At 70.6% G+C, this 55,160-nt stretch carries 51 protein-coding genes (1 of these 51 cut by a window edge); 26 read left to right on the plus strand and 25 right to left on the minus strand.

Going from position 1 to position 55,160, the window contains the following annotated elements:
- Positions 1–63 precede the first annotated feature (63 nt).
- Complete coding sequence (locus tag AC07AG_RS12455; RefSeq protein WP_478754452.1) at positions 64–1,122, plus strand: NAD(P)-dependent alcohol dehydrogenase; 1,059 nt, start codon at positions 64–66, stop codon at positions 1,120–1,122.
- A 3-nt stretch (positions 1,123–1,125) separates the two neighbouring features.
- On the opposite strand, the gene AC07AG_RS12460 is transcribed toward AC07AG_RS12455, so the two are convergent.
- On the minus strand, positions 1,126–1,959 hold the full coding sequence (locus tag AC07AG_RS12460; protein WP_478754453.1) for a helix-turn-helix transcriptional regulator: 834 nt from the start codon (positions 1,957–1,959) through the stop codon (positions 1,126–1,128).
- 92 nt (positions 1,960–2,051) lie between these two features.
- Here AC07AG_RS12460 and AC07AG_RS12465 point away from each other — a divergent pair, with 92 nt between their 5' ends.
- Both AC07AG_RS12465 and AC07AG_RS12470 read left to right on the plus strand, forming a co-directional pair.
- Complete coding sequence (locus AC07AG_RS12465; RefSeq protein ID WP_478754454.1) at positions 2,052–2,573, plus strand: VOC family protein; 522 nt, start codon at positions 2,052–2,054, stop codon at positions 2,571–2,573.
- Between the two features lie 211 nt (positions 2,574–2,784).
- Positions 2,785–3,171 (plus strand): VOC family protein, encoded by a 387-nt coding sequence (locus tag AC07AG_RS12470; RefSeq protein ID WP_478754456.1) that lies wholly within the window; start codon positions 2,785–2,787, stop codon positions 3,169–3,171.
- 39 nt (positions 3,172–3,210) lie between these two features.
- Here AC07AG_RS12470 and AC07AG_RS12475 read toward each other — a convergent pair whose 3' ends face one another.
- Complete coding sequence (locus AC07AG_RS12475; RefSeq protein WP_478754458.1) at positions 3,211–4,008, minus strand: alpha/beta fold hydrolase; 798 nt, start codon at positions 4,006–4,008, stop codon at positions 3,211–3,213.
- Between the two features lie 43 nt (positions 4,009–4,051).
- Here AC07AG_RS12475 and AC07AG_RS12480 point away from each other — a divergent pair, with 43 nt between their 5' ends.
- Positions 4,052–4,987 (plus strand): aminoglycoside phosphotransferase family protein, encoded by a 936-nt coding sequence (locus tag AC07AG_RS12480; RefSeq protein ID WP_478754460.1) that lies wholly within the window; start codon positions 4,052–4,054, stop codon positions 4,985–4,987.
- Positions 4,988–5,052: 65 nt separating this feature from the next.
- Positions 5,053–5,493 carry a helix-turn-helix domain-containing protein gene (locus AC07AG_RS12485; protein ID WP_478754462.1) on the plus strand — a complete coding sequence of 147 codons (441 nt, stop codon included), beginning with the start codon at positions 5,053–5,055 and terminating at the stop codon, positions 5,491–5,493.
- Positions 5,494–5,516: 23 nt separating this feature from the next.
- Here AC07AG_RS12485 and AC07AG_RS12490 read toward each other — a convergent pair whose 3' ends face one another.
- The 3 genes from AC07AG_RS12490 to AC07AG_RS12500 all read right to left on the minus strand — a co-directional run bounded on the left by AC07AG_RS12490 (position 5,517) and on the right by AC07AG_RS12500 (position 7,593).
- Positions 5,517–6,128: a ClpP family protease gene (locus AC07AG_RS12490; protein ID WP_361055301.1), complete on the minus strand. Its 612-nt coding sequence runs from the start codon at positions 6,126–6,128 to the stop codon at positions 5,517–5,519.
- A 4-nt stretch (positions 6,129–6,132) separates the two neighbouring features.
- On the minus strand, positions 6,133–6,792 hold the full coding sequence (locus AC07AG_RS12495) for an ATP-dependent Clp protease proteolytic subunit (protein ID WP_249588107.1): 660 nt from the start codon (positions 6,790–6,792) through the stop codon (positions 6,133–6,135).
- Positions 6,793–6,951: 159 nt separating this feature from the next.
- Positions 6,952–7,593 carry an AAA family ATPase gene (locus AC07AG_RS12500; protein WP_478754463.1) on the minus strand — a complete coding sequence of 214 codons (642 nt, stop codon included), beginning with the start codon at positions 7,591–7,593 and terminating at the stop codon, positions 6,952–6,954.
- A 130-nt stretch (positions 7,594–7,723) separates the two neighbouring features.
- Between AC07AG_RS12500 and AC07AG_RS12505 the strand changes: the two genes are divergently transcribed.
- The gene (locus AC07AG_RS12505) at positions 7,724–8,134 is read left to right on the plus strand and encodes a hypothetical protein (protein ID WP_478754464.1); all 411 of its coding nucleotides are present in this window, start codon (positions 7,724–7,726) and stop codon (positions 8,132–8,134) included.
- Between the two features lie 13 nt (positions 8,135–8,147).
- Here AC07AG_RS12505 and msrA read toward each other — a convergent pair whose 3' ends face one another.
- The gene (msrA, locus tag AC07AG_RS12510) at positions 8,148–8,852 is read right to left on the minus strand and encodes a peptide-methionine (S)-S-oxide reductase MsrA (RefSeq protein ID WP_478754466.1); all 705 of its coding nucleotides are present in this window, start codon (positions 8,850–8,852) and stop codon (positions 8,148–8,150) included.
- Between the two features lie 152 nt (positions 8,853–9,004).
- Positions 9,005–10,123 carry a hypothetical protein gene (locus AC07AG_RS12515; RefSeq protein ID WP_478754468.1) on the minus strand — a complete coding sequence of 373 codons (1,119 nt, stop codon included), beginning with the start codon at positions 10,121–10,123 and terminating at the stop codon, positions 9,005–9,007.
- A gap of 89 nt (positions 10,124–10,212) precedes the next feature.
- On the opposite strand from AC07AG_RS12515, the gene AC07AG_RS12520 reads away from it, so the two are divergent.
- Positions 10,213–11,367, plus strand: a complete 1,155-nt coding sequence (locus tag AC07AG_RS12520; protein WP_478754469.1) for a cystathionine gamma-synthase — start codon at positions 10,213–10,215, stop codon at positions 11,365–11,367.
- A gap of 22 nt (positions 11,368–11,389) precedes the next feature.
- On the opposite strand, the gene AC07AG_RS12525 is transcribed toward AC07AG_RS12520, so the two are convergent.
- The 3 genes from AC07AG_RS12525 to AC07AG_RS12535 form a co-directional block, all read right to left on the minus strand.
- The gene (locus tag AC07AG_RS12525) at positions 11,390–11,644 is read right to left on the minus strand and encodes a hypothetical protein (RefSeq protein ID WP_478754471.1); all 255 of its coding nucleotides are present in this window, start codon (positions 11,642–11,644) and stop codon (positions 11,390–11,392) included.
- Complete coding sequence (locus tag AC07AG_RS12530; RefSeq protein WP_478754473.1) at positions 11,641–12,123, minus strand: sigma factor-like helix-turn-helix DNA-binding protein; 483 nt, start codon at positions 12,121–12,123, stop codon at positions 11,641–11,643. Before AC07AG_RS12530 ends, AC07AG_RS12525 begins: the two co-directional genes overlap by 4 nt.
- Before the next feature lie 104 nt (positions 12,124–12,227).
- Positions 12,228–12,731, minus strand: coding sequence for a MarR family winged helix-turn-helix transcriptional regulator (locus AC07AG_RS12535; RefSeq protein ID WP_249588096.1), 504 nt, complete (start codon positions 12,729–12,731; stop codon positions 12,228–12,230).
- 145 nt (positions 12,732–12,876) lie between these two features.
- On the opposite strand from AC07AG_RS12535, the gene ilvA reads away from it, so the two are divergent.
- From ilvA to AC07AG_RS12550, 3 genes are all read left to right on the plus strand, one after another.
- On the plus strand, positions 12,877–14,106 hold the full coding sequence (gene ilvA, locus AC07AG_RS12540) for a threonine ammonia-lyase (RefSeq protein WP_478754475.1): 1,230 nt from the start codon (positions 12,877–12,879) through the stop codon (positions 14,104–14,106).
- Positions 14,107–14,420: 314 nt separating this feature from the next.
- Positions 14,421–15,428 (plus strand): ATP-binding cassette domain-containing protein, encoded by a 1,008-nt coding sequence (locus AC07AG_RS12545; protein ID WP_478754477.1) that lies wholly within the window; start codon positions 14,421–14,423, stop codon positions 15,426–15,428.
- Positions 15,425–16,291, plus strand: a complete 867-nt coding sequence (locus AC07AG_RS12550) for an ABC transporter permease (RefSeq protein WP_478754478.1) — start codon at positions 15,425–15,427, stop codon at positions 16,289–16,291. The genes AC07AG_RS12545 and AC07AG_RS12550 overlap by 4 nt, the downstream gene beginning before the upstream one ends.
- A 70-nt stretch (positions 16,292–16,361) precedes the next feature.
- Here AC07AG_RS12550 and greA read toward each other — a convergent pair whose 3' ends face one another.
- Positions 16,362–16,859 carry a transcription elongation factor GreA gene (gene greA / locus AC07AG_RS12555; RefSeq protein WP_249588092.1) on the minus strand — a complete coding sequence of 166 codons (498 nt, stop codon included), beginning with the start codon at positions 16,857–16,859 and terminating at the stop codon, positions 16,362–16,364.
- A gap of 211 nt (positions 16,860–17,070) precedes the next feature.
- The gene (locus tag AC07AG_RS12560; protein WP_478754480.1) at positions 17,071–17,478 is read right to left on the minus strand and encodes a DUF4307 domain-containing protein; all 408 of its coding nucleotides are present in this window, start codon (positions 17,476–17,478) and stop codon (positions 17,071–17,073) included.
- 113 nt (positions 17,479–17,591) lie between these two features.
- Between AC07AG_RS12560 and mca the strand changes: the two genes are divergently transcribed.
- Positions 17,592–18,473: a mycothiol conjugate amidase Mca gene (mca, locus tag AC07AG_RS12565; RefSeq protein ID WP_478754482.1), complete on the plus strand. Its 882-nt coding sequence runs from the start codon at positions 17,592–17,594 to the stop codon at positions 18,471–18,473.
- Positions 18,466–18,741 carry a hypothetical protein gene (locus AC07AG_RS12570; RefSeq protein ID WP_478754484.1) on the plus strand — a complete coding sequence of 92 codons (276 nt, stop codon included), beginning with the start codon at positions 18,466–18,468 and terminating at the stop codon, positions 18,739–18,741. Before mca ends, AC07AG_RS12570 begins: the two co-directional genes overlap by 8 nt.
- Here the strand turns inward: AC07AG_RS12570 and AC07AG_RS12575 are convergent.
- Positions 18,738–21,941: a tetratricopeptide repeat protein gene (locus AC07AG_RS12575; protein WP_478754486.1), complete on the minus strand. Its 3,204-nt coding sequence runs from the start codon at positions 21,939–21,941 to the stop codon at positions 18,738–18,740. The two genes, AC07AG_RS12570 and AC07AG_RS12575, sit on opposite strands and share 4 nt — an antisense overlap.
- Positions 21,942–22,109: 168 nt before the next feature.
- On the opposite strand from AC07AG_RS12575, the gene AC07AG_RS12580 reads away from it, so the two are divergent.
- Positions 22,110–24,134, plus strand: coding sequence for a thioredoxin domain-containing protein (locus AC07AG_RS12580; protein ID WP_478754487.1), 2,025 nt, complete (start codon positions 22,110–22,112; stop codon positions 24,132–24,134).
- An 81-nt stretch (positions 24,135–24,215) separates the two neighbouring features.
- Here AC07AG_RS12580 and AC07AG_RS12585 read toward each other — a convergent pair whose 3' ends face one another.
- The 4 genes from AC07AG_RS12585 to trhA all read right to left on the minus strand — a co-directional run bounded on the left by AC07AG_RS12585 (position 24,216) and on the right by trhA (position 28,156).
- Positions 24,216–25,028, minus strand: a complete 813-nt coding sequence (locus tag AC07AG_RS12585) for a Mut7-C RNAse domain-containing protein (protein ID WP_478754489.1) — start codon at positions 25,026–25,028, stop codon at positions 24,216–24,218.
- Between the two features lie 41 nt (positions 25,029–25,069).
- Entirely contained in the window at positions 25,070–25,714 is a 645-nt protein-coding gene (locus AC07AG_RS12590; RefSeq protein WP_478754491.1) for a TetR/AcrR family transcriptional regulator, read from the minus strand.
- A gap of 5 nt (positions 25,715–25,719) precedes the next feature.
- Entirely contained in the window at positions 25,720–27,279 is a 1,560-nt protein-coding gene (locus AC07AG_RS12595) for an MFS transporter (RefSeq protein WP_478754492.1), read from the minus strand.
- Between the two features lie 148 nt (positions 27,280–27,427).
- Complete coding sequence (trhA, locus tag AC07AG_RS12600) at positions 27,428–28,156, minus strand: PAQR family membrane homeostasis protein TrhA (protein ID WP_478754494.1); 729 nt, start codon at positions 28,154–28,156, stop codon at positions 27,428–27,430.
- A 310-nt stretch (positions 28,157–28,466) separates the two neighbouring features.
- Between trhA and AC07AG_RS12605 the strand changes: the two genes are divergently transcribed.
- Positions 28,467–30,311 (plus strand): phosphoenolpyruvate carboxykinase (GTP), encoded by a 1,845-nt coding sequence (locus AC07AG_RS12605; RefSeq protein ID WP_478754496.1) that lies wholly within the window; start codon positions 28,467–28,469, stop codon positions 30,309–30,311.
- Between the two features lie 237 nt (positions 30,312–30,548).
- Positions 30,549–32,285 carry an Ig-like domain repeat protein gene (locus tag AC07AG_RS12610; protein WP_478754497.1) on the plus strand — a complete coding sequence of 579 codons (1,737 nt, stop codon included), beginning with the start codon at positions 30,549–30,551 and terminating at the stop codon, positions 32,283–32,285.
- 74 nt (positions 32,286–32,359) lie between these two features.
- Here the strand turns inward: AC07AG_RS12610 and AC07AG_RS12615 are convergent, their stop codons facing one another.
- Both AC07AG_RS12615 and AC07AG_RS12620 read right to left on the minus strand, forming a co-directional pair.
- Positions 32,360–32,770, minus strand: a complete 411-nt coding sequence (locus tag AC07AG_RS12615; protein ID WP_478754499.1) for an SCO4983 family protein — start codon at positions 32,768–32,770, stop codon at positions 32,360–32,362.
- Between the two features lie 81 nt (positions 32,771–32,851).
- Positions 32,852–34,063, minus strand: coding sequence for a pyridoxal phosphate-dependent aminotransferase (locus AC07AG_RS12620; protein ID WP_478754501.1), 1,212 nt, complete (start codon positions 34,061–34,063; stop codon positions 32,852–32,854).
- Positions 34,064–34,274: 211 nt separating this feature from the next.
- Here AC07AG_RS12620 and AC07AG_RS12625 point away from each other — a divergent pair, with 211 nt between their 5' ends.
- Together AC07AG_RS12625 and AC07AG_RS12630 are read left to right on the plus strand one after the other, a co-directional pair.
- Entirely contained in the window at positions 34,275–35,108 is an 834-nt protein-coding gene (locus tag AC07AG_RS12625; RefSeq protein ID WP_478754502.1) for a S1 family peptidase, read from the plus strand.
- Positions 35,109–35,270: 162 nt separating this feature from the next.
- The gene (locus tag AC07AG_RS12630; RefSeq protein WP_478754504.1) at positions 35,271–36,140 is read left to right on the plus strand and encodes a trypsin-like peptidase domain-containing protein; all 870 of its coding nucleotides are present in this window, start codon (positions 35,271–35,273) and stop codon (positions 36,138–36,140) included.
- Positions 36,141–36,205: 65 nt separating this feature from the next.
- Here the strand turns inward: AC07AG_RS12630 and AC07AG_RS12635 are convergent, their stop codons facing one another.
- A complete protein-coding gene (locus AC07AG_RS12635) occupies positions 36,206–37,633 on the minus strand; it encodes an FG-GAP-like repeat-containing protein (protein ID WP_478754506.1) in 1,428 nt (475 codons plus the stop codon).
- Positions 37,634–37,875: 242 nt separating this feature from the next.
- Between AC07AG_RS12635 and AC07AG_RS12640 the strand changes: the two genes are divergently transcribed.
- Positions 37,876–38,487, plus strand: a complete 612-nt coding sequence (locus tag AC07AG_RS12640) for a hypothetical protein (protein WP_478754508.1) — start codon at positions 37,876–37,878, stop codon at positions 38,485–38,487.
- Positions 38,488–39,415: 928 nt separating this feature from the next.
- Here AC07AG_RS12640 and AC07AG_RS12645 read toward each other — a convergent pair.
- Complete coding sequence (locus tag AC07AG_RS12645) at positions 39,416–41,026, minus strand: N-acyl-D-amino-acid deacylase family protein (RefSeq protein WP_478754510.1); 1,611 nt, start codon at positions 41,024–41,026, stop codon at positions 39,416–39,418.
- Between the two features lie 187 nt (positions 41,027–41,213).
- Positions 41,214–42,521, minus strand: coding sequence for an amino acid deaminase (locus tag AC07AG_RS12650; protein WP_478754511.1), 1,308 nt, complete (start codon positions 42,519–42,521; stop codon positions 41,214–41,216).
- Positions 42,522–42,740: 219 nt separating this feature from the next.
- Here AC07AG_RS12650 and AC07AG_RS12655 point away from each other — a divergent pair, with 219 nt between their 5' ends.
- The 4 genes from AC07AG_RS12655 to AC07AG_RS12670 all read left to right on the plus strand — a co-directional run bounded on the left by AC07AG_RS12655 (position 42,741) and on the right by AC07AG_RS12670 (position 46,532).
- Positions 42,741–43,739: a sugar kinase gene (locus AC07AG_RS12655; protein WP_478755522.1), complete on the plus strand. Its 999-nt coding sequence runs from the start codon at positions 42,741–42,743 to the stop codon at positions 43,737–43,739.
- Complete coding sequence (locus tag AC07AG_RS12660) at positions 43,736–44,494, plus strand: IclR family transcriptional regulator (protein WP_478754512.1); 759 nt, start codon at positions 43,736–43,738, stop codon at positions 44,492–44,494. Before AC07AG_RS12655 ends, AC07AG_RS12660 begins: the two co-directional genes overlap by 4 nt.
- A 7-nt stretch (positions 44,495–44,501) precedes the next feature.
- Complete coding sequence (locus tag AC07AG_RS12665; protein WP_365819936.1) at positions 44,502–44,912, plus strand: RidA family protein; 411 nt, start codon at positions 44,502–44,504, stop codon at positions 44,910–44,912.
- Between the two features lie 129 nt (positions 44,913–45,041).
- Positions 45,042–46,532, plus strand: coding sequence for a GntP family permease (locus AC07AG_RS12670; protein ID WP_478754514.1), 1,491 nt, complete (start codon positions 45,042–45,044; stop codon positions 46,530–46,532).
- Positions 46,533–46,610: 78 nt separating this feature from the next.
- Here the strand turns inward: AC07AG_RS12670 and AC07AG_RS12675 are convergent, their stop codons facing one another.
- Complete coding sequence (locus AC07AG_RS12675) at positions 46,611–47,429, minus strand: MBL fold metallo-hydrolase (RefSeq protein ID WP_478754516.1); 819 nt, start codon at positions 47,427–47,429, stop codon at positions 46,611–46,613.
- A 159-nt stretch (positions 47,430–47,588) separates the two neighbouring features.
- Entirely contained in the window at positions 47,589–48,929 is a 1,341-nt protein-coding gene (locus tag AC07AG_RS12680; protein ID WP_478754518.1) for a M14 family metallopeptidase, read from the minus strand.
- A 148-nt stretch (positions 48,930–49,077) separates the two neighbouring features.
- Here AC07AG_RS12680 and AC07AG_RS12685 point away from each other — a divergent pair, with 148 nt between their 5' ends.
- Positions 49,078–50,457 carry an Nramp family divalent metal transporter gene (locus tag AC07AG_RS12685; protein WP_478754520.1) on the plus strand — a complete coding sequence of 460 codons (1,380 nt, stop codon included), beginning with the start codon at positions 49,078–49,080 and terminating at the stop codon, positions 50,455–50,457.
- Between the two features lie 58 nt (positions 50,458–50,515).
- Here AC07AG_RS12685 and AC07AG_RS12690 read toward each other — a convergent pair whose 3' ends face one another.
- Entirely contained in the window at positions 50,516–51,529 is a 1,014-nt protein-coding gene (locus AC07AG_RS12690) for a chitinase (protein ID WP_478754521.1), read from the minus strand.
- Positions 51,530–51,745: 216 nt separating this feature from the next.
- Between AC07AG_RS12690 and AC07AG_RS12695 the strand changes: the two genes are divergently transcribed.
- The 3 genes from AC07AG_RS12695 to AC07AG_RS12705 all read left to right on the plus strand — a co-directional run.
- Entirely contained in the window at positions 51,746–52,666 is a 921-nt protein-coding gene (locus tag AC07AG_RS12695) for a hypothetical protein (protein WP_478754522.1), read from the plus strand.
- Between the two features lie 111 nt (positions 52,667–52,777).
- Positions 52,778–53,491 (plus strand): Flp pilus assembly protein CpaB, encoded by a 714-nt coding sequence (gene cpaB, locus AC07AG_RS12700; protein ID WP_478754524.1) that lies wholly within the window; start codon positions 52,778–52,780, stop codon positions 53,489–53,491.
- A gap of 124 nt (positions 53,492–53,615) precedes the next feature.
- On the plus strand, positions 53,616–55,160 hold the 5' portion of the coding sequence (locus AC07AG_RS12705; RefSeq protein WP_478754525.1) for a CpaE/TadZ family protein. Its footprint extends 72 nt past the window's final position; only the first 1,545 of its 1,617 coding nucleotides appear in the window; its start codon is at positions 53,616–53,618; its stop codon lies beyond the right edge, outside the window.

Genomic DNA, 55,160 nt, shown 5'->3' on the forward strand with positions numbered 1-55,160 from the left:
CCACTGGACGTACGCAAAGCTGTGACCTGGGTAGATGTCCGCGAGGCTGGCACGGTTGACGACATGACCGCACAGACCAGCACCACCACCGTCACCGCTTACGCCGCCCCGTCCGCCAAGGCCCCCCTGGAGCGGACCACCGTCCCGCGCCGCCCGGTGGGCGAGTCCGACGTACTGATCGACATCAAGTACGCCGGTATCTGTCACTCGGACATCCACCAGGCCCGCGACGGCTGGGGTGAGGGCATCTTCCCGATGGTCCCGGGCCACGAGATCGCCGGTGTCGTCACCGAGGTCGGCTCCGCCGTCACCAAGTTCGCCGTCGGCGACCGCGTCGGCGTCGGCTGCATGGTCGACTCCTGCCGCGAGTGCGAGAACTGCAAGGCGGGCCTCGAGCAGTACTGCCTCAAGGGCAACGTGCCGACGTACAACGGCCTCGGCAAGGACGGCGAGCCGACCTACGGCGGCTACTCCACGCACGTGGTCGTCGACGAGGCCTTCACCGTCCGCATCCCCGACGGCCTCTCCCTGGACGTCGCCGCGCCGCTCCTGTGCGCGGGCATCACCACGTACTCCCCGCTCCACCGCTGGAACGCGGGCCCCGGCAAGAAGATCGCCGTCGTGGGCCTCGGCGGCCTCGGCCACATGGCCGTCAAGATCGCACACGCCATGGGCGCCGAGGTGACCGTCCTCTCGCAGTCCCTGCGCAAGAAGGACGACGGCCTGCGCCTCGGCGCCGACCACTACTACGCGACCAGCGACGAAGCGACCTTCGAGCAGCTGGCCGGCTCCTTCGACCTGATCCTCTCGACGGTCTCCGCGCCGCTTCCGCTGGACAAGTACCTGGGCCTGCTGCGCTCGGAGGGTGCCTTCGTGAACGTCGGCGCCCCCGAGGAGCCGGTCTCGCTCAACCTGTTCTCCGTGATCGGCGGCGGCAAGACCCTCGCGGGTTCGATGATCGGCGGCATCCAGGAGACCCAGGAGATGCTCGACTTCTGCGCCGAGCACGGTCTGGGCTCGGAGATCGAGGTGATCGACGCCGACCGGATCAACGAGGCGTACGAGCGCGTCCTCGCCAGCGACGTGCGCTACCGCTTCGTGATCGACACGGCCACGATCTGACCGTCACGCCCCCTGGCTCCGGCCGGGCGTGAGAACCAGGACGCAACCGCCGCCCTGCTGACCCGCCGCGGTCAGCAGGGCGGCGTCGTAGGTCCGCGACCCGCCGTCCCCGCCGACGACTTCGATCGTACGAGGAGCGAAGCCGCCCACCGCCCGGCAGGCCCACCAGTGGGCGAGGTCGGGACGCGTGGTGTGCAGGCGCTCGGTCAGGGCCTGTACGCGCGGGTCGCGGGGGAGGGTGTCCGCGCGGGCGCGGAAGTGCCGGTGCAGATCCTGCGCGAGGGGCTCCCAGACGGGCAGGAGCCGCTGGTGGGCCGGGTCGCCGATCAGCAGGAGCAGCAGGTTGCGCCGCTCGGCGGGGTAGTCGCCGGGGTCGGGCCACAGGGAGCTGTACGCGGTGTTCCAGGCGGTGATCGTCAGGTCCGGGGCGAGGACCAGGGCAGGGGATTGGGACCAACCGCCGATCATGGCGCGGAGGTTGTCATCGGCGCCTGTGCCTGTGCCCGTGCCTGTGCCCGTGTCCTCGGGATCCGTTGCCTGCTGCGGCGCGAACCCCGCGAGGGCGAGGACATGGCGGTGTGCGTCACCGTCGAGGCGGAGGGTGCGGCTCACCGCGTCGAGCACCTGGCGCGAGGTATCCACGCGCCCTTGCTCCAGCCACGTGTACCAGGCGACCCCGACCCCGGAGAGCGCCGCGACCTCCTCACGGCGCAGCCCCGGGGTGCGGCGGCGTGGCGTGGCCGGGAGCCCGACCTCGTCCGGCGCGAGGCGCTCGCGGTACGCGCGCAGGAACGTCCCCAGCTCGCCGCGCCTGGCGGTCTCTTCCGCGGTGGTCATGATGGCAAGCGTAGGACGCGGAGCCTATGAGTGCCGGTCACCCCATGAACGGCGTACTGGTTGCGGACGGCGGGCGCCGCGAGCCTTGGCCCATGCCTGAATCCGAGACGAAGAACGCAGCACAGCACTCTGCCGATCAGCAGCCCTCCGGGCGGCACCCTTCCGATCGGCACCCCTCCGAGCGGCACCCCTCCGACGGCGCCGTCATGTGGCGCCGCTCCACCGACTCCTCCGGCCTGACCGAGCCCCGCACCTTCGTGCGCGTCTTCACCGGACCCGGCACGCTGGAGTCCGTCACCGCCTTCTACGAGCAACTGCTCGGCGCGCAACGGGACATGTGGTTCACCTACCCCGACCTGGACCTCGCGCTCGCGGCGGTCGGTGGCTTCCTCCTGATCGAGGGGACGGACGAGAGCCTCGCGCCCTTCAGGGCCACGGCGGGCACGCTCCTCGTGGACCGTCTGCAGCCGTACCTGGAACGGCTGACGGCCGCGGGCGCGGAGATCACCGAGGCGCCGAAGCCGGTGCCGACGGGTGCGGGGTTCAGCGCCCGGCATCCCGACGGCACGATCATCGAGTACGTCGAGCACCGCCCGACCCCGGACGGACGCTAGGTCACGCCGCTCCGGGTCCCGCCGCGCAAGGTCCCGTCGCGCGTGGCCGGAACTCGACTCGGCCCGCGGCCCTAGGCCGCATTGCGCAGCCGGTGGGGGGCCGTGTGACCGATGCCGGGCGCGCGGCCCGTGCCTAGTGTGGTGGGCGTCAACACGGCACTTCTGACGTAGCGGTCGGACGTCGGAATCAGACGCAGGAAGAGGTCGCACGATGACCATCCAGCTCAACCACACCATCGTCGCCGCGCAGGACAGCAAGGCGTCCGCGCAGTTCCTCGCCGACATCCTGGGCCTCGAAGTGGGCCCCCAGTACGGCCCGTTCTTCCCGGTCGAGATCCCCAACGGGGTCACGCTCGACTACCTGGAGAGCGACGGCGGGCCGATCACCCCGCAGCACTACGCCTTCCTGGTCTCCGATGACGAGTTCGACGCCATCTTCGGCCGGATCAAGGGCGCGGGGCTCACCTACTGGGCCGACCCGCACCACAAGATCGTCAACGAGATCAACACCAACGACGGCGGCCGGGGCGCCTATTGGGACGACCCGAACGGCCACGTCCTGGAGATCCTGACGAGGCCGTACGGCAGCGGCTCCTAGGCCCTTCCGCCCGCTTCCCCCGCTGCTTCCCCCCGCCGTTTACCCAGTTGCTTCCCCCGCGAGGAAGCCGAGCACGAGCGGGGTGGCGACCTCCGCGAACTCCTCGAAGTACGCATGGCGCGCACCGGGGATGAGCCGCATCCGCGCCCCCGGGATGCGTTCCGCGAGCAGCGGCGCGTTGGCGGTCGGGTTGAACACGTCGTCGGTGCCGTGCACGACGAGGGTCGGCGCCGTGATCCGCACCAGCGCGTCCCAGGCGTCGTGCCGGGCGCTGGCCCGCAGATGGCGGCGCCGCGCGTGCGCGGGCATGTCCGGGTCGCCGAGGGTGTGGAAGACCGGATGTGCCCCCTGCCGGGCGATCCAGCCCGGGGTGTACATCAGCTCCTTCAGGACGCGGTGCGCCGCCGCGGCGTCGGGCTGGCTGAGGGCCGCCCGCACCTCGGGCCCGCGCTCGACGCCGTGCGGCGCCCCCGGTGACGTACAGCCGAGGACGAGACGGTCGACCCGCTCGGGATGATCGGCGGCGATCCACTGGGCCACGCGCCCGCCCATCGACGTGCCGTACACATGGGCGCGGTCGATCCCCGCGTGGTCGAGCACGGCGACGACGTCGCGGGCGAAACCGGGAGTGCTGTAGCTGTCGGTCTCGGGGTGGCCGCTCTCGCCGGTGCCGCGCCAGTCGACGACGACGGTCCGGTACGCGGCGGCGAAGTCGCCGCGCACCGGGTCCCACCAGCGGCGGCTGTTGGACTGCCCGCTGAGCAGGACGAGAGGGCGGCCCGAGCCGTGGACCTCGTAGTGCAGGGTGGTTCCGTCGGCGGCTTCAGCGAGGGGCATGGGGTGAACCGTAGCCACATGCCGTCCTCGCTAGGGTGCCGGGATGACCGGGACACCCATCGAGGTACCAGAGGACTTCGCGCGCGGCACGGTCCAGCGGGAGGGCGAGCGGGGCCGGGCCTGGCTCGCGACCCTGCCGGAGCTGGCCGAAGAGCTGCTGCGGCGCTGGGACTGCGAGCAGGCGGAAGCGGTCACGCACGGGCAGGCGGAAGCGGTCACGCACGGGCAGGTCGGCATCGTCGTCCCCGTGAGACGGCGGTACGACGCGACGCCCGCCGTCCTGAAGATCTCCTTCCCGCACCCCGGCAACGTGTACGAGCCCGACGCCTTCGCGGTGTGGTCGGGCCGGGGCGCGGCCCGCCTGCACGAACGGGACGAGCGGTTCGCGATGCTCCTCGAACGGGCGGGACCAGGTTCTCTCGCCGACGTGGAGGACACCGACGAGGCGGTGACCGTGGCCGGGCGCCTGGCGCGCCGTCTCGCCGTGCCCGCGCCCGGCGGACTGCCGCGGATGAGTTCGCTCGTGGCCGAGTGGGAGTGCGAACTGCGGGACGAGGACCGGGAGTTGGGGTCACCGCTGCCCGCCCGCGTGGTGGCGGCGGCGATCGGGACCGTACGCGAACTGGGCGCGGACCAGCCGGACACCCTGATCCACGGCGACCTGCACTTCACCAACGTACTGAGGTCGGAACGCGAACCCTGGCTCGCCATCGACCCCAAGGGCTATGTCGGGGACCCGGCGTACGACTCGATCACGCTGCTCCGCAGCCGCTTCGAGCCGCTGCTCACCGCCCCCGACCCGAAGGCGGCAGCCCTGCGCCGCCTGGCCGTCTTCGCCGACGCGGCGGAGGTCGACCGCGAGCGGGCCCGGAGGTGGGCGCAGGCGCGGGCGGTGACGGCGGCGCACTGGGGGCTGCGGCACGGGGATCCGGCGTGGGTGATCAAGGCGACGGAGGCGTTGGCGGAGGCGCTGACGTGAGGTGTTCGCCGGGGGCGGAACGCTGATCGCTGCCCCGGAGACCGTGCGGCTCCTACCCTGAAGGGGTGAGCAGCCACGAGCGGTACCACGAGCCGGAGCAGGCCCCGCAGACCGAGCGGCAGGCCCGCGTCATCCCGTTGCGCCCGCGCTCGGTGCGCACGACTCCCGTGGCACCGGTGTCGCCCGTGTCGCCCGCGTCACCGAAGCCGAAAGAGCCGTTGTGGCGGGACGTGGTCGGTGACGTGCTGCGCCGTGAGCGTCAGGCTCAGGAGCGGACGCTCAAGGACGTGGCGGAGGCGGCCCGCATCTCGATGCCGTACCTCTCCGAGCTGGAGCGCGGCCGCAAGGAGGCTTCGTCCGAAGTCCTCGCGGCCGGTGCCCGAGCGCTCGGCCTGAGCCTGGCGGACCTGCTCTCCCTGGCCCAGACCGAGTTGACCCGCCAGGCGAATGCCTCCCTGGCCCGGCCGACGCGACCGCGCCAGGGAGACATCCGCCTGGCGGCATGAACGCTCCCTGGGTGCGGTTCCGTTCAGGCCGCTGCGGCGGCGAGCATGCGCCGGCTGAGCACCTCGTCGGCGAGCCCGTACGCCACCGCGTCCTCGGCGGTGAACACCTTGTCGCGGTCCATGTCCGCGCGCAGCGTGGCGACATCGTGCCCCGAGTGCCGGGACAGCACCTCCTCCACCTGCGAGCGGATCCGCACCATCTCCTTGGCCTGGAGGGTGAGATCGGAGACCGTTCCCTGCTGCCCGCCGCTCGCGGGCTGCCCGAGCAGCACCCGCGAGTGTTCGAGCACGAACCGCCGCCCGGGGTCGCCTCCGGCGAGGAGCACCGCGGCGGTGGAGGCGGCCTGGCCGACGCAGACGGTCGAGATGGGCGCGCTGATGAAGCTCATGGTGTCGTAGATGGCCATGAGTGAAGTGAAGGACCCACCAGGCGAGTTGATGTAGATGGAGACTTCGCGTTCGGAGTTCGACGACTCCAGGTGGAGCAACTGCGCGATGACGACATTGGCCACGCCGTCATCGATCTCGGTGCCGAGGAAGATGATCCGCTCCGAGAGGAGCCTGCTGTAGATGTCGTAGGCGCGCTCGCCCTGCGGGGTGCGTTCGACGACGGTCGGAATCGTGTACTGGCTCATGTCCTCAGACCCCCAGTCCCATCCGCGGCTTGGACGCCGCGGGCCGCACATCGGCGAGCGAATCAAGCACGCGGTCGACCATCCCGTACTCCTTGGCCTGCTCGGCGGTGAACCACCGGTCACGGTCACCGTCACGCGAGATGGTCTCCTGCGACTGCCCGGTGTGCTCGGCGGTGATCCGCTCGACGGACTTCTTCGTGAACTCCAGGTTCTCGGCCTGGATCGCGATGTCGGCGGTGGTCCCGCCGATACCGGCGGAGGGCTGGTGCATCATGATCCGCGCGTTGGGCAGCGCGAAACGCTTCCCCGCGGTCCCGACGGTCAGCAGGAACTGCCCCATGCTGGCGGCGAACCCCATGGCAAGGGTCGACACGTCGTTCGGGATCAGCCGCATGGTGTCGTAGATGGCGAGCCCGGCGGTGACGGAACCGCCGGGGCTGTTGATGTAGAGGCTGATGTCGGTGCGCGGGTCCCCGGCGGAGAGCAGCAGCATCTGCGCGCACACGCGGTTCGCCGAGACCTCGTCGACCTGTGTCCCGAGGAAGATGATGCGCTGGTCGAGGAGTTGGGCGGCGAGATGGTCGTCGAAGCGGGTGGCGGGCGTCTCGCCCTCGGAGGCGCGGGGCACGAGGGCGGGGTCCCAGCCATGGCCGAGTGGTGGCATCGTTCGTCCTCCTGACGGTGGGGGCGGCACTCCTGCCGGCCGCGACCCGGTCCCACCACCATCGACGGCCCGCCTGCGGCACGTAAGGGTTCTTGGCCTGTGGCAGATTCGCTGACGGCAGAGGCCTCGGGGAGGCCCACCGCGTGCGGGCCCCCTCGGTCAGTCGAAGCGGATGTGCCTCGCCCCGGTCCACGCGCGGCGCAGGCGGCCGGTCAGGGGGTGGTCCGTGTTCGGGGTCAGCGTCAGATCCGTCGCGGCCGCGATGTGGTCGGCGACCTGGGGGATCGTGAGGTGGTCGGTCCGCAGGTGTTCGGCGAACTCCGGTTCGCGCAGGCGCTCCAGGCACAGGTCGAGCTTGGACACGGCGAAGCTCTCGCGGCGCAGCGGGGCGAGCGGGGCGTCTTTGCCGGCCACCGCGCGCACCGCGTGTCCGAAGCCGCGCTCGCGCAGGCGTCGCAGGACGGTGCGGCGGTCGGCGAGGAGCGCGAAGTGGCGTACGTCGTGCCCGCGTTCACGCAGGCGGCCGACGGTCTCCTGGAAGTACGCGGGCTCCACGACGGTCATCGGCACGATCACCGTCCCGCCGTGCTTCGTGAGGGCCAGGTCAAGGACTTCGTACACCCCTTGCCGCCAGGCCGGCAGATCCTGGAAGTCCCCGCGCAGGGGCGGCGGCATCATGCGGTGCAGCCCGAAACCGACGTGCTCCGGATCGCAGATGACACTGCCGGGAAGCCGTCGCCGGATCTCGTGCGCGGTCTGCGTCTTGCCGCCTCCGAAGGGGCCGTTGATCCACAGAAGCATGCGCAGAGCGTACGAGGTCGGGAGTCCGCCGGGATGGCGGAAGCGGCATAGGCATAGATTCCTCCCTGACCCGCCTGACCCGCCTGACCCGCCTGACCAGGCGAGAAGTGAAGACGTAGGGGGAAATCACATGCGACGACGGGACGTGGGCCGAGCTCTGGCCTGCTGCGCGGCACTGCTGTCCGCCGCCCTTGTCACCGGCTGTACCAGCGGTTCAGAGAAGAGCGAGTCCCCCTCGACGTCCGCCTGGACGTCCCCGTCGACGTCCCCCTCGACCTCCCCCTCAACAGCCCACGACGAGCGCAGGCTTGGCGAGCAGGCCGAGAGGGCTGTGGGTACGGAAACGACCGTCGCCTGCGCCGGAAAGGGAAAGATCACCCTCTCCGTGGGCCCGAAGAAGCCCGTCAGTCAGACCGTGGACTGCGACGGAGTCCCCGTCCTCCACCGCGTCACCGACCCGCCCGGTCGGCTCAGGATCGACACGGAGAGCAGGTCCGGAGCCGCCGGGATGGTGGCCTGGCGCCTCGCCGAGGCCGAGTGATGCGGGCGGTGTGTCACTCCGCCGTGGGTGCCGGAGCGATCCCCGTCGGGCAGGCGCGGCCCCAGTTCGTCTCCGAGGGGCTGTCCAGCTGCAGGCCCGTGCCGCCGATTCCGCAGTAGCCGTCGGGGTTCTTGTCCAAGTACTGCTGGTGATATCCCTCGGCGGGCCAGAACGGGCGGGGAGCCGCCGGGAGGATGGTCGTGGTGATCTCGCCGTGCGCCGCCGACGTGAGCACCTGCTGGTACGCGTCGCGCGACGCCACCGCGGCCGCCTCCTGGTCGGAGGAGTGCGTGTAGATCGCCGAGCGGTACTGCGTGCCCACGTCGTTGCCCTGGCGGAAGCCCTGCGTGGGGTTGTGCGACTCCCAGAAGAGCTTGAGGAGCGCGGCGTACGAGACGCGGCTGGGGTCGAAGACCACGCGGACCACTTCCGCGTGTCCCGTCAGACCCGAGCAGACCTCCTCGTACGAGGGGTTCTCCGTGGACCCGCCCTGGTAGCCGACGTACGTCGTCCAGACGCCCTCCGTCTGCCAGAACTTGCGCTCCGCCCCCCAGAAGCAGCCGAGCCCGAAGTCCGCGATCTCCAGGCCGTCGGGGTACGGGCCCAGGAGGGGGTTGCCGAGGACCGTGTGGCGGGACGGGACCTCGAATTCGGGCGTCGCGCGGCCCTTCAGGGCCTGCTCGGGGGTGGGGAGCTCGGGCGTGCGGCCGAAGAGCATCGGGCTGTCCTCCAGAAACGGTGCGGGCTGTGCGGGCGAGGCGGGCGGTGCGGACGCACGTGCGTACCTACGTTCCTGCGTACGCAGCGGCGGCTACTGGGTCAACGTGTTCTTGGAGAGCCGCATTCCTCGGCCCGCCCGTCTCTCGGTTCTCAGTGCGACAGCGTCGCCGGGCTGCCGCCGTTCGCCTCGTACCCCGCGACCGCGAGCGCGCGGTACACCGCGTAGTCCGCGGCCGGGTCGGAGGACACCGTCCAGGGCAGGGCGCCCACGTGGCCGTCCACGTGGATCAGCTGGTTCATGGCCTCCGCCCAGCGCTCGCTGCGGACCAGGAAGAAGATCAGGAGGTGCCGGACGTGCGCCAGCATCGGGTCGTCCGGGCGGGCGGAGTGCACCGCGTAGAGCGCGCCCTCGACCGCCTTGGTGACGACCTCGCTCTCGTAGAAACCACGGACGAGATTCACCTCGGGCAGGTGCTCGTACACCGCGAAGAGCGGGAGGGCGGAGAGGAGCGAGCCCTTGGGGGCGCGGGCCGCCGCGGCCTCCGCGAAGTCGTGCGCGAGGTCGCGCGAGCCGTGCCACTTCTCGCACCAGTAGTGCAGGGCCGCCAGATGCGCCCCCATGTGCGCGGGCGCGCGGTCCAGGATCTTCAGCCACAGCTGCTCGAACTGCTCGCGGGGGTACGCGAGGCCACGGGTGATGGAGAGCTCGATGATGTACGGGACGGGGTCGCCGGGGGAGAGCAGCGCCGCCTGCGCGCACGCCTCCCTCGCCTCCTCCAGGATGATCCGGAACTCGTCCGTCCCGGACTGCGACGACCGCCAGGCCTGCTGGACCAGGAACTCCGCGTGCACCGCCGCGCCGCCCGCGTCCTTGGGCGCCTCGGCACGCCACACCCGCAGCCACTGCCCGCCGGGCTGGTCGCTGACCCCGCCGGGACGACGCTGCAGCTCCAGGGAAGCCGCACCCGCGAACGCCTGCACACGCTGCCAGCGCACTTCGCCGTGCACCTCCGTGCCCGCGAGCAGCTGCGAGGCCGCCTTCCAGCTCTGCGACTGCTGGACCACGTCAAGGACGTCCAGGAGGTCGTGATCCGGGCCCGGCATGCGGATGTCCAGCTCCTCCTGACGTGCGAAGCCGTAGTTCGCCGGGTCCGCGGCGTCCGGCGAACCGGGGGCGACCTGGCGGATTCCGCCGCGCCTGCGCAGCAGGAACGGGCCCAGAACCGCCCCAATCATGATCACTGCCATCAGCGCCCAGAGAATCTCCATGACACAAGCGAACCAGACGGGTCTGACACTTGGCGAACCCGTCTCGAACTCGTCAGCCCTCTCCGCGTCCAGGACTAGGCTCTGGCCACATGAGTGACACGTTCAGGAGCCAGAGTTTCGAGACCGTCGCGATCCACGCGGGCAACACCGCCGACCCGCTGACCGGCGCGGTCGTCCCGCCGATCTACCAGGTGTCGACGTACAAGCAGGACGGCGTCGGCGGGCTGCGCGGCGGCTACGAATACAGCCGCAGCGCCAACCCCACCCGCACCGCCCTGGAGGAGAACCTGGCCGCGCTGGAGGGCGGCAGCCGCGGGCTCGCCTTCGCGTCGGGCCTCGCAGCCGAGGACTGCCTGCTGCGTACGCTGCTCGCTCCCGGCGACCATGTGGTCATCCCGAACGACGCGTACGGCGGCACGTTCCGGCTCTTCGCGAAGGTCGTCTCGCGGTGGGGCGTCGAGTGGTCGGTCGCCGACACCTCCGACCCGGCGGCGGTGCGGGCCGCGGTGACCGACCGTACGAAGGCGATCTGGGTGGAGACCCCCTCCAACCCGCTGCTCGGCATCACCGACATCGCCGCCGTCGCCCAGGTGGCCAAGGCGGCGGGGGCCCGCCTCGTCGTCGACAACACCTTCGCGAGCCCTTACCTCCAGCAGCCCCTCGCGCTCGGCGCGGACGTCGTCGTGCACTCGCTGACGAAGTACATGGGCGGGCACTCGGACGTCGTGGGCGGCGCGCTGGTCGTCAACGACGCCGAGCTTGGCGAGGAGTTGGCGTACCACCAGAACGCGATGGGCGCGGTCGCCGGGCCCTTCGACGCGTGGCTGGTCCTTCGCGGCATCAAGACGCTGGCCGTCCGGATGGACCGGCACAGCGAGAACGCGACGAAGATCGCCGAGATGCTGACGCGGCACGCGCGCGTGACGCGTGTTCTCTACCCCGGGCTTCCGGACCACCCCGGTCACGAGACCGCGGCCAAGCAGATGAAGGCGTTCGGCGGCATGGTGTCCTTCCAGGTCACCGGGGGCGAGGAGGCTGCGGTCGCCGTCTGCGACCGCGCGAAGCTGTTCACCCTGGGCGAGTCCCTGGGCGGCGTGGAGTCGTTGATCGAGCACCCGGGGCGCATGACGCACGCCTCCGTGGTGGGCTCGGCGCTCGAGGTCCCCGCGGACCTGGTGCGGCTCTCTGTGGGCATCGAGTCCGCGGACGACCTGCTGGCCGACCTGCAGCAGGCACTGGGCTAGGGGGCAGGGCCCGCGCCCCCGGTCACCAGCCCGTCAGCGGTGGAGTCGTCTCCGAAGGCGGCTCCACCCACGGCTGCTCGATCGACGCCCAGACGACGAAGGCGATCGCCGCCACGAGCAGCAGGAGCCACAGCATCCGGCGCAGCGCCCTTCTGCGGCGCAGCATGCGGCCGCCGCGGCGGACGGCTTCCTCGTAGAGCTCGGGCGGGACCGAGGGGGGCGTGCCGTCGTCTAGGAGGTGGCGGACCGCGTTCTCCTTGCGGTCGAACTGGTTCATGACGGGGCCGCCTCCCTCAGGGGACGCGGTGGCGCCGGGCCGCGCGGCGGGTGCAGGACCGTCTCCATCGCGCGGGCGCAGATCGCCCCCACGCGGTCGGCGGGCAGGCCGAGCAGCGCCGCCGTCTGTTCCTCGGCGACGCCCTCGTACAGCCGCAGCACGAGAATCAGCCGCTCCTGGGGCGTGAGCCGGGCCAGGACGCCGCCGTGGCTCCGGTGCCGCCGCCAGGCCCCGCGCGCGAAGCGGATGGCCAGTTGCTGGCGGGTGCGGTCGTAGGGATCCTCGCCGCGCATCCGGTCCCAGGCCGCGTACGAGTGGGCCAGGGACCCGGTCAGCAGGGCACGCGCGCGTGGGTTGGCGTCCGGTGGCTCCGTGGTGAGCAGCGTGGCGGCATGCAGCAGCCGCCCTGCCGCGCCCGCGACGAACGCCTCGAACTCCCGGGCCCGGCGGGCGTTCACCGACGCCTGCCGCTCGCGCACCGCGCCTCCCGCCTGGAGGGGGACCGGCCCCCGGTCTCATATGAGGCCAGGCACACGGCCGAGGTCAAGAGGCATGCGCCCGCGGAGCCTTCGGCCCCAGGACCTCAGGAAGCGGGCGCCTCGGGAGCCGCCTGCGACGTCTGGCGGGCGGAGAGCGCTGAATTGAAGCGCGTGAGGAGCGTGCAGAAGCTTTCGCGCTCCTCCGGGGACCAGTCACCCGTCAACTCGGCCATGAGGTCACGCCGCGACGACCGCACTTCGTTGAGGCGCGCCTCGCCGCGAGGCGACAGCTGGAGCACCACGGCGCGGCCGTCCTCGGGGTGCGATGTGCGCTTGACCAGGCCCGTGTCGACCAGCGGGGCGACCTGCCGGGTGACTGTCGACGAGTCGATGCCCATGCTTGCCGCGAGCGCCTTCACGCCCATCGGCCCCTCCTTGTCGAGGCGGTTGAGCAGCAGGTATGCGGCGCGGTCCATGGAGTTGCGGACCTGTCCTACGCCGCCGAGGCGCGTCTGCTCCGCACGGCGGGCGAACACGGCCACCTGGTGCTGCAGCGTGTCGAGGAGGCCGGGATCGCTGGCGGTCGTCATGTCCGGAGTTGTGGGCATGGCCGGGGGCTCACTTCATGCGAGGGCGATGGGTTGGGGGACAGGGTACGCGGCCGGGACGCGAGGCGTACCAGCGCTGCGCAAACCAGTCTCGGCACGTGGTCACCACAGGAGGACCCTGGTGTGAACTGGGAGACTGGATGTCATGAGCTACCGCACGCCTCACTCCTTGCCGACGGTCACCCTCGACGACGTGCGCGGCGCCCAGAAGATGCTCTCGGGTGTGTCCAGGGTGACGGCGATGGAAGGCAGCAGGCACCTGTCGCAGCTGGTGGGCGCGGCGGTCCACTTCAAGTGCGAGAACCTCCAGCGGACGGGCTCCTTCAAGCTGCGCGGCGCGTACGTACGGATCGCGGGCCTGCTCCCCGAGGAGCGCGCCGCCGGAGTGGTCGCCGCGAGCGCGGGCAACCACGCGCAGGGCGTGGCCCTGGCGTCCTCGCTGCTCGGCGTGCGGTCCACGGTCTTCATGCCGGTGGGCGCCCCGCTGCCCAAGGTCGCGGCGACCCGGGAGTACGGCGCGGAGGTGCGGCTGCACGGTCAGGTGGTCGACGAGACGCTGGCCGCGGCGCAGGAGTACGCGCACGAGACGGGCGCGGTCTTCATCCACCCCTTCGACCACCCCGACATCATCGCGGGGCAGGGCACGGTGGGCCTGGAGATCCTTGAGCAGTGCCCCGAGCTGCGCACCCTGGTCCTCGGCGTCGGCGGCGGAGGGCTCGCCGCGGGCATCGCGGTGGCCGTCAAGACGCTGCGCCCGGACGTCAAGGTGATCGGCGTGCAGGCGGCGGGCTCGGCCGCGTACCCGCCCTCGCTCGCGGCAGGGCACCCGGTGTCGATCGAGAACCCGGCGACGATGGCCGACGGCATCAAGGTCGGGCGCCCCGGCGACGTGCCGTTCCGGATCATCGAGGATCTGCTCGACGACGTGGTCACCGTCTCCGAGGACGAGCTGTCCAGCGCGCTGCTGCTCTGCCTGGAGCGGGCCAAGATGGTCGTCGAGCCCGCGGGCGCGAGCCCCGTCGCGGCGCTCCTGAGCCGGCCGCGGGACTTCGAGGGGCCGGTGGTCGCGCTGCTGTCGGGCGGCAACGTGGACCCGCTCCTGATGCAGCGGATCCTGCGCCACGGCATGGCGGCGGCGGGCCGCTATCTGTCGCTGCGCCTGCGCCTCACGGACCGGCCGGGCGCGCTGGCCACGCTCCTCGGGGTGTTGTCGGTGATAGACGCCAACGTCCTGGACGTGGGCCATGTGCGGACCGATCCGCGCCTCGGACTCACGGAGGTGGAGGTGGAGTTGCACCTGGAGACCAAGGGGCCCGTGCACTGCGCGGAGGTCGGCGCGGCTCTGCGCGAGGCGGGCTACACCGTCATCGGCTGACGGTCGTAGGTCATGCACCGTCGACCATCGGCGATGGTCCGCTCCGGGGGGTGAACTCGGGGCAAATCCCCTTCACGCAACGCCGTTCCCCGCTATTTTGCGTTGTCCACGCCCTTCGCCGACCGTCGTCCACGCTCTTCGCCAACCGTTGTCCACAGCCTTCGCCAACCGTTGTCCACAGGATCAGTCAGCCCCGTTGAGAGACGCGATGCATCGCGATATGGTGTGTCTCGCGTCACGGGTCGCCGAGCGCGTCATACCCGGCAAATCTAATCTTTCCGTAGGAAGTCACCCAAGCCACTGGGAGAACTCACATGCCAGGCGCCATCTACGCCGAAGGCCTCGTGAAGACCTTCGGCGACGTAAGGGCTCTGGACGGCGTCGATCTGGATGTCCCGGAGGGCACCGTGCTCGGCCTCCTCGGGCCGAACGGCGCGGGCAAGACCACGGCGGTGCGCTGCCTGACGACGCTCCTGACGCCGGACAGCGGCCGGGCGGTCGTCGCGGGCGTCGACGTGCTGAAGCATCCGAACGAAGTGCGGCGCTCGATCGGCCTCTCCGGCCAGTTCGCCGCGGTGGACGAGTATCTGACGGGCCGTGAGAACCTCCAAATGGTCGGCCAGCTCTACCAGATGAGGGCCAAGGAGGCGAAGGTGAGGGCGAGCGAGCTGCTCGACCGGTTCAACCTCGCCGACGCCGCGGACCGCCCCTCCAAGACGTATTCGGGAGGCATGCGCCGCCGTCTCGACCTCGCGGCGGCGCTCGTCGTGTCGCCCCCGGTGATGTTCATGGACGAGCCGACCACGGGCCTGGACCCGCGCAACCGCCAGCAGCTCTGGGAGGTCATCCAGGAGCTCGTGTCGGGCGGCACGACCCTGCTGCTCACCACCCAGTACCTCGAAGAGGCCGACCACCTGGCGCACGACATCTGCGTCATCGACCACGGCCGGGTCATCGCGCGCGGCACCTCCGACCAGCTCAAGGCGCAGACCGGCGGCGAGCGCGTCGAGGTCGTGGTGCACGAGCGCGAGCACATCACCCCGGCCGCGGAGGTCCTGGGCGGCCTCGGCAAGGGCGAGGTCGCCGTCGAGAGCCACACCCGCAAGCTCACGGTCCCGGTCTCCGGCGGCGCCAAGCTGCTCGCCGAGGTCATCCGCGAGCTTGACATCCGCGGCGTCGAGATCGACGACATCGGGCTGCGCCGCCCGACCCTGGACGACGTCTTCATCTCGCTGACGGGCCACGTCGCCGAGCTGAAGGACGAGGGGAACGGCGAGTCGGCGGACGACGAGGGCAAGGGCGAGAAGGAGACCGACAAGTGAGCGCTGCATCGGACACTCGACAGCTCCTGGCACCCCGCCCCAAGGGCGGCATCGTCCAGTCGGGCAGGGACTCGCTGGTCGTGGCCCGCAGGAACCTCATCCGCATGACCAGGATCCCCGAGATGATCCTCTTCGGGGTCATCCAGCCGGTGATGTTCGTGGTCCTGTTCACGTACGTCTTCGGTGGTTCCATCAACATCCCGGGCGCCCCCGCGGGCAGCGCGAGCGCGTACAAGGAATTCCTGATGGCGGGCATCTTCGCGCAGACCGTCACGTTCGCCACGGCAGGCGCCGGCGCGGGCATCGCCGACGACATGCACAAGGGCCTGATCGACCGCTTCCGGTCGCTGCCGATGGCGCGGGGCGCCGTGCTGACCGGCCGCACCCTCGCGGATCTGGTGCAGACGGCCGTGACCCTGGCCGTGCTCGCGGTGGTGGCCCTGATCGTCGGCTGGCGCACGCACGAGGGCATCGGCGAGGTGCTCGCGGGCTTCGCCCTGCTCCTCCTCCTCGGCTATGCGTTCACCTGGATCGGCGCACTGATCGGCCTGTCCGTGCGGACCCCCGAGGCGGCGACATCGGGCGGGCTGATCTGGCTGTTTCCGCTGACGTTCATCTCGAACGCGTTCGTGCCGGTCAACGGCATGCCGAAGTTCCTTCAGTACGTCGCCGAATGGAACCCCTTCAGTGCCACGGTGGCGGCGGCCCGCGAGCTGTTCGGCAACACGATCGAGGGTGTACCGAAGTCGGTCACCGGAGCCTGGCCGATGGAGCACCCCGTCTGGGCGTCGCTGATCTGGTCCGTGCTGATCATCCTGGTGTTCCGCACGCTCGCGGTCCGCAAGTACCGCCGGGCGGCCTGAGCCAGGGCCACACGAAAGGCCCCCCGCGCGTGGAGCGCGGGGGGCCTTTCGTGTGGCCGATGTGCGGGCCTCAGGCCTGGTACGGCTTCGCCTCAAGGATCTTGACCGAGGCGAGCTTGCCGTTCGGCAGTTCGTACTGCGCGTCCTCGCCGATCTTCTTGCCGTTCACGCCGCTGCCGAGCGGGGACTGCGGCGAATACGTCTCGATGTCGCTGCTCGCGTACTCGCGCGAGGCGAGCAGGAACGCCAGGGTGTCGTCCTCGTCGCCGTCAAAGGCGATCGTCACGACCATGCCGGGCGCGACCGCGCCGTCCGCGGCCGGCGCCTCGCCGACCTTCGCGTGCTCCAGGAGCTGGGTCAGCTGGCGGACGCGGAGCTCCTGCTTGCCCTGCTCCTCCTTGGCCGCGTGGTACCCGCCGTTCTCGCGCAGGTCGCCCTCCTCACGTGCCGCCGCGATCTTCGTAGCGATCTCGGTGCGCGCGGGACCAGACAGGTACTCCAGCTCGGCCTTGAGCTGGTTGTACGCCTCCTGGGTCAGCCAGGTGACGTTTTCGCTGGTCTGGGTCACAGGTGCTCCTCGTAGGTACTGGGAATACAAAGCATCGCCCTACCCAGAAGGATGTTCCCTAACGGGTGGGCGAAACCACGAGCCTAACAATTCAGGCGCCTGAGGGGGAGGACATAAGCCATCAGAAATACGTCAACGCAGGTGAGAGCCGGTACGCCGGGGGCGTCGGACAGCCGGTGTGACGCAGGGGGCGCGTCGGCGGCGGCCCGCCTCAGTCCGAGTGGCAGCCGAGGAGCTCCGCGCTCGTCCCGCGCGCCTTCGTGCGCAGCGTGAGGACCTTGTCGATCCTGCCCGTGTCCTGGTCGAAGCGGAAGTCCCTGCGGCCCACCTCTTCACCGTCCTCGGCCTGCGAACGCAGGGTGCAGTAGCCGTTCGCGTCCGCGTCCTTGCGCACCTCGAGGTGCACCTCGACCGCGCTGTCCGAGACGACGCCGAACTTGATCACTTCGCCGCTGATCTTCGTGCCGGAGACGTAGTCGTACCCGAACCAGCCGATCATCAGGAGGAAGAGCACACCGAGGACGCCACCGGCGATCTTCAGCTTGTGGTCCGCCCGCTCGTCGGCCGAGCGCGAGTGGCCGTATCGCCCCTCGGGGGCCTTCTCGCTCACGGCGGTCATGATCGTCCTCCAGGAAAGGGGATGCCGGAATTTTCCGCCCCCCGGTTCCGTCACTATAGAAGCCGCCCATTGCGCCATATTGACCAGGGCGCCAGATGACTGAGGATCGAGTCTTGACTGAGCAGCTGCGACTGATGGCCGTGCACGCCCACCCCGACGACGAGTCGTCGAAGGGCGCGGCCACCATGGCCAAGTACGTGTCCGAGGGGGTGGACGTGCATGTCGTGACCTGCACGGGCGGGGAGCGCGGGGACATCCTCAACCCCAAGCTCCAGGGGGACAAGTACATCGAGGAGAACATCCACGAGGTGCGCAGGAAGGAGATGGACGAGGCGCGCGAGATCCTCGGCGTCAAGCAGGACTGGCTCGGCTTCGTCGATTCGGGTCTGCCCGAGGGCGACCCGCTGCCGCCGCTGCCCGAGGGCTGCTTCGCCCTCGAGGACGTCGACAAGGCGGCCGGTGAGCTGGTCCGGCAGATCCGCTCCTTCCGTCCGCAGGTCATCACGACGTACGACGAGAACGGCGGCTATCCGCACCCCGACCACATCATGACCCACAAGATCTCGATGGTGGCCTTCGACGGCGCGGCGGACGCCGAGAAGTACCCCGAGAGCGAGTACGGGCCCGTCTACCAGCCGCAGAAGCTCTACTACAACCAGGGCTTCAACCGGCCGCGCACCGAGGCGCTGCACCAGGCCATGCTCGACAAGGGCATGGAGTCGCCCTACGGGGACTGGCTCAAGCGCTGGGACGAGTTCGAGCGGGTCGAGCGCACGCTGACCACGCATGTTCCCTGCGCCGACTTCTACGAGGTCCGCGACCGGGCGCTGATCGCGCACGCCACGCAGATCGACCCCGAGGGCGGCTGGTTCCGGGTGCCGATGGAGCTCCAGAAGGAGGTCTGGCCCACGGAGGAGTACGAGCTCGCGAAGTCGCTCGTCGATACATCCCTCCCCGAGGACGACCTCTTTGCGGGCATCCGCGACAATGCCTAGCGTGAACGCACATCTGGCAATGACGCATCTCGTCCCTCTCGCCAAAGAGGTCGACGATGACAAGGTGACTCCGGGTGTTCTCGGCTTCATCGTCTTCGCGGTGATGGCTCTCGCCGTCTGGGGTCTGATGAAGTCGATGAACAAGCACATGCGGAAGGTCGACTTCAAGGAGCCCGCGGAGACCTCGGAGTCCCCGGAGACCTCGGAGTCCCCGGAGTCCTCATCCGGTGAGGCGAAGCCCGCCGGGGCCGAGGCCACCAAGGGCTAGCCCGCCTTCGCCACCGTCACTCCCATCACCTCGCGGGAGTGACGGTTCGGCACCATGCCCAGGCGCCAGGCCTGCCAGCCGGCCTCCAGATCGGCGCCGCGCTCCATGAGCAGGGCGTACGCCTCCATGTAGTCGTCCAGCTTGCCGTCGCGCGTCGGGTGTCCGGCGCGGGCCAGCTGGCTGAGCTCCTCCTGGGCGACGGCGGTGCCGATCTCCCAGCCGCCGGGCGACGCGTACGGCAGCAGGGTGCAGCGCAGGAAGCGGGCCCAGTCCTCGCCACGGCGGTCCCCGTACGAGGCGAACAGCGCGGCGGCCTCGTCGCACAGGGCGAGCGCCTGCTGGCCGCGGGTGTTGCCCGCGTCCACGACCGCGAGCTCCAGGCACGTCCAGGCCTCGCCGTGCGCGACGCCGATGCGCTGGAAGTCGGCGCGGGCGTCCACCAGGAGCTGGCGGGCGAAGCCGGAGTTGCGCAGCGAGCCCGTCTGGGCGGCGCGCTGGTCGCGGGTCACCCGTGCCGAGTGGTGCCGCGCGCAGGCCAGGCCGTACACGTCCCGCATCCGCGAGAACATCGTCCGCGAGCGCTCCAGCTCACGCACCGCCTGGTCCAGGCTGCCCGCCTCCTCCAGGGCCTGCCCCAGGTAGTAGGCGCTCCACGCCTCGCCGCGCGCGTCCTCGTTGTCGCGGTGCCGGGACACCGCCTGCCGCAGCCCGTCGACCGCCGCCGACGCGTCGCCGTCCACCAGGCGGGCCCGCGCCAGCTGCGTCAGGGCCCAGGCCTCGCCGCGGCCGTCGCGCGTGCGCCCGTACAGGTCGAGGGCGCCCCGCAGCTGCTCCTCCGCGCGCGGTACGTCGCCCATGCGCAGGCAGAGCTGGCCGAGCTGGAAGTGCGCCCATGCCTCGCCGTGCAGGGAGTCGTTCTCGCGGTGCAGGGTGAGCGAGGCCTCCAGGAGCCGCAGCGCCTCGTTGAGGTTGGAGCGGTCACGCTCCACCGCAGCGAGTGCGTGCATCGTCCAGGCGCGGTCACCGGCGAGCTCGTCGGCCACCTGCAGTTCGAGGGCCTCGTGCAGCCGGGCCGACGCCTCCGTCAGATTGCCCTGGTGGTGCAGCGTGATCCCCAGCGAGCACAGGGCGAGGGCGGCGCCCGCGTCCTGGTGCGCCTCCATGTACAGGTCCACGACCGACGTCAGGGTCGTGCGCGCCTGGTCGAGCTCGCCGAGCTGACGGGACGCGATGCCGGTGCGCCACTGCACGCTCCGTACGAGCAGACCCTGGTCGACGGCCTGCGTCAGTTCGCTGATCTCGCCCAGGCGGTAGAGGTCGCCGCGCAGCAGGCAGTAGTCGCACAGCGCGCCCAGGAGGTTGAGCACCGCCTCCTGGTCCACGCCCTCCGCGTGCCGCAGCGTCGCGGTGATGAAGCTCGACTCGTCGTCGAGCCAGCGCAGGGCGGCTTCGAGCGAGGAGAAGCCGTGCCGGTCGAACTGGCCGGCCCGCGTCGACATCTTGCCGTCGACCAGGCGGATCACCGATCCGGCGAGCTCGCTGTAGCTGACGATGAGACGTTCCTGCGCGGCCGTGCGCTCGGCGGGCTCCTCCTCGTCGATGAGCCGGGCGAGGGCGAAGGCGCGTACGAGATCGTGCAGGCGGTAGCGGCTGCCGCGGACGTGGTCGACGAGGCCCGCGCGTGAGAGCGCGGAGAGCTGGCGGGTCGCTTCCTGCTCGTCGGCGCCGAGCAGGGCGGCGGCGGCCGCCGCCCCCAGGGACGCGCGGCCGGCGAGCGCGAGTCTGCGCAGGAGGCGCCGGGCGGGCTCGGTCTGGTCGGTGTAGCGCAGCCACAGGACACGTTCGACGGGCGCGACCCTCTCGGAGGGGCCGTACGCGGAGAGGTCGGATGCGAGCCGGCGTGTCGTGCGCGCGCCGATCGAGGACCCGGCGACACGCAGGGCGAGCGGCAGGCCGCCGCACAACGTCCGCACGGCGTCGGCGGATTCGGCGTCGTAGGGCCCGGAGGCATCCTCCGCGGCCGCCCGCAACAGCTCCTCCGAACCCGCCGCGTCCAGCGGCTCCACCGGCAGCTGGTGCACCCAGGCGGCGAGGTCGGCGGGCAGCTCGACGGGCGCCCGCGAGGTGACGAGGACGAGGCTGTCGGAGCGCTCGGGCACCAGGACGCGGACCTGCTCCGGGTCGCTCGCGTCGTCGAGCACGACGGTCACCGCGAGGCCGGTCAGATACTGGTGGTAGAGCTCGCTGAGCCGCTTGACCTGCTGCTCCTGGGTGGAACGCTCGCGGAAGAGCAACTGCTCGCGCGGGGCGCCCAATCGATTCAGCAGATGCAGGAGCGCGTCCCGCGTGGACAGCGGCTGGGAGCTCTCGCCCCGCAGGTCGACGACGCACGCGCCGCGGAACTGGTCCCGCAGATCGTGCGCCGCGCGGACGGCGAGCGAGGAGCGCCCGGAGCCGGGAGCGCCGTGCAGCACGACGACGGTGGGCCGGGTCTCGGTGCTGGCCCGCGCGGCGTGCACCCACTGGGCGACGCGGGCGAGCTCGGCACGGCGCCCGGCGAACGCCCCTTCGAGTTCGGGAAGTTGGGCGAAGGACTGCTCAAGTACGGTGCGCCTGCGCGCGGCCGCGCTCTTGTCCGTGCCCCGCAGCTGGGGCGAGGCCTTCTTCTTGCCGGAGGAGGCCTGAAGCACCCGCTGCTGTTCGATGAAGGGCCGGATGCCCCGCACCTCAAGGGCCGTCAGCCACTGCAGCCGCAGCTGCTCGGGCCCGCCGGGCTGGCTGATCGCACCGGCGCGGCGGCTGGCCGCGGGCACATGGTGGGCGGTGACCTTCACCACGGTGGTGGCCGCACCGACGACGCCGACGGCGGCGCCCGCGCTCAGGGCGGTCGAGACCCCGGTCCCCAGCACCAGGTCGGCGAGACAAGCACCCACGGCCGCAACGGCGGCCACGAGCAGGGGAGTTCCCGCCCCCTCCCTGGCATACCGCTGCCCGAAGGAGAGCTGCCCGGCCGCCGCCTCGTCGACGGCCTGCGTATAGGCCGCGTACTCCTCGCCGGCGGTCTGCCCCATGGCATCCAGCGCACTCCGGGCCCGGGAGAGCAGCACACCCCCGTCGATCCGCCCACCGGAGCGCCGCACCTCTTCTTCCACCGCCCGCACCAACAGCCGCTCGGCTTCGGCCCGATGGCTGTCCCGCATATGGGTCCCCCTCCGAGAGCAATAGTTGCCTGTGGTCACAAGTGTCCTGCGTACGGGGCTCCGGCGCGAGGGAGTCCGCGGATCACGTGGAAGCATCCGCAGGCCGCGGCTCGCCGCGAACCCGTGGCACCTGCGCGGCGCCCTTCCACGTGCGCGAGGATGGAGGGCATGCCGAACCGACTGGCCCATGAGACGTCCCCCTACCTTCTTCAGCACGCCGACAACCCCGTCGACTGGTGGCCCTGGTCGGCGGAGGCCTTCGCGCAGGCGCGGGAGCGAGGCGTCCCTGTGCTGCTCAGCGTGGGGTACAGCAGTTGCCACTGGTGTCACGTCATGGCGCACGAGTCCTTCGAGGACGCGGAGACCGCCGCCTTCCTGAACGCGCACTTCGTCAACGTCAAGGTCGACCGCGAGGAGCGGCCCGACATCGACGCCGTCTACATGGAGGCCGTGCAGGCCGCCACGGGGCAGGGCGGCTGGCCCATGACGGTCTTCCTGACGCCCGACGCCGAGCCCTTCTACTTCGGCACGTACTTCCCGCCCGAGCCCCGGCACGGCATGCCCTCCTTCCAGCAGGTGGCCGACGGGGTGCGGCGCGCCTGGACGGACCGGCGCGACGAGGTCGCCGAGGTCGCCGGGAAGATCGTGCGCGACCTCGCCGAACGCCAGCTGGCGTTCGGCTCCGACGAACTGCCCGGCGAGGACGAGCTCGCGCAGGCACTGCTCGGCCTGACGCGGGACTACGACGCGTCGCGGGGCGGTTTCGGGGGCGCGCCCAAGTTCCCGCCGTCCATGGTCGTCGAGTTCCTGCTGCGGCACTACGCCCGCACCGGCTCGGAGGGCGCCCTCCAGATGGCGTCCGACACCTGCGAGCAGATGGCGCGCGGCGGGATCTACGACCAGCTGGGCGGCGGGTTCGCGCGCTACTCCGTGGACCGGGAGTGGACCGTGCCCCACTTCGAGAAGATGCTGTACGACAACGCGCTGCTCTGCCGGGTGTACGCACACCTGTGGCGGGCCACGGGCTCCGACCTCGCACGGCGTGTCGCCCTGGAAACCGCCGACTTCATGGTGCGCGAACTGCGCACGAACGAGGGCGGGTTCTCCTCGGCGCTCGACGCGGACAGCGAGGACGCCACGAGCGGCAAGCACGTCGAGGGCGCGTACTACGTGTGGACGCCCGAGCAGCTGCGCGAGGTGCTCGGCGACGCGGACGCCGAGATCGCCGCCGCGTACTTCGGGGTGACGGAGGAAGGCACTTTCGAGGAGGGCGCCTCGGTCCTCCTGCTCCCGGAGGGCGGGGCCGGGGAAGCGGACGCAGAGCGGCTCGCCTCCATCCGGCAGCGGCTGCTCGCCGCGCGCTCGCGGAGGCCCGCGCCCGGCCGTGACGACAAGGTCGTCGCCGCCTGGAACGGTCTCGCCGTCGCCGCGCTCGCGGAGGTGGGGGCGTACTTCGAGCGGCCGGACCTGGTGGCGGCAGCGGTGGGCGCGGGCGACCTGCTCGTGCGGCTGCACATGGACGACAGGGCGCGACTCTCCCGTACGTCCAGGGACGGCCAAGTGGGCGCCAACGCAGGCGTGTTGGAGGACTACGCCGACGTCGCCGAGGGATTCCTCGCGCTGGCCTCCGTGACGGGGGAGGGCGTGTGGCTGGAGTTCGCGGGATTCCTGCTCGACCACGTGCTCGCCCAGTTCGTGGACGCGGAGTCCGGGGCGCTGTACGACACGGCCGCGGACGCGGAGCAGCTGATCCGACGGCCGCAGGATCCCACCGACAACGCGGTGCCGTCCGGCTGGACGGCGGCCGCGGGGGCGTTGCTCTCGTACGCGGCGCAGACCGGCGCCGAGCCGCATCGGCTCGCCGCGGAGCGGGCGTTGGGGGTGGTGAAGGGGCTCGCGCCTCGGGCGCCGCGGTTCATCGGGCACGGTCTCGCGGTGGCCGAGGCCGCGCTCGACGGTCCCCGTGAGGTCGCGGTGATCGGCTCGGTCGGTGGGGAACTGCACCGCGCCGCGCTCCTGTCGACGGCGCCGGGGGCCGTGGTCGCCGTCGGCCCCGCGGGCGACGCGGAGCTTCCGCTGCTCGCGGGCAGGGGCCTGGTGGACGGTCTTCCGGCGGCTTACGTCTGCCGGCGGTTCGTCTGCGACGCGCCCACCACTGACGTGGGGGAGCTGGCGGCGAAGCTGTCGGGCTGAGGGCTCTGGCGCGGGGGCCTTGGCCGCCGTCATCACCGGCTGCGCCGAGTGCGTCCTCAAGGGCCGGACGGGCTGATGGGTTCAGCCCCTCCGGCGTTTGAGGAGCGGGGTCCGGGGCGGAGCCCCAGGCAGGTCCGGGGCGCAGGCACGGTCTTCGGGAAGGGGCGGGGGCGGGGAGAATTCCTGCACCGCCCGCGCCACGATCCCCTCCAGCCGATCATGATGCGCCCCCCGCCAGTACACCCGCCCGCACTCCCCGCACTCCGCGAACACGTCGTACGTCCCCCGCGTCCCGCCCTCCAGGCGCTCCGCCACATCCTCCTTGCTCGCCGCCCTCAGTGAGCCGTTGCACGCGGTGCAGCGAGTCCAAGGGCGCAGGGCGGGCGCGAACCGGCCAAGGACATCCCGGAGTTGCTCCTCCGGCGAGTCGCTGTAGACGAACGCCCCGGCCCACAGCTCCCGCCGCCGCAACAGACCCCGGTCCCGGCTGAGCAGCACCCGCCGCTCGGCCGCCGAGCGCGTGGCCAGGGCGGGGTCGCCGATGTCCGTGCTCTCGTACGCCGCGTCGACGCCCAGGAGGCGCAACCGCCGGGCCAGCGTGCCGAGATGGACGTCCAGGAGGAAGCGCAGGGGTGCGTCGGGGAGAGGCTGGGGGCGGGGGACGGCGCGGACCTCCACCGACTCGTCCGCCGACGGGACGTGCGAGACCGGGACCTCGGCGCCGTCCACGACGAGCGAGCCGACCTCCGTCAGCGGCACCCCGAGCGACTCGACGACGTGCCCGAGCGTGGATGCCCCGTCCGTAACGGCCTTGGTGGGGCCGCCCCTTCGCTCGTGCGCGACGAAGAGTCCCAGCTCGGGGGCGAAGGCGATGAGGATCTCCGGACCGTTCATGCGGTCAGGATGGCATGGGGCACCCGCGGACGGCCGACGATTTACGGCGCCCCGTGTCCGGAGGCGAAACCGGCGGCCAGCATGTCCATCGTGCGGCCCACCAGCTCGCCCAGGTCGTCCTCGTGGCCGTGCTCCGCCCAGTAGGCCGCCGTCTCCGTCAGCGCGCCGATCAGGCCCATCGAGAACACCCGGACCTCCAGCTCACCCGGGTCGCGGCCGGTGCGTTCCGCGATGACGCGGCAGAGCATCCGGCCGGTGACCGACATGCTCTCCAGCATCCGGGAGCGCACGGCGGGGACCTCGATCATCAGGCGGGTGCGCAGGCGCGAGACCTCCGGCTCCTCGGTGAACCCGAGACCCACCGCCCTGCGCAGCACGTGCCGCAGGGACTCCACGATCGGCTCGTCCGCGGGGCGCGCCCGCAGCTCCTCCTCGAGCAGCGGGTCGTACTCGTCGGTGAGGACGATGTCTTCCTTGGTCGGGAAGTACCGGAAGACGGTCGACGGCGACACCTCGGCGGCCTCGGCGATCTGCTCGACCGTCGTCGCGTCGTATCCCTGCTCGTTGATCAGCCGGTACGTGGCCTCACGGATGGCGATGCGGGTCTTCAGCTTCTTCCGTTCGCGCAGCCCGAGCTGTCCCAGCTGGGGCCCGTGCGCGGAAGCGGTGGTACGTGCGGCCGTCATGGCGCTCATTGTCGGGCATCCGTCGCCTGCCGTGCCATGTCGGCGGTGTCCGGCGGCGCGGGAGCCGCCTTCGGCAGCAGCGCCGCGACCAGCAGCGCTGTCACCAGCGCTGCGATCCCGCTGACGAGAAGGACCATCGCCATGCCGTCGATGTACGCCTCGTCGGCGGATCCCGCGAGCTTCGAGGCGCCCAGCCGGTCGGCCACCGCGTGGGCGGCCACCACCGAGTCGCCCGCGGCGTCCGCCGCCGCGTCCGGGATCCCGCCGGTGTCGATGCGGTCGACGTACACGCTGGAGAGCAGGGAGCCGAGGAGCGCGATACCGATGGCGCTGCCCACCTGGCGCACGGTCATCAGGAGACCCGTGCCCGATCCCGCACGCTCCACGGGCAGCGCGCCGAGGGCCGAGTCCATGGACGGCACGACGGCGAAGCCGAAGCCGAGTCCCGCGATGGTGAGCCACAGCGCGGTGAAGCCGTAGCCGGACTCGACCGTCGTACGGCTGCCGAGGATCGCGGCGAAGGCGAGTACGACGAGCCCGCAGCTGATCACCGCACGCGGGCCGAAGCGGCGTACGACGGGCTCCGCGCCCTTCGCCGCGACGAGGAGACCGCCCATCATCGGCAGCATCCGCACGCCCGTGCCGAAGGCGTCGTGCCCGAGGACCGCCTGCAGATACTGCGGGAGCACGAACATCAGGCCCGACAGGACGAACATGACGAGTGTCGCCGCGAGCGTGTTGAGCAGGAAGCCGCGGTTGCGCAGCAGCGACATGTCGAGCATCGGGCGCGGCATGGTGCGTTCCCGCAGGACGAGCGCGGTGATCAGGACGGCAGCGCCGCCGAACATCCCGAGGACCAGCGGATCGCCCCAGCCGCGTACGGGCGCCTCGATGATCCCGTAGATGAGCGCGCCGAGCCCGGCCGCCGTGAGCGCCGTGGAGGCGACGTCCACCTTGGGGGACGACGGGTCGGTCGTCTCCGGGAGCAGGAAGACGCAGGCCGTGATGCCGATCGCGACCATCGGGACGTTGATCAGGAAGATCGAGCCCCACCAGAAGTGGTCGAGGAGCCAGCCGCCGACGATCGGTCCGAGCGGTGCGCCGAGCGCGGAGGCCGCCGAGACGATGCCGATGGCCTTGGTCCGCTCGCCGGGGGCGAAGAGCGCGGGCAGCACGGCCAGGGCGAGGGGCATGACGAGCGCGCCGCCCATGCCCATGACCGCCCGTGCCACGACGACCAGCGCGACGGAGTCGACGAGGGTGCCGATCAACGAGCCCACCAGGAAGATCCCGAGCCCGGTGATCAGCATCCTGCGGCGCCCGAACCGGTCGCCGAGCAGTCCGGCCGGAAGCATCAGGGCCGCGAAGACGACGATGTACGCGTCCGCCATCCACTGTTGCTCGCCCGTGCTCGCGTCCAGCTGCCCGGCCATCGTCGGCAGGGCGACGTTGAGGATCGTCATGTCGAAACCGAGCACGAGCATGCTCGCGACCAGGGCGGCGAGCGCCCACCAGCGGCGGGGGTCCTGCCGGTGCACGGCAGGCGAGCTTATGACAGCGGCCATGAAATGAGAGTAACTGTCAAAAGGTAGTCACCGTCAAGTGGTGCGGCCGTCCGTGTGTCCGCGCGCGCCGTTCGCACGCAAATGGCCGCGGCTCGAAAGCCGCGGCCATGAAAGGGGGAAGGGGTGGGGTGGTGGCTCCCCGTGCCGGTTATCCGTGCTGGTACGCCACCAGCGAGATGCCCACGTAGTGCACCGTGAACGCGGCCAGCGTCAGGGAGTGGAAGACCTCATGGAAGCCGAAGAAGCGCGGGGAGGGGTTGGGTCGCTTGATTCCGTAGATCACGCCGCCCGCGCTGTAGAGCAGTCCGCCCGCGATCACGCAGACCAGGACCGCGATGCCGCCCGTCCGCAGGAAGTCGGGCAGGTAGAAGACGGCCGCCCAGCCCATCGCGATGTAACAGGGGGTGTAGAGCCAGCGCGGCGCGCCGACCCAGAAGACCCGGAAGAGGATGCCGGCCACCGCCGCGCCCCAGACGCCCCACAGGAGCCACTGCCCCTTGGATTCGGGCAGGAGCAGCATCGTCAGCGGGGTGTACGTGCCCGCGATGATCAGGAAGATGTTGGCGTGGTCGAGTCTGCGCAGCACGCCGTCCGCGCGTGGACTCCAGGTGCCCCGGTGGTAGATCGCGCTCACGCCGAAGAGCAGGCAGGCCGTCAGGACGTAGATGCCGACGGCGATCCGCCCGCGCGTGGAGTCCGTGAGCGCCGTGAGCACGATGCCGGAGACGAGCACCGCGGGGAACATGCCCGCGTGCAGCCAGCCGCGCATCATCGGCTTCACTTCCGCGAGCTCTGGAAGCGGCGAGGTGGTTGGCGCGGACGAACCGGGGCTTGTGGCCGAGGGGTTCGTGATCGCGTCGGGGACGGGAGCGGTCATGAGCGGAATCGTACCTACGCAACCGTAAGTTAGGCATCAGTCATGGGTGAACCGTGGCGCACAAGTGGCGATGCTCACGGTCATACCCGAGCGTACAAGTGACGGATTCGCGTACGGGAGGCCGCCCGAGCGAGTGGCGATGCTCACGCCGCTCATGTGGGAGGCCCTCTGGACATATGCGCAGAAGCGTCGGATGATCAAATGAGTGCGGTCGGCACCGGATGAGCGCCAGAGGGATCAACACGTGAAGCGTCCGGGTCGCAGCCCCCACGGGGCAACAAACCTATAAACCCCTCGTATAGGAGCAATCGTGGCGCGCGACATCGCGGCTCCCCTTCTCTCTGAGCCCCTGGGCACCGTTCCCACCAACCACCAGGACCTCGTCTCCTGGGTGAGCGAGATCGCCGAACTGACGCAGCCGGACAGCGTGGTCTGGTGTGACGGATCCGAGGCCGAGTACGAGCGCCTGTGCGAGGAGCTCGTCACCAAGGGAACCTTCAAGAAGCTCGACCCGATCAAGCGCCCGAACTCGTACTACGCGGCCTCCGACCCGACCGACGTCGCGCGCGTCGAGGACCGCACTTTCATCTGCTCCGAGAAGGAAGAGGACGCGGGCCCGACCAACCACTGGAAGGCACCCGCCGAGATGCGGGAGATCTTCACGGGCGAGAAGGGCGTCTTCCGCGGCTCGATGCGCGGCCGCACGATGTACGTCGTGCCCTTCTGCATGGGCCCGGTCGGCTCGCCGCTCTCCGCCATCGGCGTCGAGATCACCGACTCCGCGTACGTCGCCGTCTCCATGCGCACCATGACCCGCATGGGCCAGGCGGTCCTTGACGAGCTCGGCGACGACGGCTTCTTCGTCAAGGCCGTCCACACGCTCGGCGCCCCGCTTGAGGCGGGCGAGGCCGACGTGCCGTGGCCCTGCAACTCCACCAAGTACATCTCGCACTTCCCCGAGGACCGCGAGATCTGGTCGTACGGCTCGGGATACGGCGGCAACGCCCTGCTCGGCAAGAAGTGCTACGCCCTGCGCATCGCCTCCGTCATGGCGCGCGACGAGGGCTGGCTGGCCGAACACATGCTGATCCTCAAGCTCACGCCCCCGCAGGGCGAGAGCAAGTACGTCGCTGCGGCCTTCCCGTCCGCCTGCGGCAAGACCAACCTCGCCATGCTGGAGCCGACGGTCCGCGGCTGGACGGTCGAGACCATCGGTGACGACATCGCCTGGATGCGCTTCGGCGAGGACGGCCGGCTCTACGCGATCAACCCCGAGGCCGGCTTCTTCGGCGTCGCGCCCGGCACCGGCGAGCACACCAACGCCAACGCCATGAAGACGCTGTGGGGCAACTCGGTCTTCACGAACGTCGCGCTCACCGACGACAACGACGTCTGGTGGGAGGGCATGACGGAGGAGACTCCCGCCCACCTCACCGACTGGAAGGGCAACGACTGGACCCCCGAGTCGGGCGTCCCTGCCGCGCACCCGAACGCCCGCTTCACCACGCCCGCCTCGCAGTGCCCGATCATCGCGCCCGAGTGGGAGGACCCCAAGGGCGTGCCGATCTCGGCGATCCTCTTCGGTGGCCGTCGCGCCAGCGCGGTGCCGCTGGTGACGGAGTCCTTCAACTGGCAGCACGGCGTCTTCCTCGGTGCGAACGTCGCGTCCGAGAAGACGGCGGCGGCCGAGGGCAAGGTCGGCGAGCTGCGCCGCGACCCGTTCGCCATGCTGCCGTTCTGCGGCTACAACATGGGCGACTACATGGCCCACTGGGTCAAGGTCGGCGCGGACAAGCCCGACCAGTCGAAGCTCCCGAAGATCTACTACGTGAACTGGTTCCGCAAGAACGCGGAGGGCAAGTTCGTGTGGCCCGGCTTCGGTGAGAACTCCCGCGTCCTGAAGTGGATCGTGGACCGCCTCGACGGCAAGGCCGAGGGTGTCGAGACCCCCATCGGCATCCTGCCGACGGCCGACTCGCTGGACACGGAGGGCCTCGAACTGCCCGCCTCCGACCTGGAGTTCCTGCTCACGGTCGACAAGGAGGTCTGGCGCGACGAGGCCTCGCTGATCCCCGAGCACCTGAACACCTTCGGCGATCACACGCCCAAGGAGCTGTGGGACGAGTACCGCGCCCTGGTGCAGCGTCTCGGCTGACGGTCCGCGCATTCCGGAAGGGCCCCGCACAACGGCGTGCGGGGCCCTTCCGCATGTGCCTCCGCCTACCCTTCCGCGGGTGCGGAGTGGGCGCGTCCGCAGGTGAGGAGGGCGCCCGTCCGTTTACATCCGCATATTGGGTACCTTGCCTTCACATGGTCCCCACATGTTTCAATGGCCCCACACGGTGGCCCGCCGATCAACGCGGGCCGCCAACAGAGCCTGTGGGGGGCCAAGTTGAAGAACTCTCAGCGGTTAAGACGTGTCACGGGCATCGCCCTCGCCGCGGCGCTCGGCTCGGCGGGACTCGTCGCCGTCGGCGCGCCCGCCGCGTACGCCGCCACTCCCTCGGACGAGGTGGCGAAGCTGCCGATCTCCTCGTTCGGTGCAATGGTCGTCGACTCCGCGCACGAGCGCGTCTACGTCTCCGACGGCAGCAAGGCCAGCGGGTCGAGCCAGGTCCACGTCTACAACTTCCAGGGCCAGAAGGTGGGTTCGCTCCCCACCGACAAGACCGTCTCCGGCATGGCGCTCAGCGCGGACGGCGCGACGCTGCACGTGTCGCAGACGGACCGGATCCTGACCTTCGACACGGCGACGCAGACCAGGAGCGGCGCCAAGTTCACCTCGTACAACGTCAATTGCGGCCGTGAGGTGGCCGTGGCGGGCGGAAAGACGTGGTTCACGGAGACGCCGTACACCGACTCGTACTGCGACCGGGCCGAGAACAACACGACGCTCAACATGGTCGGCGACACCTACCCCGTCAGCACCGGCTGGGACACCCTGGGCCGGATGAGGCTTGAGGCGGGCCCCGAGGCGCCCGACCGGCTCGTCATGGGGCAGGCGGGCGCGGGAACCGACCAGAACCCCTTCCTGACCACGTTCGACGCGAGCGGCGACACCCTGGTGCGAGGTCCCCAGCGGCGCTTCGCGGACGTCGAAGGCAAGGGCGCGCTCGACCTGAAGGACATCGCGCAGAGCGCCGACGGCAAGCGGATCGCCGTCGCGGACGCGGCGTACGGCACCCGGCTGCTCGACGCCGGTGACCTGACGGACGCCCCGACCGCATACCGGCCGCTGCCCGAGGGCGCGAAGGCGTCGGCGGTGGCGTTCAGCGGGGACGGCAAGTACGTGGCGCGGGGCGCCGCCGCCTCCGGCAGCGTGCCCGACCTGCTGATCCAGCCCGCCGACCCGGCGGACGGCGCCACGCCGCTCGAGTTCGCCTTCGAGAGCGAGCTCGACGGCGCGCGGGTCGTGCCGCAGGGGCTCGGCTGGGCCAAGGACGGCTCGCGGCTCTTCGCCGTGACCGCCAGCGGTTCCCAGCACTGGCTGCACGTCATCAAGCCGCCGGCCGCGCAGTACGACTCCCGCTTCACGGGCGCGCTGAGCACCACGCCGTCGAAGCCCGTCGTCGGTGAGCCGCTCGGCATCCGCGGCAAGCTGGAACTCGACGGGCCCGCACCCGCCGAACCGGTGAAGGTCGCCGCGGTCCGCAAGGACGCGGACGGCACGCAGGAGGTGGCCGACGCCAAGGTCGCGGCGGACGGCAGCTTCACCGTCCTCGACGTGCCGGACAGGCTGGGCGAGGCGACGTACACGCTGCGGTTCCTCGGCGATGTCACGCACCGCCCCGCCGAGGACGTCACGGTCACCGTGGACGTCGCGAAGGCGGCGACGGCGATCGAGCTGACGGCTCCCGCGGAGGCGACCCGCGCGGGCGGCGTCGAGATCACCGGCAAGCTGACCGGGCAGGGGCGTGCGCTGCCGTCCGGGATCGCCCTGAAGGTGACGCGGACCGACAGGTTCGGCACCACGGGTGAGCTGACGTCGGCCTCGGTGGCGGCGGACGGCACGTTCCGGATCAAGGACCTGCCGAACAAGAGGGGCAGGACGGTCTACGCGGTGAGCTACGAGGGCGATGCCCTGCACGGCGGATCGTCCGCCCAGGCCACGGTGAAGATCACCGGCTAGGCGAGCGAAACCCCCGGCTGCCGCCAGGGGTGTGGCACCCGGTCCGTGGCCTCCCCGGCCGCGGACCGGGGCCGTCAGTGGGCGCCCACCAGCCGGGCCGCGCCTTCGTGCGCGTCCATGCGCCGCGCGGCGAGGATCGCCGCCGCGGTGTCGGCGCGGGACGCCGCCACCACCAGGGCGCGGCCCGCGAGGGCGTGGGCGCGCTGGTGCAGGGCGGTGAGGTGCGGTTCGTGGATCGCGGTCACCACGGCCGAGCGGACGGGCGTGAGGCCTCCGCGCAGCCGGGCCACCTCGGACGCCAGCTGCTCGGCGGCGTCGTCGAGGTCGGCGGTGGGCGCGAGGGCGCGCAGCTCGTCCGTGACGGCGAGGAGCGCGGCCAGATGCGCGGCGAGCTGGATGTCCAGCTCCTCCTCGCGGGAGCGATGCGGGAAGTCGCCCGGGTCGGCCATGGCATGGACCGACTTCGTGCGGATCGGCTCGTACATGGGATGGCCTCCTGGCGGGTAGCTTGAAAGCCATCCTACATTGGATTCAGTCTAAAGTTGAGCCGGGGCTGATTCCGGGGGCTACGTCTGGCTGTAGCCGTCCAGGAAGTTCCCGATTCGGGTGACGGCCTCGGTCAGATCCGTCGTCGTCGGCAGCGTGACCACCCGGAAGTGATCGGGCTCGGGCCAGTTGAACCCGGTGCCGTGGACGACCATGATCTTCTCGGCGCGGAGCAGGTCGAGCACCATCTGGCGGTCGTCCTTGATCTTGAAGACCTTCGGGTCGAGCCGCGGGAAGAGGTAGAGCGACCCCTTGGGCTTCACGCAGCTCACGCCGGGGATCTGCGTGAGCAGGTCGTACGCGGTGTCGCGCTGCTCCACGAGGCGCCCGCCCGGCAGGACGAGGTCGTTGATGGTCTGCCGCCCGCTGAGCGCGGCGACCACGCCGTGCTGGCCGGGCATGTTCGCGCACAGGCGCATGTTCGCGAGGATCGTCAGGCCCTCGATGTACGAGGACGCGTGCGCCTTCGGGCCCGAGACGGCCACCCAGCCGACGCGGTAACCGGCCACCCGGTACGCCTTCGACATGCCGTTGAAGGTGAGCGTGAGCAGGTCGGGGGCGATGGCGGCGGTGGGGGTGTGGACCGCGCCGTCGTAGAGGATCTTGTCGTAGATCTCGTCCGAGCAGACCAGGAGATTGTGGCGGCGGGCGATGTCGGTGAGGCCGCGCAGCATGTCCTCGCTGTACACGGCGCCCGTCGGATTGTTCGGGTTGATGATGACGAGCGCCTTGGTGCGGTCGGTCACCTTGCGCTCGATGTCGGCGAGGTCCGGCATCCAGTCCGCCTGCTCGTCGCAGCGGTAGTGCACGGCCGTGCCGCCGGAGAGCGAGACCGCGGCCGTCCACAGCGGATAGTCCGGCGCCGGTACGAGGACCTCGTCGCCGTCGTCGAGCAGGCCCTGCATGGCCATGACGATCAGCTCGGAGACGCCGTTGCCGATGAAGACGTGCTCGACGTCGGTCTCGATGCCGAGGGTCTGGTTGTGCATGACCACCGCGCGGCGGGCGGCGAGCAGCCCCTTCGCGTCTCCGTAGCCGTGCGCGTCGCCGACGTTGCGGAGGATGTCCTCAAGGATCTCGGGAGGGCACTCGAACCCGAAGGCCGCGGGGTTTCCGGTGTTGAGCTTGAGGATGCGGTGGCCCGCCGCTTCCAGCCGCGTCGCCTCCTCGAGCACCGGGCCCCGGATCTCGTAACAGACGTTGGCGAGCTTCGTCGACTGGATGACCTGCATGTCCGCGAGCTTACGGCCGCGTCACGCCACCCGCCTCGTGTTTTGCGCCACGTCGGGTACGTGGCGGCGTCTGACGTGGCGTCCGGGAGTGTCCTGTCAGCGGTCAGCTGTGTCCGTATGCGGTCTTGTTCTCGCGGCCGAGTACCTCAACAATGCGCATGACAAAACCGAAGCAACTTCGGTCACACAGTCATCAGAGGGGACCCCCCACATGAACAAGCCTCTCGTCGTCGCGTGCTTCTCCGCCCTGCTCCTTGGAGCGACGGCGGCGCCCGCGGCGGCAGTCAGCGACGAACGGCCCGCCAAGGCGAAGGCAGTTGACTTCGCGGGCACCGTGGCGCTGAGCAACTGTTCCGGCTCCGTCGTGCGCGTACCGGACTCGCAGCCCGGCGACCCGGCGCTCGTGATGTCCAACGGCCACTGCCTTGAGGCCGGCTTCCCGGCACCCGGTGAGGTCGTCCTCGACAAGCCCTCGTCGCGCAGCTTCACCCTGCTCGACTCCAGCGGCGGCGACGCCGGCACGGTCAAGGCGAGCAAGATCGCCTACGGGACGATGACCGACACGGACCTCTCGCTCTACGAACTCACCAGCACCTACAGCGAGATCGAGAGCGAGTTCGGCATCAAGGCCCTTGAGCTGAACGCGGCGCACCCGGAGCAGGGGAAGGCGATCACCGTCGCCTCCGGCTACTGGAAGAAGATGTACAAGTGCAGCATCGACGGCTTCGCCCACCGTCTCAAGGAGGGGAACTGGACCTGGAAGGACTCGGTCCGCTACACCCCCGAGTGCCAGACCATCGGCGGCACTTCGGGCTCACCGGTGATCGATGACGCGACCGGCAAGGTCGTCGCCGTCAACAACACCGGCAACGAGAGCGGCGAGGAGTGCACGGACAACAACCCGTGCGAGGTCGACGAGAACGGCAAGGTGACGGTCCGCGAGGGCATCAACTACGCCCAGCAGACGTACGGCATCGTGCCGTGCGTGGCACCCGGCAACAAGATCGACCTGAGCCGCGAGGGCTGCGCGCTCCCCAAGCCGTAAGGCTGCCGTCCGCGGCGGGGCCGGTCCTTCGCGGGCCGGCCCCGCTGTTTCATGCGGGCCCGGCGCATGGCAAGACTTCGCACCCCTTGTCCCTCATCCGTGGACCCCCGAAGAATGCCCATGACAACCACACAGGGCACGGCTACAAGGGGGGCTCCACACATGAAGAAGGCTCTCGCGGGCGGCTTACTCGCCCTCACCCTCGCGGCGTTCGGCTCCGCGCCGGCGGTCGCGGCTCCGGACGGCGCATCGTCGACGCGGGCGGCGGGGGAGGCCGCGAAGAAGGGCGTCGACTTCGCCGGGACCGTCGCGCTCAGCAACTGTTCGGGTTCCGTCGTCCGCGTGCCGCAGTCGAAGGCGGACGACCCCGCGCTCGTCCTCTCCAACGGCCACTGTCTGGAGAGCGGCTTCCCCGCGGCGGGCGAGGTCATCGTCGACCAGCCGTCCACCCGCACCTTCAAGCTCCTGGACGCGGCGGGCGCGGAGAAGGCGACGCTCAAGGCGAGCAAGATCTCGTACGCGACGATGACCGACACCGACATCTCGCTGTACCAACTCACCACCAGCTACGCCGACATCAAGAAGAAGTACGGCATCAAGGCGCTGGAGATCGAGGACGCCCACCCGGTCAAGAAGCGGGCCATCACGGTCGTCTCCGGGTACTGGAAAGAGACGTACACCTGCAAGATCGACGGGTTCGCCTACCGCCTCAAGGAGGGCGAGTGGACCTGGAAGGACTCGGTCCGCTACACCCCCGAGTGCCAGACCATCGGCGGCACGTCCGGCTCACCGGTGATCGACCACAAGACCGGCAAGGTCACCGCCGTCAACAACACGGGGAACGAGGCGGGCGAGCGCTGCACCCTCGACAACCCGTGTGAGGTGGACCGGCACGGCAACGTGACGGTCCGCAAGGGCATCAACTACGCCCAGCAGACGTACGGGATTGTCCCGTGCGTCGGACACGACAGCAAGATCGACCTCGGCCGGAAGGGCTGCAAGCTGCCGCGACCGGCCGCTGCCCGGAGGTAGCGGGTTCGCGCCTCCCGACGCACGAGGCTCCCGCCCCCGCCACCGGCGGGGACGGGGGCCGTTCGTCAGTCCTGGAGGGTCTCGCCGAACCGCGAGCCGGCCGCGAGGCCGAACTCGGCCGAGCTGAGGGAGTTGGAACCGGTGCCGGTGAGGCCGGACGACGTACCCGGCAGGGTCCACAGGCCGCCGCTGCGGTCGTTCTCGAAGGAGGCCGTCACCGCCAGGTCGCCCTTGCCGTTCTTGTCGTAGTCGGCGATCCGGACCCGTGCGCCGAAGAGGTCCCCGGCCTCGGCGGCGCCCGGAACCCCGGCGGTGTCCTGGGATATGCGCACGACCCCGGACTGCGAGACACCGGAGGCGGAGCCGCGGAACACGGTCACGTCACCGGCGTTGTCCAGGTCGCCGAGCTGTTCGCCGTTGGCGCCGACCACCAGTTCGGCCTTGCCGTCGCCGGTGATGTCACCGATCGCCACCGAGGCTCCCCAGTTGTCGCCGTCCTCGTTCGCGCCGGGCACACCCGTGCTGTTCTGGTGCAGGGTCACCGGGTCACCGAAGCCCGTCCGGCTGCCGTAGCGGACGGTGACGTAGCCGGAGCCGTTGCTGGGGTCGTCGACGGAGAAGAACTGAGGCCAGGTCAGGGAAGAGGCCATGTCGTCGAAGCCGTCGCCGTCGATGTCGCCGAGAGCGACGGCGGTGTCTCCGTCGTCCACGCGCTGGATCCGGTTCGGGCGGCCCTCCTGGCCCGTGAAGATGTCCGTGCCCGGACGCCCGGTGCCGGCATCACCGGTCACGGCCAGGTCGTCCCTGCCGTCCCCGTTGACATCGCCCACGGCGGCCTCCGTGTACCGGAGCCCCGAGCCGGGGACCGACAGGGTGTACGCGGGGACGGGCTTGCTCTCCCGGGCGAAGCCGCCCTCGTACACGACGGCCGCGCCCGGCTCGATCACCGCGAGGTCGGCGCCGCTGTCGCCGGTGAAGTCCCCCACCGCGACGTCGTAGCCGTGGTACTGCCACTGCTCCGGATTCTCCACGGTGGTCGTGGTGCTGCTGGTGAACGGCTTGACGCCGCCCCACAGGATGGTGACGCTGCCCTGGCCCTCGTAGTCCCCCACGTCCTCGCCGTCGGCGCCCACGACGAGGTCCGCGTATCCATCACCGTCGAGGTCGCCGCTGGCGATCGACATCCCGAAATGGTCACTGTCCTCGGGCGTGCCCGGCACGCCCGCGGAGCTCTGGGTGAGAGAGGCCTTGCCGGTGGTGGCCGGACCGTCGGCCGTCCCGAAGGCCACGACCACCTCACCCGCAGCCTCCGCCCCGCCGACGGTCTTGTACGGCGCGCCGACCGCGATGTCCCGGTGCCCGTCGCCATTGAAGTCGTCGGCGAGCTTGGCAGGCGCGGCGGCGGCCGAAACCACGGGACCGACGACCAACAGGCCGCCGGTCAGCGCGGTGACGGCCGCGGTGGCAACGACGGTGCGGAAAGGCAGGGGCATGAAGGTTCACTCCTTGGAGCTGTGCTGGACGGTGCCCTAGACAATCCAAGGGGCCGAAGGGTTGCACGAGACGGGTGGAACGCCTGTACGACAGGAAAGGCGCTCGGATCCCGCGTCCCGGAGCTCGGCCGTGCCCCTGCCGCAACCGGACGGACCGCCACCCGGTGACGAGGGGGCGCGCCGGTGAGACGTTGCCCGCGGCACTCCCCGCCGGACGGACCGGCGGGTGCGAAGGGGACACCATGACCAAGATGATCGGTCACGTGGAGTACGCGAACGACGAGACGGAAGCGACCGAACTGCTCACGAAGTACAGCGAGTCGATCGGTCTCCCCTGGGGAGTGATCCCGCTGCGCAAGCGCGAGGCCTCTGTCCGCATCGCGACCTACGAGGACAAGAACAACGGCCTGGCGGCGGCCAAGAAGACCCTCGACGACGACGTGGCCGAACAGCGGCGCGCGGAACGGGTGGCGGAACGCACGGCGGAGATCCAGAAGCAGGCGGACTCCCTGGTGAAGGCGGTCGGGGTCAAGACCGAGGCCGGTCGGCTCCTCGACCTGTGCAGGCACCACTACGAGCAGGCCAACCACCCCGACTTCACCTTCGGTTCGGGCATGACGGAGGCCGAGTACGCCTCCTTCCAGAAGGAGTGGGAGGAAGCCGCCGGGCTGGCCTCGCAGCGCTACAACCAGTTCACGAACCTCTACTCCACTGCGATCCAGGACAAAGAGGCCCTCGGCAAAGGGCAGGTCGGGGACACCCTGGCCACGCGTGGACGGCAGGGCAATGTGTTCGTGACGATCGTGGGAGCGAAGTTCAACGCCCACATCGACATCAAGGGCAAGAAGAAGTAGGAGCAGGCGAGTTGAGGTGGGGGGTGGGGGGAGCGGGCCAGGCCGGGGGCTTCACTGGGCCGGTGGCTTGGGTTGGTACCGGGGCCGCCCGGTTGTCCTGAGGTTGGCGGTTCCGGGCCGGGTGTCAAGGGCGCTCCTGCGTCGCGTCGGCTGCGCCGATTCCGCTGCGCTTCACCCTTGACTCCCGTCCCTCCACCGCGCGAGGGAAGATGACCGGGCGGCCACGGGGTGGGACTCTGGACCACTCCCGTCGGGTCAGGAGGGTCTCGTGGCCGGGTGCGGCCCGGCTCATTGCGGGTGGCCCCACGGTCAGAAGGGCAGACGCCCGGTCCGCAGCCGCTCCGGTGGTGGGTGCCGGTCTCGTCAAGCGGCTGCCGACCGGATCTTCTGGGGCGGCCGTCACGCAGAAGGTGTCCGAGGACGAGGAAGAGCCACACCCACCGGCACCTACTTTCGCGAAGTTGTGTTCTGACACCAGGGGGGCGCGCGCTTCGCGGAACGCGCCTTCTGCGAATTAGGTGCCGGACCCCGGTCGGTGCCGTAGCTCGCGGCGGCCACCCCCGACGAACTGGTCCGCACCCGCTTGACGAAACCGGCAGTCCTCCCCGGAGCGGCTGCGCACCCCGCGCACCGCCGGGTGCCCTGCGACGGACTGGTCCGCACCCGGCCGTGAGAGCCCGATGGCCCGACGGGAGTGGTCGAGAGTCCCGCCCCTCGGGCCGTCCGGTCGTCTTCCCTCGCGCGGTGGAGGGTCGGGTGTCAAGGGTGGAGCGCAGCGGAATCGGCGCAGCCGACGCGTAGCGCAGCGGAGCGCCCTTGACTCCCGGACCGGAACCGCCAACATCGGGACACCGGATGGCCCCGGCACACAGCAAGGCCGCAGGCACAGCGAAGCCCTCCGGCACGGCGCCCAGGCAGGCCCAGCCCCCTACGGAGTTCGGCGCACGGAGCGCCCCGCGAGGACGTCCGTGCGCCGCCCGTCCTCCATCACGAACTTGCCGTCGATCAGGACGTGCGGGATGCCCGTCGGCAGGGTGCGGGGAGCATCGAAGGTGGAGCCCGCCGCGACCGTCTGAGGGTCGAAGAGGACCAGGTCGGCGCGGTAGCCCTCGCGGACGAGGCCCCGGTCGGGCAGGCGCAGGCGGGCCGCCGGGCGTGACGTGAGGTGGGCGACGCACTCTTCGAGGGTGAGGACGCCGAGGTCGCGCACGTAGCGGCCGAGGTACTGCGGGAACGTGCCGTACGCACGCGGGTGCGGCTTGAAGCCCTGGAGGATGCCGTCGCTGCCGCCCGTGTGCACGGGGTGGCGCATGATCGCCTGGACGTTCTCCTCGTGGCCGACGTGCTGGAGGATCGTCGAACCCAGTTTGTCGTTGATGAGGAGCCGGCGGGCGGTGATCCAGGGCTCCTCGCCGCGCTGCTCGGCGGACTGGGCGACGGTCTTGCCCACGCAGGAGGCAAGACCCGGGTCGCTCACGCCGGAGATCTCGATCTTGTCCCACTCGATCGGTACGCCGTGACAGCCGTCGGCGCCGATGACCTCCATGTGGTGGCGGATCTTCTCGGCGGTCTCGTCGTCCTGAAGCCGGGTGAGAATCGCGTCGGGCCCGCCCTCGCTCGCCCAGCTCGGCAGCATGGCGACGAGGGTCGTGCAGCCGGGGGTGTAGGGGTACGTGTCGAGGGTGATGTCCGCGCCGCCCGCGAGGGCGGTGTCGAGGAGCGCGAGCAGGTCGGGGGCCTTGCCCTTGTTCACGCCGAAGTTCATGGTGGCGTGCGCGAGGTGGAGCGGGCAGTTCGCGGTGCGCGTGAGGTTCACCATCTCCTCGTACGCCTGGAGGGCGCCGGCGCCGTAACTGCGGTGGTGGGGGCAGTAGTAGCCGTTGAACTGGGCCACCACCTTGCACAGCTCGGTGAGTTCGGAGTCGTCGGCGTACATGCCGGGGGTGTAGGTGAGTCCGGAGGACATGCCGACGGCGCCGTCCGCCATCCCTTCGGCGACGAGCTGCTTCATGCGCTCGACCTCGGCGGGGGTGGCAGGGCGGTCGTCCCAGCCGACCGCGTACATGCGGACGGTGCCCTGAGGGATGAGGTAGGCAGCGTTCACGGCGATGCCGTGGCCGCCGTGCGAACGGTCGAGGCGGTCCAGGTACTCGCCGACGGTGCGCCAGTCGAAGTCGATGTCGCTGCCGTCGCCGTTCCAGCCGGTGATGGCCTGGCGGACCTGGGCCAGGGTGCGGTCGTCCACGGGGGCGTAGCTCAGCCCGTCCTGGCCGATGACCTCCAGGGTCACGCCCTGGGCGGCCTTCGCGCTGTGGTCCGGGTCGCGGAGGAGGGCGAGGTCGCTGTGGGCGTGCATGTCGATGAAGCCGGGGGCCAGCGCCAGGCCTTGGGCGTCCAGGGTCCGGGCCCCCGAGAGGCGGGGGCCTTCGCCCTCTCTGCGGATCTCGGTGATCCTGCCCTCGTGTACGCCGACGTCGGCTCGGTAGGAGGCACCTCCGGTGCCATCTATGACGCGTGCGTCCCGGATCACCAGGTCCATGGGGGGTACCTCTCTCTTCGCTTGGCTGCGCACTGTGTGTGGTGCACCCGGCCTCCGGCCGGGGCCCCGCAGGACGCTGCGGGGCAATCGGGTGGGCGGGTGGGAGACATCCGCCGCGGAGCGGCGGTTCTGCTTGTTCGCCCACCCGGTACCGCGGGGTGACCCGGTCCCGCCCGAGACCCAGGGGTCAGAAATACGTACGGATGTAATCCGTGACCGTGCCGTCCGCCTCGACCAGAGGAATCAACTGCCACTTGTCGAAGGACGTGCAGGGGTGCGAGAGCCCCATGCCCACCCAGTCACCGACCGCGAGGTCGGCCTCAGGCGTCGTACGGACCCACCCGTGCTGATCGGAGAGGCCCGTCACCGTGACCCCCGTCGCGGGCCGGTCCACCCCACCCCGGTGCACGACCTGCGCCTCGGGCAGGTCGATGTCGTACGCCGCGTCCCGCTTCCCCGCGTTCGTGAACGCCTGCTCCGGCGTAGGCCGGGACACCACCTGCGCCCAGAGCCGGAACGCCGGGTGCAGCGCGCCCTCGTCCGGGACGCGGTTGAAGGGGGTCAGATGACGGTAGTGGCCGTCGTCATGGGAGACGTACGCGCCCGAACGCAGCAACTTCAGGACAGGCAACGACAGTTCGGGGATCTCCGCGAAGACATCCGCCACCGCGTCGAACCACGCACTGCCACCCGCGCTGACGACGACCTCGTCCAGGTCCGCGAACCGGTTCGCCTTGTCGAAGTCGACCGCGAGCGCGGTGAGCCGCTCCAGCCAGGCCCGCACGCGCTCGGGCGTCGCCTCCGGCACCTCGCCCTCGTAGCCCGCGACGCCCACCAGGCGCAGCGTGTCCGCCGCCGCGACCGCGTTGGCGATCTCGACGCACTCGGCCTCGGTCCGCACCCCGGTGCGCGCCCCGTCGCCCGCGCCGAGCTCCACCACGACGTCGACGGGACGCGTCGCGTTCGCCTCGCGCAGAGCGGCGTCCATCAGGGCGACGCCGGGCACGGAGTCGACGTAGCAGATGAAGCGGAAGGACGGGTCCGCGTCCAGCTCGGACGCGATCCAGCGCAGCGCCGCCGCGTCCACCAGCTCATTGGCGAGGAAGATCCGCTCCACGCCGAAGGCACGCGCCACCCGCACCTGGTGCGGCACGGCCAGCGTGATGCCCCACGCGCCGCGCTCCGTCTGCCGCGCGAAGAGCTGCGGCGCCATGGACGTCTTGCCGTGCGGGGCGAAGGCGAGGCCGTGCCGCTCGGAGTACGTCTCCATCAGCGCGAGGTTGTGCTCGAGGCGCTCGGCGGATAGGGCGAGGACGGGGGTGGTGAAGCCGTCCGTGAAGAGGTTCCGGCGCTGGGCCGCGAGCTCGCCGACGGTCAGGCCCTCCGCGTCCGGCGGGAGCCCCTTGAAACGGTGGTCGACCCGCTCGTCCGCGAGCCGGCCGAGCTCCCGTGCAGCACGTCCGGCCCGGTGGTCTGCGGCGTTGTCGGCGGCCATGGCGCCTCCTCGAAAAGGTGCGTTGCATGATATGCAACGGTCATTGCGTATGTCGCTTACTGCTGTCTAACATCCGAGCCAACGCCGGGTCAACGGATCCGGACAGTCGGTTGAGGGGCAGGAAAGATCGTGACGGCAGAGGCCGCAAACGCCGCAGAAGCCGCGCAGGCAGCAGAGGCCGCGCAGGCAGCCGTGGACGTCGTGGCACTCGGCGAGTCCATGGTCACGTTCCTGCCCTCCCGCGCGGGCCGCCTCGCCGATGTCCCCTCCTTCGATCGCGGAATCGGCGGCGCCGAGTCGAACGTCGCCTGCGCGCTCGCCGCGGCCGGCCACCGCACCCGCTGGGTCAGCCGCGTCGGCGCCGACGGCTTCGGCGACCACCTCGTCGAGGCCATCGCCCGCTACGGCGTGGACACCCGCTGCGTCGGCCGCGACCCGCACCGCCCCACCGGCATCTACTTCCGCACGGCGGATGACCGCGACACCGACGCCCACGAGGTCCTCTACTACCGCGCGGGCTCCGCCGCATCGGCGATGGCGCCCCGCAGCGTGGACCGCGAAGCCCTGGACGCCGGCCGCATCCTGCACCTCTCCGGCATCACCGCCGCCCTCTCCGCGGACTGCCTCGCGCTCCTGCACGAGCTGACCGCACCCCGCCCCGGCCGCCCCCTGGTGTCCTTCGACGTCAACCACCGCCCGGGTCTGTGGAGCGGCGCGGCGAGCGAGAGCCCCCACGTCCTCCTCGACCTCGCACGCGGCGCCGACCTCGTCTTCGTCGGCGAGGACGAGGCCGCCGACGCGTGGGGCGTCACCGGCGGCCCCGACGCCATCCGCGCCGCGCTCCCCGAGCCCGCGACCCTGGTCGTCAAGCAGGGCAGCCGCGGCGCCACCGTCTACACCGAGGGCGAGCCCGCCGTCTTCCAGGCGGCACTCAAGGTCGACGTCGTCGCCCCCGTCGGCGCGGGCGACGCCTTCGCCGCCGGGTTCCTCTCCGCCACCCTGCGCGGACTCCCCGCCGACCAGCGCCTGCGCCACGGGCACCTCATGGCCGCCGCCGCGCTCACCGTCCCCGGCGACCTCGCCACGCCGCCCGCCAGGGAGCACACCGATCGTCTTGCCGCACTGGACGCCGACGCCTGGGGGACACTTCGTCTCGGCCCCGGCTGGACGGACGGCGTCCCCGTGAACACTGAGGCCAAGGAGGAGGCACGTACATGAGCCAGACCGTCGACCGCGCCCTGTCCATCCTGCCGCTGCTCGCCGAAGGCCCCGCCGACCTCGGCCAGGTCGCCGAGCGTCTCGAAGTGCACAAGTCCACCGCCCTGCGGCTCCTGCGCACGCTCCACGAACACGGCCTGGTCTACCGCCAGTCCGACCAGCGCTACCGCCTGGGCGCCCGCCTCTTCGCGCTCGCCCAGGAAGCCGTCGAGAACCTCGACGTACGCGAGATCGCGCACCCCCACCTCCTCGCGCTCAACGAGAAGTGCGGCCACACGGTCCACCTCGCGGTCTACGAGGAGCAGGAAGTCCTCTACATCGACAAGGTCGAGAGCCGCTACCCGGTGCGGATGTACTCGCGCATCGGGAAGCCGGTGGCCATCACCGTCGCCGCCGTCGCGAAGCTGCTGATCTCCGACTTTCCCGAGGCCGAGCGCCGCGTCATCGCGGAGAAGCTCGACTACCCCACGTACACGTCCCGTTCGACGCCCAACGCCGCCGCGTTCCTCAAGGAGCTCAGCGCCGTGCGCGAACAGGGATGGGCCACCGACCTCGGTGGCCACGAGGAGTCCATCAACTGCATCGGGGCCCCCATCCGCGGTGCGGACGGCCGGGTCGTCGCCGCCATGTCGGTCTCCGCGCCGAATGTCGTCGTCACCGCCGACGAACTCCTCACGCTGCTCCCGCTGGTGCGCCGTACGGCGGATGCCATCAGCCGGGAGTACTCCGGCAAGTCACCCCTCAAGGAAGCCTGAACCAGTCATGACCGAGAAGATCGCCCTCACCCCGGCCACCCACACCACCCCGCCCGCGAAGTTCTCCCACGGCGTGAAGAAGGGCAACATCCTTCAGGTCGCCGGTCAGGTCGGCTTCCTGCCCGCCGAGGAGGGCAAGGCCCCCACCCCCGCGGGCCCGACCCTGCGCGAGCAGACCCTCCAGACGTTCGCCAACGTCAAGGCGATCCTCGAAGAGGGCGGCGCGACCTGGGACGACGTGATGATGATGCGCGTCTACCTCACGGACGTGGACCACTTCGCCGAGATGAACGAGATCTACAACGCGTACTTCGAGGAGCAGGGCCTCAAGGCCCCGGCCTCGGCCCGCACCACGGTCTACGTGGGCCTGCCCAAGGGTCTGCTCATCGAGATCGACGCGCTCGCCGTCCTGAGCTGACGCAGCCCGTCCCCTGATCCACCCTCCGCAAGCCGCTAGTCGTCACGGCGCGGCGCCCAACTCCCCCCTTCGGGCGCCGCGCCGTGATCCCCCCTGCCCCGAAAGCCCCATGCACTTACGAGGTCAAAGATGTCCCCGTCCCCCTTCGCCGCTCTCGCGGCCGCCGCCCCCGCCGAGGAGCCACCGCACACCGGCGGCATCCTCACCCTGATCGACGGCACGGCCGGTCTGCTCACCGTCGCCGCGCTCGGCATCGTGCTTCTCCTCTTCCTGATCATCAAGGTCAGGCTGCAGCCCTTCGTGGCGCTGCTCGCGGTCTCCATAGTCGTCGGCCTCTCGGCCGGCCTCTCCGTCACCGAACTCTTCGGCACGGTCCAGAAGTCCGACGCGATATCCGTCATCGAGTCCGGCATGGGCGGCATCCTCGGCCATGTGGCGATCATCATCGGCCTCGGCACGATGCTCGGCGCGATACTCGAGGTCTCGGGCGGGGCAGAGGTCCTCGCCTCCCGCCTCCTCGGCCTCTTCGGCGAGAAGCGCGCGCCCCTCGCGATGGGCCTGACGGGCCTCATATTCGGCATCCCGGTCTTCTTCGACGTCGGCATCTTCGTCCTCGCGCCGATCGTGTACGCCGCCGCCAAGCGCAGCGGCAAGTCGATCCTGCTCTACTGCCTGCCCCTGCTCGCGGGTCTGTCCATGACCCACGCCTTCCTGCCCCCGCACCCCGGCCCGGTGGCCGCGGCCGGTCTGCTCAAGGTGGACCTCGGCTGGGTCATCCTGATGGGCATCGTCTGCGGCATCCCCGCCGTCATCGCCGCCTGGGTCTACTCGGCCTGGATCGGCAAGCGCATCTTCGTGCCCGTCCCGCAGGACATGGTCGAGGCCGCGGACGAGGCGAAGGCGGCGGTCGTCGCCGAGCAGCGTGCCGCGGGCGTGGAGCCGCGCGAGAAGCCGGTGCCGCTCGGCATGGTGTTCGCGATCATCGGAACGCCGCTGTTCCTGATCCTCCTCGCGACCTTCTCGTCGATCGCCTTCGACCCCTCGACGCTGCGAAGCGTCATCGAGTTCTTCGGCAGCCCGTTCGTGGCCCTGACGATCGCGCTGCTCATGGCGTACTACCTCCTGGGCATCCGGCGCGGCTGGTCGCGCAAGTCCCTGGAGACGGTGTCGACCTCGTCCCTGAAGCCGGTCGGCAACATCCTGCTCGTGGTCGGCGCGGGCGGCATCTTCGGCGCGGTCCTCAAGGCGAGCGGCGTGGCCAAGGCCCTCTCGGACACCTTCCAGGACGTCGGCCTGCCGATCATCGTCCTCGCCTACCTGCTCTCCCTGGTGCTCCGTGTCGCCCAGGGCTCGGCGACGGTGGCGATCGTGACGACGGCGGGCATCGTGGCCCCTCTCCTCGCCGAGGGCGACCACTCGCAGGCGTTCGTCGCCCTGGTCATCATGGCGATCTCGGCGGGCTCGATCTTCGCCTCGCACGTCAACGACGGCGGTTTCTGGATGGTGGCGAAGTACTTCGGCATCTCGGAGCGGGACACGTTGAAGACGTGGACGGTCCTGGAGTCGGTGCTCTCCCTGGCCGGGTTCGCGGTCGCGGCCGTGGTGAGTCTGTTCGTGTAGCGGTTCCCCGACGAGGGGGTGCTGTCGTACGGCGCTGAAGGCGTCCCGGACCGCGACGGTCCGGGACGCCTTCGCCGGTCACGCGACCTGGTGACCGTCGGCGGGCTCGAACCCTGCCAGCATTTGCTCCAGCGCCGCCTGGTCAGGCCCCACGAACGGCGAGGCCCCGGCCGCCGAGCCCAGCGTGTCCATCATCGTCCCGGTGATGCCCAGGGCCGGCGGCAGATGTGTGCACAGGACGAGCTCGGGCGCCCCGTCCCGCAGCGGCTGGAAGCTGTCCAGGAACTTCACGGGGTCCACGACCTGCACCCAGGGACTGTCGACCGTCGCCCAGAGCAGCTGCGCGGCCCGCAGATCCTCCACGGGGACCTCGCGGACGTCGTCGGCCTGCGCCAGGTCGGCGCTGGCCATCGGCCCTCCGAAGCAGTCGGAGCTGAAGCAGGCGCCCGACTTGTCGTCGAAGAAGCCGACCGTGGCCGGGTTGTCGAAGAGCGGGGGCCTGAACCCCGTGAGGGTGCGGTCGCCGACGTCCAGGCTCTGTCCCGGGTTGAGCAGATAGCACCGGTCGAGCGGCAGCGGGCGCTCACAGGACATGATCCCCGCGCCCGCGAACGTGGTCACGACCCGGGCCCCGGGCGCGGCGTCCAGCAGGTCGAAGATCCCTCCGGTGTGGTCCCGGTCCGGGTGGGTGAGCCAGATCCAGCGCACATCGGCGGGATCGAGGGCGGTGCTCAGGGTCTCCAGGAAGTCGCGGTCGGCCAGCCCGAGGCCGGTGTCGACGACGACGGGCTGGGAGGCGTGCAGCACAAAGGCGTTGACCGGGATGTGCCCGATGCCCGGTACCTCAAGGCTGTCGCTCAGGGCGCTGATGTCGGGGCGTACTTTGTGGACGCGCATGACGCATCTCCATTCCCCCTCAGGATGGTGATCGCGCCGCGGCCTCTCTGCCTCCATCGTCGTCCTTTTCCTCAGCCGCCGCACCTGGGTGAGGGGCTGCCGCACCTGGGTGAGGGGCCGCCGCCGGTCGGCGACGGCCCCATGCGGCCCGCGGCCCGGTCACCCGGTGCAGTACTGCTGCTCCTTGCCGATGGACCGGTACATGCAGTCCGAGTTCTCAAGGAGCTGCAGAACCGCGTCCCTGTTGCGGTTCGTCTCCCGCTCGATCACCTCGTCGGGCGGGTAGAAGCCGCCGCCGCCCGCGGACGACGGGTACATCTCGAAGGTGTAGCTGAAGATCTTCTGGTTGCCCCAGAGCCAGTCGTCGATGGTGCCGTCCGTGATGTAGAGATCGCTGGCCTGCTCGGGCGTGTAGCCGTTGCTCGCGGCCATCTTGGTGCCGACGGCGGCGTGGGCGTCACGGTCGTCCTTGGTCAGGCCGGGGGCCGTGTCGCTGTACGTGTAGCCGTAGGGCCACAGGACGAGTTCGCTGTACGTGTGGAAGTCGATGGCGGCCTTGATCTGCTGCTTGCCCCCGACGACGCGACTGCGGACGAAGTCGGCGACCACCTTCACCTCGGGGGCCGATTCCCCGGCCCTGCCCCGGTAGGTCTCCGAGCCCGTGGAACCCGAAGAGCCGCCGCAGCAGCCCCACTTGAAGTTCCAGTTGCGGTTCAGGTCGGTGCCGACGTTCGACGAACCGCTGTTGGGCTGCCGGTTCTTGCGCCAGCTGCGGTAGGAGCCGGTCGCGATGTCGTACTCGCCGCCGTCCGGGTTCATGTCCGGCACGATCCAGATCTCGCGCGAGTCGACCATCTTCTTGATGCGCGCGTCCGTGCCGTAGTCGTCGCCGAGTTCGCGCAGCAGGTACAGCGCCATCTCGACGGTCAGGTGCTCGCGGGCGTGCTGGTGGTGGGTGAAGAGGACCTCGGGCTCGGCCTCGTCGGTGGTGACGTTGTCGCTGATCTTGATGGCGACGATGTCACGGCCCGAGTAGGACTTGCCGATGACCTTCTTGCTCATCAGGGTCGGATGGGCCGCGATGCGCTGGTCGATCTCCGCGTTCATCTCGGCGTAGTTGTGGTATCTCGCGTCGGCGGGCGGGAAGTCCTTGGCCTCCACCGGCAGCCCGTTCGTACGCTTCGGGGGTCCGGCCAGAGCCTTGAGCTCGTAGCCCGATTCCCGTAGCTCCGCGGCCTCGCGGGCGTCGGCCGAGACGACCACCGAGCGGGCGTCGACCTCGTCGATGGCGACGCCGGTGCGCGCGAGCGCGGTGCGCGCGGCGCGGTTGTCGCCGAGGGGGATCTCGTACTGGCGCGTTGCGTCGTCGGCCGCAGCCGTGGTCCGTGCGGTCCGGTCGGTGGAGTCCGGTGAGGCGTTGGCGGTGATGGGTGCCGCGACGGCGAGGGCGAGAAGAACCGCGAGGGCCGCGGATCTTCTGCCGCGTATGCGAAGTCGCATGAAGTCTCCTGGGGGGTGGGGGGTGGTCCAGTGCGACGCGTGCGGTGCGGGTTGCGCGGCCCCATCGTGGAGGCCTGGCATGCTCCGGTCAACGCTGTCTTCGGCCAACCCCTTGTGCCGCGCGCCGCCATGCGGTTTCTTGATCGGCATGGCTGAAACGACAGGTAGTGGCGCCGCCGCCACGGGAGATGCGGCTCCCCGGCTCCGCAAGGCGAGCTGGAAGTACGTCGGCCCCGGCATCGTCGTCGCCGCGACCGGTGTCGGCGCGGGCGACCTGGTCGCGACGCTGATCGCGGGCAGCAAGTTCGGTTACACGCTCCTGTGGGCCGCGATCATCGGCTGTCTGGTGAAGATCTCGCTCGCCGAGGCGACGGGCCGATGGCATCTCGCCACCGGGCGCACCCTCTTCGAGGGCTGGCGCAGCCTGGGGCAGTGGACCACCTGGTACTTCGCGATATACGTGGTCATCTGGGGCTTCGTCTACGGCGCCACGGCCATGTCGTCGAGCGCCCTGCCGCTCGTCGCGCTCTTCCCCGAGGGGCCGAGCCTGAAGACCTGGGCGATCCTGTGCGGCCTGCTCGGGCTCGCCTTCGTCTGGTTCAACCGGTACGCCGTCTTCGAGAAGGTCATGACGGTCGTCATCGGGATGAAGTTCCTGATCGTCGTGTACGTCGCGATCCGCGTCGCCCCCGACCTCGGCAACGCCTTCGCGGGCCTTGTGCCCGCCCTGCCGGACGGTTCGCTGCTCTACACGCTCGGCCTGATCGGCGGCGTCGGCGGCACCATCACCATGGCCGCGTACGGGTACTGGGTGAACTCCAAGGGCTGGACCGACATCAGCTGGATCAAGGTCATGCGGCTCGACAACCGCGTCGCCTACATCACCACCGGCATCTTCGTCGTCGCGATGATGATCATCGGCGCCGAGCTCCTGCACTCCACGAACATCGCCCTCACCTCGGGCGACCGGGGCCTCATCGACCTCGGCAACGTCCTGGAGGACAAGTTCGGCGCGGTCACCGCCAATCTCTTCCTGATCGGCTTCTTCGCCACGTCCTTCGGCGCCTTGATGGGCGTGTGGCACGGCGTGAGCCTGATGTTCGCGGACTTCGTGGAGCGGCTGCGGCGCGAGCGCGCCGGTGCGATCGACGCCGAGGGGGCGAGCACCGACGCCGAGGGGGCGAGCACGGACGCCGAGGCGGCGAGCACGGGCCCCGACGGCATGGTCAAGGAGGTCGCGGCCGGCAAGCGGGAGAAGTCGGTGCCGTTCCGGGCGTATCTGCTCTGGCTCACGTTCCCGCCGATGGGCCTGCTCTTCCTGGACCAGCCGTTCGGCCTGGTCGTGGTCTATGGAGTACTCGGCGCGTTCTTCATGCCGTTCCTGGCGCTCACGCTGCTCTGGCTGCTCAACTCCTCGCGTACGCCCAAGGAGTGGCGCAACGGCATCCTGAGCAATGTGATGCTCGCGGCGGCCGGACTGCTCTTCCTCGTCCTGTGCGTGCAGCAGGTGCGCGACCTGCCCTGGTAGGCGGGCATGCGGCAGCGCCGCCGGGGGAGCGGCGGCGCTGCGGTTGGGAGGGGTGCGCCTACGGCAGGCCGTGGACGTGGGGGCCCACCGCCTTGGACCAGGAACTGCCGTCGGCGGCATCCCAGTTCGTCGACCAGGTCATCGCGCCCCGGATGTCGGGGTACGTCTTGGACGGCTTGAAGGAACCGCAGCTGGTGCCCTTCGCCAGGCAGTCAAGGGCCTGGTTCACGACGGACGGCGAGACGTAGCCGCCGCCCGCGGCCTTCGCCGATGCCGGGACGCCTATGCCGACCTGCGAGGGGGAGAGGCCGCCCTCCAGCTGGATACAGGCGAGCGCGGTGAGGAAGTCGACCGAGCCCTGGCTGTAGACCTTGCCGTCACAGCCCAGCATCGAACCGCTGTTGTAGTACTGCATGTTGACGACCGTGAGGATGTCCTTCACGGCGAGCGCCGTCTTGAAGTACTCGTTCGACGTCGACTGCATGTCGATCGTCTGCGGGGCCATGGTCAGGACGAACCCCGAACCGGCCTTTCCGGCAAGGGACTTCAGGGCCTGCGACATATAGGTCGAGTTGAGACCGTTCTCCAGGTCGATGTCGACGCCGTCGAAGCCGTACTCCTGCATGAGCTCGTACGCCGAGTCCGCGAAGGCGGTCGCGGAGGCTCCGTCATTGACGGCCACCGCGCCCTTCTCGCCGCCGACCGAGAGGATCACGGACTTCCCCGACGCCTGCTTGGCCTTGATGTCGGCCTTGAACTGGTCGACGGTGTAGCCGCCGAGCCCGGCCGAGTCGAGGTTGAAGGCCAGTTCGCCCGGTGTGGAGGTCGCGTCCGCGAACGAGACCGCGATGATGTCGTATTCGTCCTGTACGTCGCTCAGCTTCTGGACCGTGGCGCCGTTGTTGAAGTTCTGCCAGTAGCCGGTCACCGCATGCTTGGGCACCGCGCGGGTCCCGGCGTCCGCGTCGTCGGCGCCGCCGGTGAGCAGGCCGGTGAGCGCGAGGGCGAGTGCCGTTGTCAGACCGATGACGGAACCTGCCTTCCTGCGTGTCCTGCCGCGTGCGTGGTCCATCTCTGCCTCCGGTGGGGGGAGTTGGGGCATTCGGAGAGCTCTCGCTTGGTCGTACAAGCTGGTCCAGACCAATTGAGTTGTCAAGACCTCTGGCATCACCCGGACCCCGCCAGTCCGGCCAACCTCAATGTGAACAGTGGGAAGTTGGGTGTTGAGGTGGCGCTGACCTGGATAAGGTGCTGAGGCAGAAGTGCACGAAGACCGGGGGGTGTGCGTATGCCGACCGCCATAGCCGTCACCGGCCCTGACCTGGTGCTGCCATCGCCCGACCGGCACACCCCGTCGGCGGCCGTCCTCCAGAGCGCCGTCCAGTCACCGCGGACGTACTCCCTGGACCAGGCGCTCACCGAGATGCACACGCTCATCGAGCACCACGGCTATGTGATCGTCCTGTGCCCCGCGTCGGCGCCGCCCGCCGTCGCACAGCGCCTGCACGCGATCCGTTCCGTCCTGGAGAGCGACCGCATCGCGATCCTCCGCCCGGACCTGCCACCGCTGGGTCTCGCGGTCCTCGCGCTCCAGCTCCGCCAGCTGTCGATCTGCGACTTCAGCCCCGGCGTGCTCGCGTCGGCGGCCCGGCTCCTGTCGCACTACATCTACGCGGGCGCGCTGCTCGGCTCGGTGGCGAAGCTCGACCGGGTCCCGGTCACCCTGCAGTCCCACGCCAAGTCGTGGGTGCCGGGCGCCCAGTTCGCCGTCCTCGCGACGCCGCGCCCCGAGCTGATCAAGGTGACGGGTGACGCGACGCTCCCCGGCCCCGGCTTCGGCACGAAGATGCTGTACGCCACCGGGCAGCTGGGGTCGGCCGACTGGGTCACCGAAACGCTCGCTCCCGCCTGGCGGGCCCAGGGGGTTTCGGAGACGCGCCTTCCGGGGGAGTCCGCGCGCTGGTGGGCGACGGGCAAGCTCGTCGAGTTCGCCGCGGCGATCCCCGACATCTCCGTGCTCTACCAACTGGTGTCGTCCGTCCGGCGGGACGACTGCCACTGGTGCGGCCTCGAACTCATCGGCGACCGCTGCGGCTTCTGCGCCGCGCCGCTGCCGCCGCCTCCTGAACGCTCGGCGCCGGCATCCGCCTCTGCCTCCTCTGCCTCCTCGGCTTCCGCTCTGCGCGCGCTGCCGCGAGGCGCGACGTAAGGCCCGTCCTCCGCTCGCTCGTGCACGACCCCGAACACGACCCCGAACTGAACGCGCGCCACCCCGCTCACTGTCCGTAGCCGTCCGCACCCGATCGAGGTAGTCCGGTTCATGAACTCACGCCAGCGCCGCGGCGTCATCCTGCTGGTCCTGTCGGTCCTGGCCGCGTTCGGCGCGTTCGCGGGTGTCCTCTCGGTGATCCGGGACGTGAACTCGAAGGTGGGGCCGGAAGTGGCCGCGTACAAGCTCAAGGGGGACATCGCCCCCTACAAGGAGCTCAGCGCCGACCAGTTCGAGAAGGTCGAGATGCCGGAGCGGTGGCTCTCGGAGAACGCGGTCACCGACCTGCGCCAGGTGCGCGGCAAGATCGCGGTGACGGAGCTGCGGAAGGGGTCGCTGCTCCAGACGGACATGATCGTGAACCGCCCCGAACTGGACCCGGGGCAGCAGGAGATCGCCATCATGATCGACGCGGCGACGGGTGTCGCGGGCAAGATCACGCCGGGTTCGACGGTGAACATCTACGCCACCTTCAAGGGCGAGACCGACAACGCCAAGGACCAGTCGAAGGTCATCGTCGAGTCCGCGAAGGTGATCGACGTGGGCAAGCTGACGGCGCTCGACCCCGACCAGGACGACCGCAGCAGCCGTCGTACGGCGACGGAGGCCGTGCCGATCACGTTCGCCCTGGACACGGCGGACGCGCAGCGCGTGGCGTACGCGGAGTCGTTCGCCACGCACGTCCGCCTGGCCCTGGTGGGCCAGGGCGGGGAGAGCGCGATCCCGCGGGGTGACCGGACTTACACACTCGACGAGGACAAGTAGGGGGCCTGCGGATGTGCTGCACGTCTGAACCGCCGCTTCTCGCTCCCGCTGGGGGCAGCCGTTCCAGGCCGCCGCGCGGCGGCCCTTTCCCGCCCGCTCACCCGACCGCCCGGCAGGGTGACGCATGACGACCCGTATCCTCCCCGCCGTGGGGGACCTGGACGCGGCCCGCGCGCTCTCGACCCTCGTCGGGCAGCTGCCCGACGCCGAACCCGCCCTCCCCGTCGCGGACTCGACCGCCCTCCTCGACACCCTCGCGCGGCTCGCCTCCGAGTCCATCGAAGAGCTTCCCGAAGTCGTCCTCATCCATGAGCGGATCGGCCCCGTCCCCGCCCTCGACCTGATCCGCGACCTCGTCCTCCGCTTCCCCGCGGTGGGCGTCGTCCTCATCACCGCCGACACCAGCCCCGGCCTCCTCACCGCCGCGATGGACTCCGGCGCACGCGGCATCGTCGGCTTCCCGCTCGCCTACGACGCGCTCGCCGAGCGGGTGCACGCGGCGGCGGCCTGGTCGGCCGGTATGCGCCGGCACCTCGGAAGCGGCGGGATGGAGCTCTACGCCGGGCAGGGGGAGACCCCGGGCGGCGGCCACGTCGTCGCGGTGAGCGGGGCCAAGGGAGGGGTCGGGACGACCCTCGCCACGGTCCAACTCGCGCTCGCGGCCCGCGCGTCAGGACGCAGCGTCGCCCTCCTCGACCTGGACCTGCAGTCCGGGGACGTCTCCTCCTACCTGGACGTCCAGTTCCGCCGCTCCATCGCCGACCTCGCGGCCATCACCGACATCACGCCCCGCGTCCTCCAGGACGCCGTCTACACCCACGAGACCGGCATCGGCCTCCTCCTCGCCCCCGGCGAGGGCGAGCGGGGCGAGGAGATCACCGACCGGGTGGCCCGCCAGACGCTCGGCGCACTGCGCAGCCGCTACGACGTCGTGCTCGTCGACTGCGGTACGTACGTCACCGGGGCGAGCGCGGCAGCCATCGAACTCGCCGACCAGGCCATCCTGTTGGTCACCCCGGACGTCGTCTCCGTCCGCGCAGCCAAGCGCATGGTCCGCCTCTGGGACCGCCTCCAGATCCGCAAGGCCGAGGAGACGCTCACGGTCGTCAACCGCCACGGCAAGGGCGCGGAGATCCAGCCCTCCCTGGTGGAACGGGTGACGGGCACACGGGTGGCCCGCACCACCGTCCCCGCCAACTTCAAGGAACTGCAGGGAGCGGTCGACGCGGGCCGCATGCAGGACCTGGACAGCAAGTCCACGGTGAAGCAGGCGCTGTGGGCGCTCGCGGGCGAGCTGGGCCTGGTGGATCCCGAGGCGTCCGGCGGGAGCGGAGGCAAGCGCGGTGCGCTGAGCCTCCGCAAGCGGATCGGCGGCGACCGGGGCGCGGTCACCCTGGAGTTCGCCGGCATGTTCCCGCTGCTGCTCGCCGTGATGGGCCTGCTGTGGCAGTGCGCGCTGTACGGCTACACGTTCTCCCTCGCGGGAAACGCCGCGGACGAGGCGGCGCGGGCGGCGACGGCCGCGTACGCGGTGGGCGAGGGCGGGGCCGCGGCGTGCGAGTCCGCCGCGAAGGAGCATCTGCCGTCGGCGTGGCAGGGCGCGGAGGTGTCCTGCACGGACGACGGGGCGGTGTGGAAGGCCCACGTGGACGCGGACGTGCCGCTGTTC

The sequence above is a fragment of the Streptomyces sp. NPDC044044 genome, assembly GCF_056434405.1.

Excerpts from the sequence above, each read along its gene's own strand:
- AC07AG_RS12670 (WP_478754514.1), top strand. The coding sequence starts at position 45,042 with ATGTCCCCGTCCCCCTTCGCCGCTCTCGCGGCCGCCGCCCCCGCCGAG.
- AC07AG_RS12575 (WP_478754486.1), bottom strand. The coding sequence starts at position 21,941 with ATGCGGGACAGCCATCGGGCCGAAGCCGAGCGGCTGTTGGTGCGGGCG.
- AC07AG_RS12455 (WP_478754452.1), top strand. The coding sequence starts at position 64 with ATGACCGCACAGACCAGCACCACCACCGTCACCGCTTACGCCGCCCCG.
- AC07AG_RS12640 (WP_478754508.1), top strand. The coding sequence starts at position 37,876 with ATGACCAAGATGATCGGTCACGTGGAGTACGCGAACGACGAGACGGAA.
- AC07AG_RS12625 (WP_478754502.1), top strand. The coding sequence starts at position 34,275 with ATGAACAAGCCTCTCGTCGTCGCGTGCTTCTCCGCCCTGCTCCTTGGA.
- AC07AG_RS12615 (WP_478754499.1), bottom strand. The coding sequence starts at position 32,770 with ATGTACGAGCCGATCCGCACGAAGTCGGTCCATGCCATGGCCGACCCG.
- AC07AG_RS12475 (WP_478754458.1), bottom strand. The coding sequence starts at position 4,008 with ATGCCCCTCGCTGAAGCCGCCGACGGAACCACCCTGCACTACGAGGTC.
- AC07AG_RS12465 (WP_478754454.1), top strand. The coding sequence starts at position 2,052 with ATGCCTGAATCCGAGACGAAGAACGCAGCACAGCACTCTGCCGATCAG.
- AC07AG_RS12650 (WP_478754511.1), bottom strand. The coding sequence starts at position 42,521 with ATGGCCGCCGACAACGCCGCAGACCACCGGGCCGGACGTGCTGCACGG.
- AC07AG_RS12675 (WP_478754516.1), bottom strand. The coding sequence starts at position 47,429 with ATGCGCGTCCACAAAGTACGCCCCGACATCAGCGCCCTGAGCGACAGC.
- AC07AG_RS12545 (WP_478754477.1), top strand. The coding sequence starts at position 14,421 with ATGCCAGGCGCCATCTACGCCGAAGGCCTCGTGAAGACCTTCGGCGAC.
- AC07AG_RS12525 (WP_478754471.1), bottom strand. The coding sequence starts at position 11,644 with ATGAACCAGTTCGACCGCAAGGAGAACGCGGTCCGCCACCTCCTAGAC.
- AC07AG_RS12535 (WP_249588096.1), bottom strand. The coding sequence starts at position 12,731 with ATGCCCACAACTCCGGACATGACGACCGCCAGCGATCCCGGCCTCCTC.
- AC07AG_RS12645 (WP_478754510.1), bottom strand. The coding sequence starts at position 41,026 with ATGGACCTGGTGATCCGGGACGCACGCGTCATAGATGGCACCGGAGGT.
- AC07AG_RS12680 (WP_478754518.1), bottom strand. The coding sequence starts at position 48,929 with ATGCGACTTCGCATACGCGGCAGAAGATCCGCGGCCCTCGCGGTTCTT.
- AC07AG_RS12665 (WP_365819936.1), top strand. The coding sequence starts at position 44,502 with ATGACCGAGAAGATCGCCCTCACCCCGGCCACCCACACCACCCCGCCC.
- AC07AG_RS12490 (WP_361055301.1), bottom strand. The coding sequence starts at position 6,128 with ATGAGCCAGTACACGATTCCGACCGTCGTCGAACGCACCCCGCAGGGC.
- AC07AG_RS12520 (WP_478754469.1), top strand. The coding sequence starts at position 10,213 with ATGAGTGACACGTTCAGGAGCCAGAGTTTCGAGACCGTCGCGATCCAC.
- AC07AG_RS12500 (WP_478754463.1), bottom strand. The coding sequence starts at position 7,593 with ATGCTTCTGTGGATCAACGGCCCCTTCGGAGGCGGCAAGACGCAGACC.
- AC07AG_RS12690 (WP_478754521.1), bottom strand. The coding sequence starts at position 51,529 with ATGGACCACGCACGCGGCAGGACACGCAGGAAGGCAGGTTCCGTCATC.
- AC07AG_RS12580 (WP_478754487.1), top strand. The coding sequence starts at position 22,110 with ATGCCGAACCGACTGGCCCATGAGACGTCCCCCTACCTTCTTCAGCAC.
- AC07AG_RS12620 (WP_478754501.1), bottom strand. The coding sequence starts at position 34,063 with ATGCAGGTCATCCAGTCGACGAAGCTCGCCAACGTCTGTTACGAGATC.
- AC07AG_RS12480 (WP_478754460.1), top strand. The coding sequence starts at position 4,052 with ATGACCGGGACACCCATCGAGGTACCAGAGGACTTCGCGCGCGGCACG.
- AC07AG_RS12595 (WP_478754492.1), bottom strand. The coding sequence starts at position 27,279 with ATGGCCGCTGTCATAAGCTCGCCTGCCGTGCACCGGCAGGACCCCCGC.
- cpaB (WP_478754524.1), top strand. The coding sequence starts at position 52,778 with ATGAACTCACGCCAGCGCCGCGGCGTCATCCTGCTGGTCCTGTCGGTC.
- AC07AG_RS12695 (WP_478754522.1), top strand. The coding sequence starts at position 51,746 with ATGCCGACCGCCATAGCCGTCACCGGCCCTGACCTGGTGCTGCCATCG.
- msrA (WP_478754466.1), bottom strand. The coding sequence starts at position 8,852 with ATGCTCTTCGGCCGCACGCCCGAGCTCCCCACCCCCGAGCAGGCCCTG.
- AC07AG_RS12685 (WP_478754520.1), top strand. The coding sequence starts at position 49,078 with ATGGCTGAAACGACAGGTAGTGGCGCCGCCGCCACGGGAGATGCGGCT.
- AC07AG_RS12560 (WP_478754480.1), bottom strand. The coding sequence starts at position 17,478 with ATGACCGCCGTGAGCGAGAAGGCCCCCGAGGGGCGATACGGCCACTCG.
- AC07AG_RS12570 (WP_478754484.1), top strand. The coding sequence starts at position 18,466 with ATGCCTAGCGTGAACGCACATCTGGCAATGACGCATCTCGTCCCTCTC.
- AC07AG_RS12460 (WP_478754453.1), bottom strand. The coding sequence starts at position 1,959 with ATGACCACCGCGGAAGAGACCGCCAGGCGCGGCGAGCTGGGGACGTTC.
- AC07AG_RS12515 (WP_478754468.1), bottom strand. The coding sequence starts at position 10,123 with ATGGAGATTCTCTGGGCGCTGATGGCAGTGATCATGATTGGGGCGGTT.
- AC07AG_RS12630 (WP_478754504.1), top strand. The coding sequence starts at position 35,271 with ATGAAGAAGGCTCTCGCGGGCGGCTTACTCGCCCTCACCCTCGCGGCG.
- AC07AG_RS12660 (WP_478754512.1), top strand. The coding sequence starts at position 43,736 with ATGAGCCAGACCGTCGACCGCGCCCTGTCCATCCTGCCGCTGCTCGCC.
- AC07AG_RS12655 (WP_478755522.1), top strand. The coding sequence starts at position 42,741 with ATGGTCACGTTCCTGCCCTCCCGCGCGGGCCGCCTCGCCGATGTCCCC.
- AC07AG_RS12635 (WP_478754506.1), bottom strand. The coding sequence starts at position 37,633 with ATGCCCCTGCCTTTCCGCACCGTCGTTGCCACCGCGGCCGTCACCGCG.
- AC07AG_RS12505 (WP_478754464.1), top strand. The coding sequence starts at position 7,724 with ATGCGACGACGGGACGTGGGCCGAGCTCTGGCCTGCTGCGCGGCACTG.
- trhA (WP_478754494.1), bottom strand. The coding sequence starts at position 28,156 with ATGACCGCTCCCGTCCCCGACGCGATCACGAACCCCTCGGCCACAAGC.
- AC07AG_RS12590 (WP_478754491.1), bottom strand. The coding sequence starts at position 25,714 with ATGACGGCCGCACGTACCACCGCTTCCGCGCACGGGCCCCAGCTGGGA.
- ilvA (WP_478754475.1), top strand. The coding sequence starts at position 12,877 with ATGAGCTACCGCACGCCTCACTCCTTGCCGACGGTCACCCTCGACGAC.
- AC07AG_RS12495 (WP_249588107.1), bottom strand. The coding sequence starts at position 6,792 with ATGCCACCACTCGGCCATGGCTGGGACCCCGCCCTCGTGCCCCGCGCC.
- AC07AG_RS12470 (WP_478754456.1), top strand. The coding sequence starts at position 2,785 with ATGACCATCCAGCTCAACCACACCATCGTCGCCGCGCAGGACAGCAAG.
- AC07AG_RS12585 (WP_478754489.1), bottom strand. The coding sequence starts at position 25,028 with ATGAACGGTCCGGAGATCCTCATCGCCTTCGCCCCCGAGCTGGGACTC.